This window comes from Chitinophaga sp. RCC_12 (assembly GCF_041360695.1).
Taxonomy (GTDB): domain Bacteria; phylum Bacteroidota; class Bacteroidia; order Chitinophagales; family Chitinophagaceae; genus Chitinophaga.
The window spans coordinates 660,731-718,401 of sequence record NZ_JBFUPS010000003.1; the positions used below are offsets into that span (position 1 = coordinate 660,731).

A 57,671-nucleotide genomic window follows, 5' to 3' on the forward strand; every position below is an offset into this window, starting at 1 on the left:
GAAGCAGGACCTGACTTCGAAGTCTTTGCCCAATATTTTTTCTATGGTCTTGGCTTTCGCCGGGGACTCAACTATAACTAAATTTTTTGCCATGTATGCTTCTTTATTGTGCTGCTAAATACGCAAATTCTATAAAATAATTATTGCAATGAATTCCGCAATAATATAAAAGTACCATCAAATTAAAAAATAAGGCACTCTTAAACGTTAAAATACGTTGTAATGTAATGAAAAAAACGGGGACCCGCTAAAACCCGTATATTAGAAAGCACGAATCAGACGGATACCGGCGGTTTGTTATTTTAAAATTAATTATAATGGATGTAGTTATCGTTGGCACTGGCAATGTTGCGCATTGTTTCGGACACCTCTTAAAAATTCATGGTCACCACGTAAAACAGGTAGTGAGCCGGAACAAGGAACACGCCAGGGAACTGGGAGAGATGCTCCATGCAGATTATACAGACGATCTGCAGGATATAAATATGGACGCAGACGTGTACCTGCTTGCGGTAAGTGATGCAGCCATCCCCGAACTGAACGACCAGCTCCGCTTAGGGAAGCGTATGGTGGCGCATACCGCAGGGGCCGTACCCCTGGCAGCTATTTCCCGGATATCGTCTAATACGGGGGTGGTATACCCGTTACAATCGATCCGCAAGGAAGTGAAGAGCTATCCGCCCATCCCGGTGATGCTGGAAGCCAGCAACGACGAGGTGCTCCGGCGGCTGCAATCGCTCGCTCAGAGTATTTCCGGCAGCGTTACCGTTACTTCCTCGGAACAACGGCTGAAATATCACCTCACGGCGGTATTATGTAATAATTTTACCAATCACCTGATCGCACAGGCAAAAGCCTATTGTGAAAAAGAACAGCTGGACTTTAACCTGTTACAACCTATTATAAAGGAAACTTTCGACCGGCTGGAGAAGTTTGCACCGGAGTCGGTACAAACCGGTCCGGCGCTGCGCCAGGATGAAACCACCATGAGCCTCCACCGCGAATTGCTGGCCGGTGATCCCTATCTGCAACTGGTTTACCAGGTAATGTCTGACGCCATTTACCAGTTCCATAATAAATAGAGAATAAGCGATTCTTAATGCGTAATTGGCTATTTTTGGCCCCATGAACGTATTGGCTTTATTTAAATCTATCACCACCTTTGTGCTGGACGTGGATGGTGTACTCACCGATGGCACCCTGCAATTGCTGCCGGGTGGCGAAATGTCCCGCAGGATGAACATCAAGGATGGTTATGCTTTACAGCTGGCGGTAAAAAAAGGTTATCGTGTGGTGATCATCTCCGGGGGAAAATCAGAAAGTGTGGTGAGCAGGTTACAGGGACTCGGTATAAAAGATATCTTCACCGGCATACACGATAAGCAGGAGAAACTGCAGGATTATGTTTTTGAAAATGATCTTCGCTGGGAAGAGATATTATATATGGGAGATGATATCCCGGATTATCTGCCTATGCAACTGGTGGCTTTGCCCACCTGCCCCGCAGATGCGGCAGCCGAAATAAAAAGTATTTCCAGGTATGTGTCCCCATTGCCCGGAGGCCACGGTTGCGTGAGGGAAGTCATGGAAAAAGTATTGAAACTGAATGGACATTGGTTAATGGATGAAGGAATAGCATCGAAATAATAAAAGAAAAACTATGAAGCTCTGGGCTGCATTTTTTAAACTGATCAGGTACCCAAACCTGATATATATTGGCCTAACCCAGTTTTTACTGCAATATTGCGTAGTAGAGCCGGTTTTACGCAGCTCCGGCGAAGAGCCGTCACTGCCGGTTCCCCAATTTATTTTATTGAGCCTTTCTACCATATTGGTAGCAGCCGCGGGTTATATCATCAACGACTATTTTGATATCAACATAGACATTGTCAACAAGCCCGATAAAATGGTGCTGGACAAAATTATCAGCCGTCGCTGGGCCATGGCCTGGCACACCATGCTTAACCTGGCCGGCGTGTCGCTGGGTTTCCTGGTAGCCTGGAAAACGGAGCAGTTTTACCTCGGCTTCACCCAGGTAATCTGTTCCCTGCTGCTCTGGTTTTACTCCACTTCTTTTAAAAGACAGGTACTCATCGGGAATGTGGTCATTTCATTACTAACTGCCCTGGCAGTAGTGGTGGTAGGATTTTACGAAAAACAGATCTATCATAGCTTTGAAGCCATCCTGTCGCCCACCGGCCGGAAGCTGATCCAGATCATCGGGGTGTATGCGTTATTTGCATTCCTCATCTCTATGGTCAGGGAAATTGTGAAGGACCTGGAAGATATGATGGGCGACAGCAAAGATGGGTGCCGTACCCTGCCCATTGCCTGGGGAGTGCTGGCTGCCAAACGCTTTTGCAATGCGCTGTTGCTGGCATTGATCATTATTATCCTCCTGGTAGAAATCCGGGTGTGGATACTTGGCTGGTATATTGCCATCGGCTATCTGTTCCTGTTTGTACAGGTACCCTGTGCCTATATCTACCTGAGGTTAAAAAAGGCAAGCCTGCCGGAACATTATCACAAGGTGAGTTCCCTGGTGAAAGTAATTATGCTCACCGGTATTTTATCCATGATATTTTTTAAACTTTATTTATAGAGATGTATAACCGCGCACCCGTTATCCTGGCTTCCCAGTCGCCACGCAGAAAGCAGCTGCTGGAGCAGGCCGGAATCCCTTTCCAGGTGAAGGTGGTAGAAACCGCAGAAACTTTTCCTCCCGGGCTGGCCATACCGGATATCCCGGTTCATATTGCCCGGCAAAAAGCGGCCGCTGTGCAGCACCTGTGTGAAGCCAGCGATATCATTATCGCTGCAGATACGGTGGTGGTGCTGGATAACAACATTATCGGCAAGCCAAAGGACCGTGAAGATGCTATAGATATCTTGTCGCGCCTCAGCGGGCGTGAACATCGTGTAGTCACCGGCGTTATTATTCAACAGGGAGAAAAAGAAGTCGCTTTTTCCAAGACAACGGCCGTGCATTTCAAGCCGTTAACTACCGGCCAGATCACTTATTATGTGGATAAGTACAAGCCTTTTGATAAAGCCGGCGCTTATGCGATCCAGGAATGGATCGGTGCTGTGGGCATAGACAGTATCAACGGTTGCTTCTATAATGTAATGGGGCTGCCGGTGAGCAGGGTAGTGGAAGAACTGGAAAATTTTTAAGCAAGAGGAACGGCGCAGGGAACTGCGCCGTTTTCATGATTGGTTTTTGCTTATTACTATCTTTATTCCAATACGAGAATATTCACATCTTTATTTTTCAGCCAGCCGGCTTCTCTCAGTTTCTGTAAGTTAATAGTACCTACCACATAGCGCCATTCAGTAGACTCATATTTCTCCGAGATATTAAAGAACTCTGCCAGATCTACCTGGTCCGGTGTTTTGTAGCGCAGGTATACTTTCAGGTTTACGTCGTTGGTAAAGCTGGGCTGATTATTTTGTTTGATCTTTTTGTATTCATAGCGGTAGTTGTATAACAGGGCGGAGATATCGGATAATACCGCGCTGCCGGTAGCCGTACCGCCGGCGCCTTTACCTACAAAGAACTGTTTATCGGTGAATGCGCTTTCCAGCAGGATACCATTGTATTCGTTATATACATCATAAAGCAGGTTGTGTTCCCTGATCAGGTGCGGCAGTACATATGCAAATACGTGGCCGTTCTGACGGCGGCATTGCGCAATCAGTTTGATGGTACAATTTCTTTGTTTGGCAAATTGTATATCAAAATCATTGAGGTGATGGATCCCGAAATTGAACACTTCTTCCGGTTTCACAAAGGTGCCGAATGCGTGCAGCAGCAGGATCACTATCTTAAATTTCGGATCATATCCTTCGATGTCGAGTGTAGGATCTGTTTCCGCGAAACCCAGGTCCTGTGCCTGTTGCAGGGCAGTGGCAAAGCTGAGGTTCTCTTCAAATATTTTAGTAAGAATATAATTCGTAGATCCGTTACAGATACCTTCTACAGCATTGAGCAGGTCGTTATCATAATATTCTTCCAGGTTGCGGATAATGGGAATACTCGCGCAGCTGGACGCTTCATACAGGAATGGCACTTTGTTTTCCGCCTGCAGCTGGTATAGTGCGGGCAGGTTTTCAGCGATCATACGTTTGCTGGCGCTTACTACGGCTTTGCCGTTGCGGAGTGCTTTGCTTACTATTTCGAAGGCTGCTTCGGTGTCGTTGATCAGTTCCACTACTACGTCAATGGTAGGATCTTCGAGGATGTCGTTTTTATCTGTCGTAAAGTAGCTGCTATCGATAGGTCTTGATTTATTGGGGTCTTTAATACAGATTTTTTTGATCCGTGCATTAATACCTTTTGTTCTGTTCAAAACTTCATAGAGTCCTTGTCCTACGACGCCGAATCCGAAAATGCCTAAATTGATGATCTTGTTTTCCATACTTTTTTTTGAGCTTTCCGCCGTAGGGGTCAGTCTTTCGCTGTGCAGAGATGATCAGGTTCTGAACATTGAAAGTGGTGTGCTAACCGCTGACGGCTATTGTAAAACAGTAATTTGCTTGCCGGCCGGATGGTTTAATTTGTCCAGCGCCTGTTTCAGGTCGTTGATCAGGTCATCGGCATCTTCGATGCCTACTGATAAACGGATGCAGGAGTCCTGCAGACCTGTTTTTCTCCGGAATTCTTCCGGTATGGTACGATGCGTCATGGTGGCCGGATGGGCCAGCATGCTTTTCACGCCGCCAAAGCTTTCTGCCAGCTTAAATAATTTGGTGGCGTTTACGATACGTATAGCGTTTTTGATATTGTCGCTTTTCAGGGAAAAGCTTACCAGTGCGCCGTAATTTTTTTGTTGTTTACGGGCAATGTGATGGTTTTTATGAGTAGCCAGTCCGGGATAAAATACTTTATCCACAGCGGGATGTGCGGCCAGCCAGTTGGCGATGGCGTTGGCGTTGCTGCATTGTTTTTCCAGGCGCAGGTATAATGTTTCGATACCGCGTATGGTGAGCCATGCTTCAAACGGGCTGAGGATACTGCCGGAAATATTCTGGTTATACCGGATCTGGTCTGCCAGTGTTTTTGAGTTTACGACTACGAGGCCGGCAATTACGTCACAGTGTCCTGCGAGGTATTTGGACGCGCTGTGGATCACCAGGTCGGCGCCCAGCGTCAGCGGCTGTTGCAGTAGTGGTGTACTGAAGGTATTGTCTACCGCCAGCAGGATGTTATGTTGTTTAGCAATTTTGCTGATAGATTTAATATCAGATACACGCAAAGTAGGATTGGTAGGGGATTCCAGCCAGATGATCTTTGTATTGGGCGTGATGGCGGCCAGTACTTTATCGAGGTTGCTGGTATCTACAAAATTCACTTTGATGCCAAAGCGTTCAAACATGTGATTAAAGATCTGGAAGATGCCACCGTAGGTATCTTCCACGGCCATGATCTCATCGCCGGTCTTTAACAGCTTCAGCACCGCATCTATGGCTGACATACCGCTGGCAAACGCAAATCCGGCAAACCCTTCTTCCAGGTTGCAGATGAGGTCTTCCAGCACTTTTCTCGTGGGGTTGTTCGCCCGCGAAAACTCAAAGCCTTTATTGATGCCGGGTGATTCCTGCACAAAAGTGGACGTTTGATAGATAGGCACAGAAATAGCGCCTGTCAGTTCGTCTACCGGTATGCTATGAATCAGTTGTGTAGCTGTTTTCATGTTATAAATTATTTTTAATGATGTTCAATGTGCACAATTGCCAACTGCAACGATATCATTAAAGATCAACTTAAACAACAACAAATCCATGAAAAGGGTGGGGAAGGGGCATAAAAAAAGCTCTCCCGTTTGTTGGAAGAGCTCCTTTAGAAAGTTATATATCTCTGTGAAGTATTATCTCTGCCAACTTATCTTTCCCCGATTTGCACCGGGGCAGGAATTAGCACCTTTTTCCTGATCATAATAATCAGGAAAGGTTGCTAAGGCATCGCAGGGCCAAGTCCCTCCGCCTTTCTGGATAAGTGATGTGTAAGAACTGGCGCAAAGGTAATATGACTTTGAGCAGATTTCCAAATTGGAGTTGAATTTTATTTATTAATCGATGTTTTATTACCTTTGGATGATATTATTTTGTACCCAACCATATCTCTTATGTTTGTTAACCCGTTGCTCTCAGAAGAGCTGTTCCAGCATATCTGGGCATTCCGGCTATTTAAGCAGGATCATCTAACTACTACCGGCGGAGAATCAGTACAGGTCTTGTTTCCCGGTAGTCACAACCACAATGGCGGGCCGGATTTTTCGGCCGCAAAAATCAGGATCGGGGCTACCTTATGGGTAGGCCAGGTGGAGCTGCACCTGCGTACATCCGACTGGTTCCGGCATGGGCACCAGCACAATCCGCAATACGGTCGTATTATCCTGCATGTGGTGTTTGTACACGATATGCCCGCCGTAGGAATGGGCGAGGCGCCCTGCCTGGAATTGCAGCAGCATATTCCCAAGCTGCTCCTGCAGCGGTATGAGGAGCTGCGGCGGTTGTCGCCTTTTGTGCCCTGTGCCCCGCATGCCGCGCAGGTACCGCCACTCATCTGGCTCAGCTGGAAGGAACGCTTACTGGCGGAGCGCTGGGAACGTAAAATCGGCAGCCTGCGGGCCTGGCTGCAGCACAACCGCTACAACTGGGAAGAGGTGTGTTACTGGGCGGTAGCCCAAAGTTATGGCACGCCCGTAAATACCCTGCCGTTCCTGCAAGTGGCGCAGTCGCTGCCCTACAAAATGCTGATGCGGTACCGGCACCTGTTGCTTCAACTGGAGGCCCTCCTGTTTGGCCAGGCAGGTATGCTGGAAGCGCCCCAAACAGACGGATATGCGTTGCAGTTACAGGATGTTTACGGGCACCTGCAACACAAGTTCCGGCTAAGTCCTATGCCCGCTCACCAATGGAACTGGCTGCGGATGCGACCTGCTGCCTTTCCTACCATGCGGCTGGCCACTTTTGCGGCGCTTTTGCAGCAATCTCCCCACCTGTTTTCCCGCATACTGGAAGCCCCCGACGTAACAGCGCTGGAACAGTTGTTCTTCGTACAGCCGTCGGCGTACTGGCATACGCATTACCGCTTCGGGCACCCCGTGGCCCGCACACAACGGCCAGGGAAACAGGCGGTGCAGGGCATCCTGATCAACACGGTATTGCCATTGCTGTTCCTGTACGGACAGGATAAGAACGGGAAATATTACCAGGAAAAAGCGTTGCATTTCCTGCAACAGCTGCCACCGGAAAAGAACCACATCACCAACAGCTGGAGCCGGCTGGGCGTAACCCAGGAAAGCGCTATGGAATCGCAAGCCCTGTTGCAGCTGAAGCAATACTACTGCGACGAGAAGAAGTGCCTGCATTGCGCCATAGGAGCGAAGATCATCGCGGGGGGGTGAGGAGGGCGCCTCGCCTTCGGCGATGCGGAAATTGTCTTGGGCGCTGATTACGCTGATTATACTGATTTTGAAGATTTGATACTGTTTGATTTTAAAAGATTAAAGGGAGATAGAAACGGATATACCCGCTTTTATCTCCCTTCATCTTTTAATCCAAAAAAATCCAAAAAGTAAAAATCAAGCCAATCAGTATAATCAGCGTAATCAGCGCCCAAGACAATTTACAATCGCCGAAGGCGATTCTCCGCCTTACCAGTTAAAGGTTACGTCCTGCACAATATCCGGGTGCACGCTCTTGGCCACCGGGCAGGTGAGGGCAGCTCTTTCCAGGATGGTTCTTTCCTTTTCACCGAAGCCATGGCCGGCGGGGAAGTCGAATACGATGGTTACGCCGGTAATGCGGCGGGGATCCGAGCCCATTATTTTCTGAACGCTTACTTTGGTGCCTTCAATAGCCCAGTTATTATCCAGCGCCTTGATGCCCATGATGCTGAGCATGCAGGAACCGAGGGCGGTAGCCACCAGGTCGGTCGGGGAAAATCTTTCTCCTTTACCACGGTTATCAACAGGGGCATCTGTTTCGATAACAGTGCCTGATTGCAGGTGGGTGGCGGTTGTACGAAGTTCGCCGGTATAGATAATAGATGCTGTTTGCATGATATCTTTTTAAATGATCAATCCGTAAAATTAAATGTATTTTTATTATAAGTGTATTCCCTGGCAGTGAAGGCCCTGGTAAACTAAAAAAAAATTAGCTACGTTTGTAATATATACATAACAATACCTTTGTTCAAGCGTTTAATTATTATAACAATAGCCCACTGTGAAAAAAATATACTTAATCCTGTTTTTGGCAACAATATCCGGCGGCTTGTTTGCGCAATCCACCTCACGGCAGCAGCAAAGCACTAATAAGAAGAGCGATAAGGAACAGCGTAAGCTGAAGAAGATCTCCATTTTCCGTGAACAGGAGGAAGGGGAAAACGTTTTCCAGCGCGACTTTTCCGCGGGTGCCCGGCTGAATACCGACGGCTGGTCCGGCTTTGCGGAACTGGGATACCGGAAAACCAGGAAAAAGGTGAATTATTTCCAGTTTGAGTTTGGAGAGAAGAAAAGTCACAAGGAAGTAAAGAACAACAGCGGTTATGCCTTTACCCAGCGTCCATTTATATACGGTAAACAGAATAATTTCTACCAGGCTAAGCTGGGCGTGGGTCAGCGGTACCTGATCGGTGGCAAAGCCAATAAAAACGGGGTAGAGGTAGACGCCATCTATTACGGGGGCGTATCCCTAGGGCTGTTGAAACCTTATTACCTGAACGTGCAGGACGAAAATGGCGAAAATGTGGATATCAAATACAGCCCGGAAACAGCAGACCTGTTCCTGCATAAGGAACAGATCAACGGCGCCGGCGGCTTTGGTAAGGGCTGGAATAACCTCAGTGTGGTACCGGGTTTACATGCAAAATTGGGCATGCGGTTCGACTGGGCGCACTTTAACGAGGTGGTGAGCGCCCTGGAAGTAGGGGTAAATGCTGAATATTACACCAAAAAGATCCCTATTATGGTGATCGTGGATGGCGTTGACCAAAATAAACAGTTCTTTTTTAATGCATATGTCAGCATCCAATTCGGGAAGCGCTGGAATAAGAGATAAGTATTAACTTTGCTCTTCTAAAGAAAGGAATAAGCGATGCAAGAACTACCCGTAATAGCCGCCGAACCGGCTACAACAAGAGTAAAAAAGCCAGACTGGCTGCGCGTTAAATTACCCATAGGCGAGAATTATAAACAGGTTAGAAACCTGGTAGATACCCATAAATTACATACGATCTGCGAAAGTGGTAACTGCCCTAATATGGGCGAGTGCTGGGGAGCCGGTACCGCTACTTTTATGATCCTGGGAAATATCTGTACCCGTAGCTGCGGTTTTTGCGCCGTAGCCACCGGTCGGCCGGAGGCAGTGGATTTTGATGAACCACAGCGCGTGGCCGAAGCCATTTACCTGATGAAAGTAAAACATGCCGTTATCACCTCTGTGGACAGGGATGAACTGAAAGACGGCGGTTCCATTATCTGGGCCAATACCATCAATGCCGTAAGGGCATTGAACCCGGAAACCACCATGGAAACCCTTATCCCGGATTTCCGCGGCCAATGGGAAAACCTCCAGCGCATTATCGATGTGGCGCCCGAAATTGTATCACATAACCTGGAAACGGTAGAACGTTTAACCAAACAGGTAAGGATACAAGCCAAATATCACCGCAGCCTGGAAGTGATCCGTCGCCTGAAAGAAGGTGGCATGCGCACGAAGAGCGGTATCATGCTCGGTTTGGGCGAAACAAAAGAAGAAGTGGTACAGGCCATGCAGGACCTGTACGACAACGGTTGTGATGTGGTAACGCTGGGCCAGTATCTCCAGCCTACTCCAAAACACCTGCCTGTTGCCCGCTTCGTGCATCCTGATGAATTTGCCGAATTACGCGAGATAGGTTACAATATGGGACTCGACTACGTAGAGTCAGGACCGTTAGTAAGATCATCTTATCACGCAGAGAAACATATTGTCAGCGGTCGTAATAAAGGATGACCGGAACTGATTTTCACTTAATTGTTAAAATCCACCCAAAAGGGTGGATTTTCGTTTTCATAGCGTTATCTTAGCGCCCGAATTCGTTTTACCTAAGCAACAGAATCATTTTGTTGTTCACCTACTTCGCTGTTATACGTTGTATTCAGATACCTGAAACCATCCTGGAAACCGTGCTGATAAAGTTTCAGATGATTTTGAATTCGCAACTCTCTTATCGACCTACCTGTTTGCTGTAATGATTACAGCTTAACATGTTTTTGCGGCAATTAAAAATGTTGGAGTGCGTACAGCGCTGCAACAAATACGGGATAATAATGCCATGCCATGAAAGAAATCAACCTCTTGCTGGTATACATTATTTTCTTTCGATTGGTACAATGATGAACTGAATGTCAAAAGCCTTTTATGAAAAGAGCATTTTATTTGTTAGCTGTGGCGTGCGGATTATTTATATCCCCGCAGGTATTTGCACAGCAATCTACGGACTCTCTGTTAACCAGCGCTACCCTGCAGGAATGTGTGCGGTATGCCCTTTCCCACCAGCCGGTCATCAGGCAATCGCGCATCGATGAAGCGATTACCGACAGAACAGTGAAAAGTAAGCTGGCCGACTGGTACCCACAGATCAACCTGGATTATAATATCCAGCATTACCTGGAACTGCCCACCTCCATTTTTGGTGGTAATCCTACCAAAGTAGGCGTGGCCAATACTTCTACCGCGCAGTTCGGACTGAATCAGAACCTCTTTACCCGTGATCTCCTACTGGCTACCAATACGGCAAGGGATGTACGGAAACAAAGCCATCAGACCACGGCACGCAACCAGATAGACCTGGTGGCAGATGTGAGCAAGGCTTACTACGACGTACTCCTCACTACACAGCAGATCAAAGTATTGAGTGAAGACATTATCCGCCTGGAACGCAGCCTTAGAGATGCGAATAACCAATACGCCAGCGGTATTGTGGATAAAACCGATGCCAAGCGCGCTACCATTTCACTGAACAATGCCCGCGCACAACAAAAGGCCGCACGTGAACTGCTCACCTCCAAACAGGCTTACCTGAAGGAACTGATGGGATATCCACTGAACGGCGGCGATGTGCCGCTGACGGAGGATTCCGCTTCCGTAGCAGCAGAGGTAACAGGGGCGGACACCCTGTTGACGGCCGATTATAAAAACCGCATTGAATACCAGTTACTCGAAACACAGCAAAGCTTACTGCAGGCTAACCTGAAATACAATAAATGGAGCTACCTGCCCACCGTATCTGCTTTTATTAACTACTCTTTTGCTTATCAGAATGAGCAATTTGGCAAGTTATACAGTGAGAATTTCCCCAACTCTTTACTTGGATTGAAATTATCCTTACCCATTTTCCAGGGAGGAAAAAGAGTACATAACATCCGCATGGCAGAACTCCAGATCCAGCGTACACAATGGGATTTCGCGGCTTTAAGAAGCCAGATCAATTCGCAGTACGCACAGGCAATGGCTGCATATAAAAGTAATTACAACGACTATCTCACATTGAAAGAAAATGTACAGATGGCACAGGATGTATACGATATGTTACAACTGCAGTATAAGGAAGGGATCAAAACCTACCTCGATGTACTGGTGTCTGAAACAGAACTGCGCACTGCGCAACTGAATTTTTATAATTCCATGTACCAGGTGCTGTCCAGCCGGATAGACCTGCAAAAAGCATTAGGAACCTTAACAGCTAATTATTAAATGGTAACCGGAACGGATATGAAAAAAATGAACAACATTGTCTTAATCAGCGCTGCCAGTATCCTGGGCTTTACTGCCTGTAAAGGTCCTGCCCAGAAAGGAGCGCCTGCTGTGCCCCCTACACCGGTAAATATTGCGGAGGCATCCGTAGCACCGGCCGTTTATTATGATAAGTATCCCGCCACAGTAGTAGCGTTGAACCAGGTGGAACTGCGTTCCCAGGTGTCAGGGTTTATTACCGGGATCTTTTTTAAAGAAGGTGAAGTGGTGCAGAAAGGAAAGACCCTGTATGAAATAGACCGCCGTAAATATGAAGCGGCTTATTTGCAGGCACAGGCAAATGTGGCCAGCGCGAGAGCCACCTTTGAGAGAGCAAAAAAAGATGATGACCGTTACCAGCGACTGGCAGAGCAGGATGCGGTAGCCCGTCAGATACTCGATAATGCGAAAGCGACGCTGGAAACTTCCCGCAGCCAGCTGGCTGCAGCAGAAGCCAACCTGTCTGCTGTGCGTACCGACCTGGATTATTCCCTGATCAAAGCGCCGTTTACCGGGCGTATCGGTATCTCACAGGTAAAGCTGGGCGCACAAGTGAGTCCCGGTACAACCCTTCTGAATACCATCTCCAGCGAAAACCCGATAGGTGTTGATTTCGTGGTAACAGAAAATGATATCTCCCGTTTTGCCGCCATGCAGGGCAGCAAAGCCAGCGACTCCACCTTCCGTTTGCAGTTGTCCGATGGCACAGAGTTCGTTCATGCCGGTAAGATCCTGGCTATCGACCGTGGGGTGGATAACCAGACCGGTACTATTCGCGTGCGTATCGAATTCAGTAATCCTGACGACCGCCTGAAAGATGGTATGAGCTGCGTGTTGCGTGTGTTGAATGAACAATCCGGCGAAAGGCTGATCATTCCTTACAAAGCCATCACCGAGCAGATGGGTGAATACTTTGTATTCATTGCAAAAGATTCTGTGGCAGCCCAGCAAAAAGTACACCTCGGACCAAGAATCGGCGACAGGATCGTGATCATGGACGGTATCCAGGCCGGCGATAAAGTGATTACAGAAGGCTTCCAGCGTTTACGTGATGGCGGCAAGATACAGATAGGAATACCAGCCGCACCAACAGGCGCGCCTGCGAAGAAATAGTTTATCAGTAGAATCAACAGCAGAAGATCATGATTGCAGATACTTTTATAAAACGACCCGTAACGGCTATAGTAATATCTATAGTACTGGTGCTGGTAGGGATATTGGCGATGATGAACCTGGCCATTGGCCAGTATCCGGAAATTTCACCCCCCACTGTGCAGGTAACAGGTACCTATACCGGTGCGGATGCACAAACGGTAGAACAAACCGTGGCCACGCCCGTGGAAGTGCAGGTGAATGGTACGCCGGGCATGACCTATATCAACACCAACAACACCAGCAGTGGTCAGATGAGTATGACGGTTAACTTTGAAGTAGGTACCGACATCAACATCGCCGCACTGGATGTGCAAAACCGTGTGGGTATTGCGCAGCCTACCCTGCCACAGGAAGTACAGCGTTTGGGCTTAACCGTTAGAAAGCGTAATCCCAGCATTCTCATGCTGGTAGCTTTGTACTCACCCAAAGGCACACACGATATTACCTTCCTGGATAACTACACCAACGTATATGTAAAAGATGCGTTGCTGAGGGCTAAAGGCGTGGGTGATATCTTTACCCGTGCAGATGATTTCAGTATGCGTATCTGGCTGAAGCCCGATAAGCTCGCAGAAATGGGCGTAACTGCCGAGGATATACGTGCAGCGCTGGCAGAACAGAATGCGCAGATCACCGCAGGTTCCGTGGGTGCGCCGCCGCAACAAACCGGGCAAACCTTTGAATACAACATCTTCACCAAAGGACGTTTATCCACCCCCGAGGAATTTGGAAATGTGATCATTAAAACGCGTCCGTCAGACGGAACGCTGGTATACCTGAAAGATGTAGCCCGTGTGCAGTTAGGTAAATTCAACTACGCGGGTAACAACTTTGTGGATGGCAAGCGCGCAGCCTACCTGCTGGTTTACCAGGCGCCGGGAAGCAATGCGATTGAAACAGCGAAGAATGTTACGGCAGCAATGGAAGAACTGAAGAAACAGTTTCCAAACGATGTGGAATATGTAGTGCCATTTGAATCCGTATCTGTAGTAAAAGTATCCATAGAGGAAGTATTGCACACACTCGTGGAAGCGCTGATACTGGTAGTGATAGTGGTGTTCCTGTTCCTGCAGAGCTGGCGCGCTACCTTGATCCCCGTATTAGCTATCCCGGTATCCATTATCGCCACATTTATCTTCTTCATCCCGCTTGGATTTACCATCAACACCCTTACTTTGTTCGGTTTCGTACTGGCCATTGGTATCGTGGTGGATGATGCCATTGTGGTGGTAGAAGCAGTGCAGCATAATATTGACCATGAGAAAATGTCGCCGAGAGACGCTACTGCAATGGCCATGAAGGAAATATCCGGGCCGGTAATTGCGATTGCGCTGATCCTCGCGGCGGTGTTTGTGCCGGTAGGGTTTATACCTGGTATCGTTGGTCGCCTGTATCAGCAGTTTGCGATCACCATCGCCATCTCTGTAATGATCTCTGCTTTTGTAGCCTTGTCATTAACACCGGCGTTGTGTATCCTGTTGCTGAAACCAATGCACCTGGATAAAGATTCAAAGGGTCTGAACAAGTTCTTCTTTAAATTCAACCGCTGGTTCGGGCATACTACTTCCCGTTATTCCATGGGAGTTAAGAAGAGTATCCGCTACTTCCGCTTTGTAGTTGTCATCCTGATCTGCATTTTTGTGGGAACGATGATGTTATTCAAAGCTAAGCCCACCGGGTTCATTCCTACCGAAGATGACGGACGTATTTACATCACCTTCGATCTGCCCGAATCTTCTTCTACAGAACGTACGCTGGCTGTCATGCAGCAAATGATGAAAGACCTGGACAACACCGAAGGTATTGCCCACTATGCAGCGCTCGGGGGGTTGAACGTGGTAAACTTTGCCACCAAATCAAACAGTGCTACGATCTTTTGTCAGCTGAAACCCTGGGATGAACGCAAGCCGGATTCCCTGCAGGTTTTCGGACTGGTAGCTGCGCTGCAGAAAAAGTTATCGAAATACAAAGAAGCAAACGTAGTGGTAATTCCACCTCCGGCCATTCCGGGTCTGGGATCTACTGCAGGGTTCTCGTTTATACTGGAGCAAAAAGGAAGCGGCGAGGTGAAAGCGTTTGAAGGGGTATTACAGAACTTCCTGGCCGCCGCCAACAAACGCCCTGAAATAGCCAAGGCATTCTCCTTCTTCACCGCACGCACGCCCGGCTACCAGCTGGACATCGACCGTGAGAAGGCGAAGAAAATGGGGGTGAAGATCTCTGATATTGCTACTGCATTACAAACATACATGGGTAGCGCTTATATCAACGACTTCACCATCTATGGCCGTAACTTCCGCGTGGTAACGCAGGCGGATTCCACCTACCGCGGGGATATCAAAAATCTGAGCCAGTTATTTGTACGCAATGCAGCCGGTTCTATGGTGCCACTGAGTTCTCTCACTTCTTATAAGGTGATAGAAAGCGCCCCGGTAATTTCACACTATAACCTGTTCCGCTCTGCGGAAATAAATGGTAACCCGGCGCCGGGATACAGTAGTGGTGATGCCATCAATGCGCTGAAAGAAGTGGCGGCGCAAACCCTGCCGGATGGATATGGTTATGAGTTCTCCGGTTTGAGCCGCGAGGAACTCCTGTCGGGTTCCAAAACGGTGTACATCTTTGCACTGTCTATCATCTTTGTGTTCCTGTTCCTGGCCGCATTGTACGAGAGCTGGTCAGTACCGTTCTCCGTACTCCTGGCGGTGCCTATCGGCGCCTTTGGGGCCATTACAGTGCTTACCTTCCTGCCGAAGCTGAGCAACAACGTATACGCACAGATCGGTTTGATCACGCTGATCGGTTTGTCGGCCAAGAATGCGATCCTGATCGTGGAATTTGCGAAGGAACGTGTGGATAAGGGCATGGACCTGGTAACAGCGGCAGTGGAAGCAGCGAAGCTGCGTTTACGCCCTATTATCATGACTTCCCTGGCCTTCCTGCTGGGTATCCTGCCGCTGGTATTTTCGTCCGGCGCAGGTGCGGAAGCGCGTAAAACAATGGGCTGGACCGTATTGGGTGGTATGTTTACCGCCACCTTCCTGGCCATCTTTATAGTGCCGGTGCTGTACGTGGTGATCACCCGTTTGGCTTACGGCAAAGAGAAGCTCCGTAAAATGAAAGAGAATTATCAGTCTGTACCGGAGCACGATGTGCAGGGCAGGTTGTAATAAAAGAGAAGGGTTTATAATTGTACATACACGAAGAGGCGTTGCGAAAGCAGCGCCTTCTTTGTTTTATTCCGGAAGGATACGTTTGCCGTCTTTGTCGAAGTGACGGGTTAATTCCCATTCAGTATCTCCTACCAGGTACATGGTGCCTGCTACTACAGCGCCCACGGTGATATACCAGAACCAATCGGACTGGCGCTGAAAAAGAAGTGCGCATGCAACGCCGCTAACCACCAGTATCACGCCTACACGCCGCGAAATATATGCGGCATATTCATTGGCAGAGCGCCACATTTCAGGCGTTTTGGTAGACAATACGCTGCGGTAACCATACCAGGATTTAGGACTTTTAGGCGGGAAACGGTGTATGAAATACCCAATGAGATAGAAGAAGATGCCCGCAAAAATAGCTGGATTACAATAAGTGGAATGTAAGAAACGTAACCACATGGTCCGGGGTTTTGGTTACCATAAGTTACGTAAAAAACGCGGATTTTGTCTTTCTCGCTGATTACGCTGATTTTACTGATTACCTTGATTTTACTTTTTTGATTTTATAAAGGATTTTAAAAGATTAGGGGAGATATAAGCGAAAATATCCGCTTATATCTCCCCTAATCATCTAAAATCCAAAGTGATCAAATCCCTAAATCAGTAAAATCAGCGTAATCAGCGGGAAAGACAACCTCCGCGTCAGTGCTTCGTGGTATCCGCCGCCGGTTTCTTCTTGCCGAACAGGCCGTTCAGGGTGTTTTTCACGGATTCGCCGGCTTGTTTGCCTACGTTGTCCAGTGGCTTGCCCGTGGCGGGTTTGGTAGAATCCTTCTTTCCGCTGAGTTGATCTTTGAGTTGATTTTTCAGGGAATTGACAGCGGTATTTTTGATCTGGTTAAGACTGTCCTTTACCGTATTTTTTACGGTGTCTATCTTGTTCTTAACCAGTTCTGTTGCCTGTGATTTGAGGTTGTTGGCCGTTTCACGCAGGTCGGTTTTTACGCTGGGCTTGAGAATGTTTCCGGCCATTAATACCTGCAGGTGAACGCTGTCGCCCAGGTTGATGGGGATGCCTTTGCTTTGTGCCTGCGACGCCAGGTTGTTCACCAGCGTATTGCCTGCGGCGCCCATCATGCTGCGTGGCAGTGCCAGCTGCAGTGTGTAATCGAGCGACTGGTCAAAGCCGTGGGAACCGGCGATATCCATTCGTATACCATTCACCGTTACTTTGAACGGGTTTACTTTTACGCGTCCGTTTTCAAAAGAGAAATAGTTTTTAATGTCACGCAGCGAGAGGTCTTTCAACTGTGTTACATTAAGGGTGTTGGCCAGCTGGTCAACCGGGGCAAACTGTTTCAGGAATCCTTGTACAAGCAGCAGGTTGCCATCTCCGGTAAGCGTACTCAGATCGGGCGACATATCTTTTCCCAGCTTACCATGCATAGTTAACTGCGAGGTAATTTTACCGGAAAGGAATTTACCGATCGGCATTAATTTCTGTACGGTGTTGAAGGTGTTGAATGTTTGTTGTACATCCAGGTTTTGCACGTCGTAGGCCAGGTTGATATCAGGGTTTACTTTGCTGGCTTTGGTGCTGTAGTTGCCGTTTATTTCCATAGTACCCTGCAGGGCATTGGCTTTCAGCTGCTGCATGGTTACTGTTTCATCTTTTACCAGCAGCTTGCCGGATACATTGGTAAGATCGGCTTTATCGTAGTGGATCTTATTCACATTGGCCTGCAGTCCTAAATTCAGGTTAGCAGGTACCGCAAATGGGGTAGCGGCAGCCGAATCCTTTTTTGCAGTGGCCGGATCGGTGGAACTGGTGCTGGTGGTACCCATCCATTTGTCGAGGTTGATTTCATCTGCCTTGAAATTCATTTGTCCATCCAGCGGCTCGTTTTTAAACGTATAGGCGAGCAGGTTATTCACTTCTCCGTTGGCTTCAAAGTTGGTACCCAGGTATTGTCCGTTAAGGTCTTTCACCGTCACGTTTTTAGGGTTGAACTGTAAGAAGAGATTATTCACTTTTACACCATCGGGATAATCTTTGCTTTTATAGAGCATATTGCTCAGTTGTAGTGTGCCGGCGGCATAGAAGCGATCGTACTGTTGTTTTTCGATAGCGCTCATGTTGCCTTTGGCGCTGATGTCGGCATCCAGCAGGCCGGATAAGTTGGTGCCAGCTTCGAGTTTTACAAACTGGGTGATTTTAGAAAGATCCAGTTTGCCTTTGGCAGCTGCATCTACATACATATCAGATACCGGTGTTTTAATGAGCATGCGGAGGTCCAGCGGCGTGTTATCCATTTCCAGGTGGCCGGTGGGCATATCTATCACGGTATGATCCGGTACACCATCGGGATTGCTGATCTTCATGGCAATCTGGATATTTTTTACCGGTTTTGGAAGATCAGGATATTGGAAGAAACCATCTTTTACGGCCAGATCCAGTCCAAACGCAGGCATTTGCACAGGAGAATAATTGCCTTTTACGAACCCGCCAAAAGCGGCGGTACCACTGGTTTTTATCTTATCGAAATCTGTTTTATATACCGCAGGTATTAAAGACAACAGGTCTTTAAAATTGGTGGAAGGAGCTTTAAAGCTCATATCCATACCATAGGTGGAATCATTTACCAGCTTAAAGAACCCTTGCAGCGCCAGTTCCAGGTTATTGAGAGAGGCTTTGCCATCTTTAAACGTATAGGTGTTGGTGTTATTATCCACCTGGATAGCGGCATCCAGGGTGGTTTTTACCTGCGATAAATAAGGAACGAGGCCATACCGGAAGGTAATGCCACCGGCGGTGGTACTGGTTTGCAGGAGGAACTGGTCCTGTGTAAAGTCGCCCTTGCCCTGGTGGTTCAGGCCTGTAACGAGTAATTCCATGTTGCCCTGGCGGTCATCGTAGTTCACCCAGGCATCTTCAATTTTATATTGCTGTAAACTGAGTGAGAAGCTGCTTTTGCCGGTGTCGGCAGGACTTGCGGCGGTGGTATCGGGCTTCATGATATCCCAGTTGGGTACACCATCTTTATTAACAATAGCGTGTATACGTGGCTGTAAGAGTGCAATATTGTAGATGTCCATTTTATCTCCCTTGATCACACTCATCAGGTTGAGGGCTACATCTATTTGTTTTACAGAAAGAAGGGTATCGGCAGCAAATTCTCCTGTGCCGATCACCTGCAGGTCTTCCAGGCCAACGGCCAACCGGGGGAAGTGGCGGAATAAGCTGATATCCACATCTTTAAAATCTACTTTGGCGGTCAGCTGTTTATTCAGTTCTGTTTTTACTTTCGCTATTATTTTGTCTTTAAAGAAATAGGGGATGGCAATAGCGGCCAGTATCAAGACCACCATTGTGATACCCACAATTTTCAGGATCTTTTTGAGCATAGGTTATCTATATTTTGGGGGTGAAGATAAGCATAATGTGTAAACGAGGAAATGTGGGTGCAGGACCATCTCTGCACTATTTCGTATTTTAGCGGCAATAATCAGCGTATGACACCGGAAAGAAGAGAAAAATTATTATCTGTATTGGGCAAGCGGCAGGCTAATTTAACCGTAGTGCTGGAGGATGTACAGGACCCTCATAATGTGTCGGCGGTGATGCGTACATGCGATGCCGTAGGAATACAGGATATTTATATCATCACCTCAAAAGCGCCGCGGATAAAGAACTGGGGTCACAGAAGCAGCAGCAGTGCCAAACAGTGGCTTACGATACATGATTTTGATAATGCGGCAGATTGTTTTGCCGTATTGCGCAGCAAATATGATAAAATATTAACGACACATCTCGCCGCAGATGCGGTGAGTCTTTATGATATTGATTTCAGTGGCTCCGTAGCATTGGTTTTTGGTAATGAGCAGAACGGCGTGAGTGATGCCGCCAGGGCAATGGCAGACGGAAATTTTATTATTCCCCAGATGGGTATTATCCGCTCCCTGAATATTTCGGTAGCCTGCGCAGTGAGTATTTATGAGGCCATGCGTCAGAAAACCATTGCAGGGCATTACAGCAAACAGGGATTGCCGGAAGCACAGTATCAGACTTTACTGACGGAATGGGGATTCAAGGCACACGATCTGGATGAAGAAAATTAACCGCTCCTTATGGCATTAGCAGGTACACATTTCGAAGTTTCGCCGCCATTGTCGGATATCGTGAAGCATTTTTACGTGATGCAATCCGGCCGGGACTTCGTTACCACTACCGCGCACCTGTCGCCCAACTATGAAATGATGTGGCTGTTCAATTTTGGCGCCCCTGTAAGGTTCTCTTTTGCCGCAGCCCCGCTGGATGATAGGCAGATAGATAAAGTGGCTGTTTTAGGCCCTTTAAGGAAGATGTTGAACTACGAATTGCTGCCGGAAACAGACCTGTTGGCCGTGGTATTCAACCTGGATGGTTTTTACCGGCTGTTCCAGGTGCCGGTAGATGCATTGAATGATGAACAGCTCCATCACCCCGGTGATTTTATGGAGCAGGCATCTGCACATGAATTATGGGAAGTATTGAAAAGAACGCCTTCTTCAGCAGAAAGGGTGGAGATACTGAAGGATTATATCTCCACGGCAGCACATGCAGCGGAGGAAGGGGCACTGCCGCTCCTGAACGGCGCTGACTATTTTAATGATCAGCTTATTCAGCCGGCGAAAGCCATTGCTGCGGATGCAGACCTCTCCGAACGCACGGTGCAAATGCGGTTTAAGAAATATGTTGGTTATTCCCCTAAAGAAATGCTGCGGTTTCTACGCTTCAAGCAGGTGATTAGCAGCATAGAACATAATACAGCGGATTCGATCGACTGGTTTGATCTGATCCACGACTTCGGGTATCATGATCAGAGTCACCTGATCAAAGATTTTCAGTACTACCTGGGAACCACGCCTGAAACGTTTATTAAACAAATTGCGCGTAAGGAGTTTTGTACCACGAAGCCGGGGAAACGGTATTAGGTAAAGTTATTGCACAAAAAAATCCCTGGCCATTTGACCAGGGATTCGCATTTATACTTACATAAACCCTTATGCACTGCAGGTAACGCAACCTTCTTCCATGGTGCAAACTGCACCCACCACCATTTCTTCTGCCGCGCTGTCGCCGCCGGTAGCAACTACTGGCTGGATTTGCTGACCGCCTTGTTTCTCTACGGTAAACTGAACGGCCTGAGTGGCTGCCTGAGTACGCAGGTAGTACATACCGGTTTTCAGACCTTTCTTCCAGGCGTAGAAGTGCATGGAGGTAAGTTTACCGGTAGTAGGTGTGTCAACGAACAGGTTCAGTGATTGTGACTGGCAGATGAAAGCTCCGCGGTCAGCCGCCATATCAATGAGGTTACGTTGTTTGATTTCCCAAACTGTTTTGTACAGTTCTTTAATATTTGCAGGTATTTCAGCAATGTTCTGGATAGAGCCATTGTGTGAAATAATCTTTGTTTTCATATCATTATCCCACAGTCCCAGTTCTACCAGGTCTTTCAGCAGGTGTTTGTTCACCACTACAAACTCACCGCTCAATACACGACGGGTGTAGATGTTGGAAGTGTATGGTTCAAAGCACTCGTTGTTGCCGAGGATCTGTGAAGTGGAAGCGGTAGGCATTGGCGCCAGCAGCAGGGAGTTGCGGATACCGTCTTTCACGATAGATTTTTTCAGGCTTTCCCAGTCCCAGCGTGCGGAAGGTTTCACATCCCACATATCAAACTGGAGGATACCTTTGGACGCGGGGGAACCTTTAAAGGTTTCGTAGGCGCCGTCTACTTTTGCGAGATCGTGGGAAGCGCTTAAACCTGCGAAGTAGATGGTTTCAAATATTTCGCTGTTCAGTTTTTTAGCTTCATCGCTTTCAAACGGATAACGCATCAGGATAAACGCATCAGCAAGACCTTGCACACCCAGTCCTACAGGGCGGTGGCGCATGTTACTGCGTCTGGCTTCCTCGATAGGGTAGTAGTTGTTATCGATGATCTTGTTGAGGTTCAGGGTAGCCTGGTAAGTTACTTCGTATAATTTCTGGTGATCAAATTTACCGTCAATTACAAAGCGGGGCAGTGCCAGGGATGCGAGGTTACAAACCGCCACTTCGTCTGCATCGGTATACTCGATGATTTCCGTGCAGAGGTTGGAACTCTTGATGGTACCCAGGTTTTGCTGGTTGGATTTGCGGTTGGCCGCATCTTTATACAGCAGGTAGGGGTTACCGGTTTCTATTTGCGCATCGAGGATGGCAAACCACAGATCCTGTGCCTTTACTGTTTTACGGGCGCGTCCTTCCTGTTCGTATTTGGCGTACAGGGCTTCAAATTCATCACCCCAGCATTCGTGCAGTCCTGGTGCTTCGTGCGGGCAGAACAACGACCAGTCGCCGTTGGATTCCACGCGTTTCATAAACAGGTCTGGCATCCAGAGGGCGTAGAACAGGTCGCGGGCGCGCATTTCTTCTTTACCGTGGTTTTTGCGCAGATCCAGGAATTCGTAGATGTCGGCATGCCATGGTTCCAGGTAGATAGCGAAAGCGCCTTTGCGTTTGCCACCACCCTGATCCACGTAGCGTGCTGTATCGTTGAATACGCGCAGCATCGGGATAATACCATTGGAAGTACCGTTGGTACCACTGATGTAGGATCCTGTAGCGCGGATGTTATGAATGCTTAAACCGATACCACCGGCGCTCTGTGAAATTTTGGCCGTTTGTTTCAGGGTATCGTAAATGCCTTCGATGCTGTCGTCCTGCATGGTGAGCAGGAAGCAGGAAGACATCTGTGGTTTTGGAGTGCCTGCGTTGAACAGGGTAGGCGTGGCATGTGTAAACCAGCGCTCACTCATCAGGTTGTATGTTTTGATGGCAGACTCAATGTCTTCTTTGTGAATGCCAACAGATACGCGCATCAGCATATGCTGGGGGCGTTCCTGAACTTTACCGTCTGTTTTCAGCAGGTAAGAACGTTCCAGTGTTTTGAACCCGAAATAGTCAAAGGCAAAGTCGCGGTCGTAGATGATGCTGGAATCCAGGATTTCTGCATTTTTCCGGATGATTTCCCAAACGTCGTCAGACAGCAGCGCTGCATTTTTGCCGGTTTTGGGATCAATATAATCATACAGTTTCTTCATCGTTTTGGAAAACGACTTGATGGTATTCTTATGCAGGTTGCTTACTGCTATGCGGGAAGCCAGCAGTGCATAGTCCGGGTGCTTTGTAGTAAGGGAGGCGGCCGTTTCGGCAGCCAGGTTGTCGAGTTCGCTGGTGGTTACACCATCATACAAACCTTGTATCACTTTTTTCGCTACATCTATGGCATCTACATATTCTGTATTGAAACCATAGCAAAGTTTTTCAATACGCGCAGTGATTTTATCGAACTTCACTGCTTCTTTCCTTCCATCTCTTTTGATTACGAACATGGGTTTGCGAATTTAAGAGGTTAGTAATTCAAAATGTTTTAAAAATCTTCTTCCAGGCTGAATGTCTGTGATTCTTTTGTACCACCCATTACGCCGGATTTCTGGTAATCTCCCACACGTTTTTCAAAGAAGTTGGTCTTACCCTGTAAGGAAATCATTTCCATGAAGTCAAAAGGATTAGACGCATTAAATATCTTGTTGTAGCCCAGCTCACCGATCCATCTGTCTGCCACAAATTCAATGTATTGCGACATCAGTTCGGCATTCATGCCGATCAGTCCAACCGGCAGGGCTTCTGTGATAAATTCTTTTTCATAGCTCACTGCATCGCGGATGATGCCGTGTACCTGTTCTTCACTCAGTTTATTTTCCAGCATGCTGTAAAGCAGGCACGCGAATTCGCAATGCAGCCCTTCATCACGGCTGATCAGTTCGTTGGAGAAGGTTAAGCCCGGCATCAGGCCTCTTTTCTTCAGCCAGAAGATAGAGCAGAAACTACCGCTGAAGAAGATACCTTCTACAGCAGCAAATGCCACCAGGCGTTCGGCGAAGTTGCCGTTTTCAATCCAGCGTAATGCCCATTCCGCTTTTTTCTTTACCGCGGGTACGGTATCGATAGCGTGGAACAAACGGTCTTTTTCTGTACCGTCTTTTATGTAGGTGTCTATCAGCAATGCATATGTTTCAGAGTGGATGTTTTCCATCATGATCTGGAAGCCGTAAAAACACCGGGCTTCCGGGATTTGTACTTCACTCATAAAGTTTACTGCCAGGTTCTCATTTACGATCCCGTCACTGGCGGCGAAAAATGCCAGTACATGAGAGATAAAATGACGTTCGCCATCATTCAGGCCTGCCCAATCCTTAAGATCACTGCTTAAATCTATTTCTTCTGCTGTCCAGAAACTGGCCTCATGCTTTTTGTATTGCTCCCAGATTTTTGGGTATTTGATCGGCAATAGCACAAAACGGTCCTTGTTCTCTTTTAAAAGAATTTCATTCTCGTTACTCATCTTTAATTATTTTATGGGTACTGTCGAAGGTTTTTGGTTTTTCTTTTGGGGTCAGCATACCGAAATCTTCACTTCTCTTTCCCACAATCCGATTTCAACATCTCTGCTTCCTAAAATCCATACGCTCAGGATTACAAATGTAAGCATCCGGGTAAGGCATGCCCGATATAGTTTTCAACAGGTGTGGAAAAGATATACAACTTTAATGAAAGTATAGTGGCAACGCGTGTTTCACGGGTTTTGCACCTTGTGCATATGTAATATGATTAGCATGTGAAAAAGGGCATGCAAAAATCTGGCTTATATGATTATTTTTTTAACTGTTACGGCTAAATGAATGATGATCAGTATAAAAATGTACCCGGAAAATTTTTGTTAAAAAGATGACCTTCCGTAAATATATATGCGATAATTTTTCATATTTACACTTTTAAGTCTTTTTCATATGCCCGAACCGGTTATCGCCCTTCATGCGGTTAAGAAGAACTACCAGGATGTACCTGTCCTGGATATTGCCCGGCTGGAGCTGCCCGCCGGCATTTACTGGCTGCAGGGGGAAAACGGCGCCGGCAAAACCACCTGCATGAAGGTCATGGCAGGCTTAATCCCCTTCAAAGGGGAAATACTGCTACAAGGAAAGGTGAGTAGCCGGGAACACCCGGTACAGTTCCGCCGCCTGATCAACTACGCGGAAGCGGAACCGCTTTACCCTTCTTTCCTCACCGGCCGCGATTTACTGGAGCTTTACCTCAATACCAAAGGAGGGAACCCGGAAGAGATCCGGGCCATCAGTGAAAAACTCGGTGTGCATATCTTTGTGAATAACCCGGTAAGCAGTTATTCGAGCGGCATGTTGAAAAAATTGTCCCTGCTGCTGGCCTTTACCGGTAACCCGGCCCTCATCCTGCTGGACGAACCCCTTATCACCATCGATACCCGCGCATTGGCTGTTTTGTACGACCTGATCCGCGAGTACAGCGCCAAAGGCGTTTCTTTTTGTATCACTTCCCACCAGCCGCTGGATGAGGAAGAATTAACGGTAACGGGCACACTGAAAGTAGCTCATAAAAACATTACGCTCAGCTGATATGCGTACCACCACGGCAATACTTAGTAAAATATTCACAAAACGGTTCTATATTCAGAATACGGGTTTTTTCCTGGTACTGTTTTATTTGCTGTTCGGCGTGGTAAACGGCGCCAACCTGCTCGCCTATCACAAAGGATTGATGCTGGGCTTCCTGGGCAATTATACATTCCTGTTCCTGGTGCTCTTGCTGTGGACTTCCTACGCGCTTAAATGCGTGGGCTTCATGCTGAAAACATTTCAGCTGCAGGGATATGATTTCCTGTATCCCACCATGGGCAGTATCGATAAACCAACCCGCCGTGTTATCTGGCTGCGGCTCCATACGGCCATTTATATGCCGGTACTGGTATATGTGGTCATTGCCCTCGTTATTGCGATCCAACAGGGATACTATGTACAGGCGGTGATCATCACGGTTGTTAATATTGCCAATTGCATATGGCCGTTAACGTTATATGAAAGAAAACTGGAACAACCGGATGTCATCTTTTTTACAGGCCACCTGCAACGCTGGATCAACCGGCACTTTACAAAGCCGCCGGTACTGTTTTTCCTCTATGAACTGTTTACTAATTTTCCGCGCCGGATTGTGAGCACTAAACTGTTTTCCGCAGGAGTGCTGTGGCTCACCTTCCTCATTATGACAAGAGGCGATTATTTTGATCTTCGCGGACTGCAGCTGGGCGTGATGATCAGCGTGCTTACACATATGCAGCTGATGGTGCATCATCGCGCGTTTGATGATACGTACCTTAATTTCATGGAAAATCTTCCTGTTAATTTATTTACCCACTATATGCGGCTGGTGGGCGTGTATGTGATTACTTTTTTACCGGAGATGATCATCATTACCGTTAATGCATATACGAAAACCACACCATGGGGGCTGATAACGGTATTCTGTACGGCACTATCATTAATGGTCCTGTTCCGTACCCTATTGTTTTTTCCTAAAATGAATCCGGAAGTGCACGTACGTTATACCATGCTCACTTCTTTCATTGTGCTGTTCATGGTACTCGGACATTATGAATGGCCGGCTGTACTGTTGTTACAGACAGCATCGGCCATTATCTTCTTTACAAAATACCGCAGTTATGAACCTTATATAGAAACAGGTTCATGACCCATTTTGTCGCTCAGCCGTGCCAGTGAAAGCAGCAGCTGAGGGATTTGCTTAATCACCAGTTCATCTGTCAGGTTACCATCGGTATCAAACTTATGCTGGGCATTGCCAATCATGATCTCCGGTTTGTTGATCACAAACGCATTCAGGAATACCATCACCTGCCGTAAATGATACTGCATCCTGGCAGTACCGATCTGGCCCTGCGAGGCGCCCATAATAGCCACTGCCTTTTCGCTGAAGGGTTTGTCGGGGTGCCTGGAAACCACGTCTATCGCGTTTTTCAGAGCGCCGGGTATGGAGTAGTTGTATTCCGGTGAAACAATGATCACGCCATCCGATTCCTTGATTTTATGTACCAGCGGCACTACTTCTTCCGGCAATTGCTCGGTATGCAGGTCGGCATTGTACATCGGGATTTTGTCGAAAAATACCTGCTCCACTGTGATGTTTGAAGGACACAGTTTTTGCAGCGCTTTCAGCGCCATCGTGTTGTAAGAGCCTTTCCGTAAACTGCCGGAAATGGCAATGAAATGATACTGTTTGTCAGCAGACATATGCTCGTCGGTTTTATTTAAATGCGTTTTTCTTTATTCACAAATTTCCGGTGAATAACTTCCTGCACCGGTATGCTCTCAATCTTACTTTCCAGCCAGGAAATAATGTCCAGGTAAAGGAAGGAACGGCGTTCGTACGGATCTTCCGAGATCTGTTCCAGCCGGTCTTTCAGGTCTACAAACGCATTACGTAATGCTTTGGGATTGGCATAAATATAACGGCGGAGGAATTTCATGATTTCTTCCATCACCAAACCAAGATCCTTGTGTTTTGAAATGAAATGGTAAACAGATTTGATCAGGTATTCCACCAGGCTGTAATTCTCCAGTTCGTAATGTGCAATGAGGTGCAGGATACGGGCAAAACACTGGATATCTGCCCGCAGGTTACCAATTTTTAAATTGATAATTTTATTAAGATAAACAATGGCTTTGTTGTTGTCACCGCTACCAAAATATAAACAGGCTATCTTATAGTAAAATACCAGTACCCGGTGCTGGTCTATTTTCAGCGTATGCCTGGTGATCTCTGTTTCGAGTTCCGGCACCATTTCCAAACCCTGGCTGAACGTGCCTTCCAGGAAATAACGGTTTATTTTGGCCGTATACAGGTATACAAAAGCAGAGGTGCGGGTGTTTTCGTGGAAATTATCCTGGTTGTCCCGGATAAATTCTTCCAGGTCCTGCAGGGCTGTTTTGAACTTTTCAAAATTCGAAGTATAAAAATGCGCGGTCAGCAAATTATGCTGCGCTTTAATATACAGGTCCATATCCGTTTGCTGCAGGGACGGGTATTTACGGAACAGGTCCACCCATTTCTGTGTATAACGGTAATACATCACGAAGTCCTGCAGAATATAGTAGTACCAGCTCGATGCCTGGTACATGTACACCTTTTCGTAAAAGCTCATGTGCACATGCTGCAAGGGCGGCAGCTGGCTTTCAAAAAAAGACTTTACCATTTCAGCATCCCGCTCATTGCGGGCGTGGCCCAGCTTGAGGTAAAGGCCATACATCCGCAGGGAAAGGGTCGACAGGCGGCTGATATTAGTGAGCTGCTGCTCTATCTGCCTGGACTCGGCACTCAGCACTTCCGCCCGGTTTTCCAGGCTCCGCGTAATATGCCGCGATTCAATCAGCTTTTCAAACTCCACAATTTCATAGGTCAGCATCACCTCTTCCTGTTCCTGCGCCATCGTTTTGGCTTTGGCCAGTATCTTCAGGCTCTGGTTGTACAATCCTTTATTATACAGCACCCGCGCATGATCCAGCTGCTCGCGCAGGTCGATCAACGGGTCCTTTTGTTTATATAATTGCCGCAAACTGGATAACAGGTGCTTGTAAAGATGTGCTTTTACATTCGATAGCTGCTGCTTTTTGATATCCGTTATTTTCTTCAGTATCTGCTCTTCATCGTACTCTTTCATTTTGTCCAGCGTGGTGAACAATTGAATAAAAAGTACATCTTCTTTGGTGTTGTTTTTGTTGAACGCCAGCTGAAAATTGCGTTTTTCGGCTTTTGTTAAGGTTTTTATTAATATGAATAAAGCATCACTTTGACTGTTGGGCATCGTTATTAAAATCTTGTAATTTATTGATAAACAGTATATTAACGTGTATCAGTGGTGTTTAAAGGTTGTAATTAAAGCAAATTTAGCGATATGGCAATTAATTAAGGACCATTAGATTTGAAGGTATAAACAATTATAAAAGGAAGCAAAAGGATGGGAAAAACGTTATTTGATAAGATCTGGGATGGCCATATAGTGGTTAGCAAGCCGGGGCATCCCGATGCAGTGTACATCAACACGCACTTTATTCACGAGGTGACCAGTCCCCAGGCATTTGACGGGCTGCGTAAACGTGGCATCCCGGTATTCCGCCCGGCTAAAACCAGGGCTACCGCCGATCACAACGTACCTACCTTACACCAGGACCAGCCTATCAAAGAAGCATTGAGCCGCCGCCAGGTGGAAATGCTCACGAAAAATACTTCTGAATTCGGTGTAGAGCTTTACGGACTGGGTCACCGGTTCCAGGGCATCGTGCACGTGATAGGACCGGAGCTGGGCATCACTTTGCCCGGCATGACCATCGTTTGCGGCGACAGCCACACCAGCACTCACGGAGCTTTCGGCGCCGTTGCCTTTGGTATCGGTACCTCCGAAGTGGAACAGGTACTGGCCACCCAGTGTATCCTGCAATACAAGCCCAAGCGGATGAAGATCGAAGTGAACGGACAACTGGGCAAGGGCGTACTTTCTAAAGACATCATTCTTTATATCATCTCTAAAATATCCGCTTCCGGCGCTACCGGTTACTTCGTGGAATATGCAGGGGAAGCCATCCGTAGTCTCAGTATGGAGGCCCGTATGACCATCTGCAACATGAGCATTGAAATGGGCGCCCGCGGAGGCCTTATCGCGCCGGACGATATCACTTTCGATTATATCAAAGGCCGCGAGTTCGCGCCTAAGGGAGCCGACTGGGATAAATCCCTGGCATACTGGAAAACACTGTATTCCGACAGCGACGCCGTATTTGACCAGGTGCTTACCTTTGATGCTGCTGATATAGAACCACAGATTACTTATGGTACCAACCCCGGTATGGGCATGGGCGTTACCCGTCACATCCCTTCACTGGAGCAGCTCGACGAGAAAGAAAGACCATCTTTCAAAAAATCGCTCGAGTACATGGACCTCCAACCCGGCGCCGAACTGCTGGGCAAAAAAGTGGATTACGTATTCATCGGCAGCTGCACCAACTCCCGCATTGAAGATTTACGCCTCGTAGCAGATTTTGTGAAAGGCAAACATAAAGCAGACGATGTAGTGGTATGGATCGTTCCCGGCTCCAAACAGGTGGAGGCCCAGGCCATGGAAGAAGGCATCGACAAAATATTTGCCGAAGCCGGTTTCCAGCTGCGTGAACCCGGTTGCTCCGCCTGCCTGGCCATGAACGAAGATAAAGTGCCTGCCGGCATGTACTGCATTTCCACTTCCAACCGTAACTTTGAAGGTCGTCAGGGTCCCAATGCCCGCACCTTCCTGGCCAGTCCGCTCACCGCGGCGGCAGCAGCCATTACGGGCAGGGTAACAGATGTAAGGGAATTGTTGGCGTAATAGTTAATAAAAAGAACAAGTAAAGCCGAAAGCTATGGATGAATGGAACGCTGACTTATACAAAGAAAAACACGCCTTCGTGTTTGAATATGGCAACAGCCTGATCGACTGGCTGCAGCCACAATCAGGAGAAAGTATCCTGGACCTGGGTTGCGGCACTGGTGAACTCACCGCGCAGCTGGCGCAAAAAGGCGCCACCGTAACAGGAATAGATGCTTCCGCCGCTATGATCAGCAGCGCCAGTGAACATTTCCCCGGCATTTCCTTTGAAGTGGGCGACGCTACTACTTTTTCCCTGCCGCAACAGTTTGATGGTATCTTTTCCAATGCTACCCTCCACTGGGTGCGGGAAAAGGAAAAAGCCATCAGCCGGATGTATGCGCAACTGAAAAAAGGCGGCCGGCTGGTGATAGAAATGGGCGGCAAGGGCAACGTGCAACAGATCCTTACTTACCTGGAAAAAGCCATGCAGCAACGGGGTTATACTTATGAACCATTCTGGTATTTCCCTTCTCCTGCAGAATATACTACCCTGCTGGAAAGGGAAGGTTTTAAAATAGACAGGGTGCATTTTTTTGACCGCCCTTCAAAACTGGTGGATCCGGAAACAGGCATCAGCGACTGGCTGGAGATGTTTGGCGCTCACTTTTTTGCCGGCATGCCGGAACAGGACAAAGGCGCCATCCTGCAGCAGGTGCAATACGAACTGGCGCCTCAGCTGATGCGGAACGGCGAATTGTATGCGGATTATGTGCGCCTGAGAGTGGCCGCCACAAAAATTTAAACTGTAAAATCATCATGAGTAAAATATTTCAACACCTCGTTTCATCGGCGGTACCTGTACCCATCGAAAATATAGATACAGACCAGATCATCCCCGCACGCTTCCTGAAAGCTACCACCCGGGAAGGTTTCGGCGAAAACCTGTTCCGCGACTGGCGCTATGAAGCCGATAATACGCCAAAGGCGGATTTTGTGATGAACAATCCCATCTACAGTGGCCAGATCCTCGTAGGCGGTAAAAACTTTGGTTGCGGTTCCTCCCGTGAACACGCCGCCTGGGCGATTGCGGATGCCGGTTTTAAAGTAGTGGTGAGCAGCTTCTTTGCAGATATCTTTAAAAATAACGCCCTTAACACCTTCATTTTACCCATCCAGGTATCAGAAGATTTCCTGGACCGTATCTTTAAAGCCATAGAAGCGGATCCTAAAGCCGAGCTGGAAGTAGACCTGGAAAACCAGTTCATAAAAATTGTGAGCACCGGCGAAAAAGAAAACTTCGATATCAACCAGTACAAAAAAACATGCCTGCTCAACGGCTATGATGATATCGATTACCTACTGAGCCTCCGTAAAGAAATTGAACAATACGAAACCACAAGAACATATAATTTCTAATCATCAAAAAGCTAAATACTAAAAGCTAAACACATATATGGGCGTTGAGAAGAAAATACTAGTTATACCCGGAGATGGGATCGGACAGGAAGTGACCGCATGGGGACAAAAAGTGCTGACAACAATAGCCAAAAATTATCATCACACTTTTACCTTCGAAGAAGGGATCATGGGCCACGTAGCCATTGAAGCTACCGGTGATCCGCTGCCTGAAGAAACGCTGCAGAAAGCACGGAACTCCGATGCTATCCTGTTCGGCGCTATCGGTCATGCTAAATATGACAACGATCCTACCCTGAAAGTAAGACCAGAACAAGGTTTGCTGAAGATCAGGAAAGAACTGGGATTGTATGCCAACCTCCGCCCGATAAAGTTATTTGATGAACTGCTGGAAGCATCCAGCATTAAACCGGAAATTTTACGCGGTTCAGATATCCTCTTTTTCCGTGAGCTGACCGGCGACGTGTATTTCGGTGAAAAGATCCGGACTGCCGACCGCAACACCGCTTCCGACCTCATGATCTACCACCGTTATGAAGTAGAACGCATTGCCCGCAAAGCTTACGAAGCAGCGCGCACCCGCCGCAAAAAGCTGTGCTCTGTGGATAAAGCAAATGTGCTGGAAGCAAGCCGTCTCTGGAGGGAAGTGGTGCAGGAAATAGCAAAAGAATATCCTGATGTGGAAACAGAACATATGTTCATCGACAACGCGGCCATGCAGCTGATCAAAGATCCTAAACGCTTTGATGTAGTGGTTACCGGTAACCTGTTTGGTGATATCCTTACGGATGAAGCCTCCCAGATCGCTGGTTCCATGGGGATGCTGGCATCTGCCTCTATCGGCGACAGTACCGGTTTCTTTGAACCGATCCACGGATCTGCACATGATATTGCCGGTAAAGGCATTGCCAATCCACTGGCTTCTATCTTATCTGCCGCCCTCATGCTGGATATTTCCTTTGGCCTGAAAACAGAATCACAACGGGTGATCAAAGCCGTGGAAGCTACTCTCAGACAGGGTTACAGAACAATGGACATCGCCAACAAACACACCGTGAACGATTTCATTATGGGCACCGATGCGATGGGCGCCAAAGTATTAGAGAATCTGAATTAATCATTCAATAAAATTATTACACTATCATGGATAAAAATCGTGTATACGTCTTTGATACCACCTTGCGTGATGGAGAACAGGTCCCCGGCTGTCAGCTGACAACCGTTGAAAAAATTGAAGTAGCAAAAAAACTCGAAGCATTAGGCGTAGATATCATCGAAGCAGGTTTCCCGATTTCAAGTCCGGGCGACTTCCAGAGCGTGGTGGAAATTTCCAAAGCGGTTACAGAGCCCGTGATCTGCGCACTTACCCGCGCCAATAACAAAGATATTGATGCTGCCGCAGATGCTTTACGCTTCGCAAAACGCAAACGTATCCATACCGGTATCGGTTCTTCCGATATGCACATCAAATATAAATTCAACAGCACCCGCGATGAAATTTTACAACGTGCCGTAGCCGCTGTAACCTATGCCCGCAAGTTTACCGATGATGTGGAATTTTATGCAGAAGATGCCGGCCGCGCAGACAATGAATACCTGGCCCGCATGATCGAAGCCGTGATTGCAGCCGGTGCTACCACCGTTAACATCCCCGATACCAACGGTTACTGCCTGCCCGATCAGTATGGTGCAAAAATCAAGTACCTCGTAGATCACGTTTCCAATATCGATAAAGCGATCATTTCCGTTCACTGTCATAACGACCTCGGTTTGGCTACCGCCAATACCATTGCAGGTATTATCAACGGCGCCCGCCAGGTGGAATGTACCATCAACGGCATCGGTGAACGTGCCGGTAACACTTCACTGGAAGAAGTAGCCATGATTCTGAAAACGCATCATGCGCTGGGATATCATACCCAGATCAACTCAAAAGGGATCTACGAAATCAGTAATCTCGTGGAAACCATGATGCACATGCCGGTACAGCCTAACAAAGCCATTGTAGGCCGTAACGCATTTGCACACAGCTCCGGCATCCACCAGGATGGCGTGCTGAAACACCGCGAAAACTACGAAATCCTGAACCCCGAAGATGTAGGAATCAACTCCAACTCCATTATCCTCACTGCCCGCAGTGGCCGTCATGCGCTGAAGCATCACTTGTCGCGCCTGGGATACAACCTGGAAAGAGTGAACATCGATGAAGTGTACCAACGCTTCCTGCTGATGGCGGATACCAAAAAGGAAATCAATGACGCCGATCTGCTGGAACTGATGGGCGATGGCGACGCCAAAACCTACGGCGACAATGCCATCAAAGTAATCTTACTGCAGGTGGTTTGCGGCGATCCGCTCCGTCCCATGGCCACCGTTAAACTGCGTATCAATGGCGAAGAAAAAGAAGCCAGTGCCGCCGGTAACGGCCCCGTTAATGCTACCATCAATGCGATCCACGATATTATTAAAGACGATATTGAACTGGATGAATTTAATATTCAATCCATGCGCGGCGGCAGCGACGATGTGAGTAAAGTAAACATGCGCGTAAAACATAACGGCCAGTCGTACTACGGTTTCGGTATCTCCACCGATATCGTGAACGCTTCCGTGCACGCCTACGTGGACGCGCTGAACAAGATATACTAAACGCGGATTTTGTCTTTCCCGCTGATTACGCTGATTATACTGATTACCAGGATTTTTACTTTTTTGATTTTATAAAGGATTAAGGGAGATAGCAGCGGATATATTCGCTTCTATCTCCCTTACTTATTATTAAATCAAAAAATCCAAAAAAATCCAAAAGTAAAAATCCAGGTAATCAGTAAAATCAGCGTAATCCTGAGAAAGACAAAATCCGCGCGCTGTAACTTTTCCCGCGCCACCCCGTTCTACAGGTGAAATATTTGCCTGATGAAAACAACTCCCTTACTCCTTGCCTTTTTACTTTTTGCCGGTTGCAGCAAAGAAGGAGATAATTGCTCCCAGTACGGATGGGTGAATATTGTGGGCGCGAAATACATGGGTAAATCCACCAGCGATGCAAGAGGTCAGAATGGTGCTTTTTATGATGTAAGCTGTACCTTCCCCAATTCCTGTTACGCTATCAACAAAATTGTGGAGATGAGGGACAAGGATACTGTACTGCTAAAGGCGGAATATATATACAATACCTGCACCGTATGTACACAGGCATTTACTACACAAACCAAAACGTATTCTTTTATACCTGCCGATAACGGCACCTATTATTTAAAGTGGGAGGGGATTCCCAACCGGGTGGATACCGTGAAGATTCCATGATCTTAAAAGAAGATATCCATCAGCGGGTATTTTTTATAATCCGGCAGATAGAAGTGCCACCATTCTGTAGAACTTCCTTTAAAGCCATGTTGCATCATGGTATCTTTTAACAATTTGCGGTTGGCCGCCATTGCCGGATCCGGCGGGGTGTAGTTTTCATGCGCTTTCAGGGTAAAATCATCAAAGTCCGTAGGCATTGCCACGGGCTTATTTGTTTTCAGGCTTACCATAGTCAGGTCTATGGCCACGCCGCGGTTGTGCCCCGATCCTTTGCGGGGATCGGCCGCATAGAGGTCGTTCGGTACTATTTTAAACATCGTTTCCGTTACATGATAAGGACGGTATGCATCGTAAATGAGCAGGCCGTATCCCTTTTTGCGCAGGGCTTCCTGTACTGCTTTGAGAGCTTTGGCTGCCGGCAGCCGGAGATAAATGTCAGTGCGGGTATAAAGCTTTTGTTTGGTGAAGTTATTGGTGGTGGCATAGCGCACATCTTTTTTGATGCCCGGGATATACTTTTCCAGGTTTACGAGCAGCTGGTTGCTGTCGGCTTTCACCAGCTGATCATATTGCTGCCGGGTGCTCAATACGGCGAGTCCGTATTTATTCACCGGTATTTTCTGGGCGGATAGCTGGCCGGAAATGGTCCACAGGAGCGCCGCTAACAGTATTATTTTCATGTGCTTAAAATTGCAGAAAAAGCCCCGTATTTGGACCTGATTATTGAATTTTGCGAAAATTAGGCAAGAAAGTATGAAATACAGTGAAAATACAATTGCAATCACCTTATATTAATAGGTATTTTAGAACCCTTAAATTTTTTAATGATGGAACTGTTCAGACTAGACAATAAGGTAGCGGTTATCACAGGTGGTGGTAGCGGCATAGGACAGGCAATAGCAAAAACATTCGGGGCGCAGGGTGCGCAGGTGCATATCCTGGAGCTGAATGAAGAGGGTGGTAAAGCTACAGCAGAGGAAATCAGGGCAGCAGGCGGGCAGGCAAGCGTACATGCGTGCAATGTAGCCGACCAGGCAGCTGTGATAGGCGTTATGGACGGTATTGTACAAACGGCCGGTAAACTGGATATCCTGGTGAACTGTGCAGGCATTGCGCATGTGGGTAACCTCGAAAATACGGCGGAACAGGACTTCGACAGGGTGTACCAGGTAAATGTAAAGGGCACCTATAACTGCATGTATGCAGTCATTAAACAAATGAAAGCACAGGGCGGCGGTGTGATCCTCAATGTGGCATCCATTGCTTCCAGTGTAGGTATACCGGACAGGCTGGCCTACTCTATGAGTAAAGGCGCCGTGCTGACCATGACATTATCCGTGGCGAAAGATTACCTCGGCGCTAATATCCGTTGCAACTGTGTGTCGCCAGCAAGAGTACACACGCCGTTTGTGGATGGGTTTATTGCCAAGAATTACCCGGGCAGGGAAGCAGAAATGTTTGATAAGCTGAGTAAAACACAACCCATCGGCCGCATGGCTAAACCAGTGGAAGTGGGTAACCTGGCGTTATTCCTGTGTTCCGACGAAGCAGGCTTTATTACCGGAACCGACTACCCCATCGATGGCGGTTTTATCAGGCTTAATAATTAATAATTAATGTGATGTGTGTTTTAAAGTGCGGACGATTACCCGTATCTTTCAAGTTATTCATTCATTAATTCTTAGTTATATCATGCAACATTTTCGAATAGGGCTGGCAATAGCAATAGCCGTATTATCTGCCTGTAATTCCGGTACTAACAACGGCACTGCCACCGGGGATTCTGCCACAGCGGTAAAACCGGCCACACCGGGTGGTACCGTATCTGTTACTTTTTCTGATAAGGAAAAAGATACTTCGCTGGTCACGATTAAATTTCAGCTGAAAGAAGGAACAAAGGAAAAAACTTTTGAACAAACGATCCTGAAAGACGCACCGGAGCAGGACCTTTACAAGGTGTTGTGGAATGAGCCCAACAGCTGTTATATCGGCGTTATGAAAGCGAATCATCAGCCACGTTATTACCACGCTTTTGTAGACAGTAAAAAAGACATGAAAATATTATGGGCTGCCACGCCGCCTGAGCCAATCTGGGCATACATGGAAGGCACGCTGGGTCTTGGTAAGGTATCTGCCGGCGGCGAAATGTTGCAGCAATATAAAAAGAGTATTCAGTCCGGAAACATCCTGGCAGATTTTATTGCAGAGATCAAACCGGATGCCTCGCCCGACAGCCTGGAACTGTATGTGGAATTTGGCGGTCTCCGTAAAAGTATGTTCATGCCGGTGCCCAGTGGCAGTAAAGGTGTGATCCAGCCAACAGGAGAAAATGATCATGTGTATTTCTCTTTTGTAAAAGATGGTAAAGCAGAACCGGTGATTGACCTGCATGTGGAAAACGGAAGGTTACAGATTAAAACACTGAAAGAAATTAAGTAAGACTAATAAATAAATAATATCGATATGAAACTGATCAGGTTTGGTTTACCGGGAGAAGAAAAACCGGGTGTTGCAACCGCAGCGGGAATGTTTGACGTGAGTGCATTTGGTGAAGATTTTGGAGAGAAATTCTTTGAAACCAACGGGCTGGCGCGCTTATCAGAATGGTATGGCGCACATGCAGCGGAATGCCCGCAGGTACCTGCCGGTACGCGTTTGGGCTCACCTATCCTTCGTCCTTCCAAAATTATCTGCATCGGTCTTAACTACGCAGATCATGCGCGTGAAACCAACGCAGCCATTCCTACAGAACCTATCGTGTTCTTTAAAAGTACCAGCGCACTGGTAGGTCCAAACGACGACCTGGTGATTCCGCGCAACAGTCAGAAAACCGACTGGGAAGTGGAATTGGCAGTAGTAATTGGCAAAAAGGCCACTTATGTGGAAGAAAAAGACGCAATGGACTACGTAGCCGGTTACTGCCTGCATAACGACTACAGCGAAAGAGCTTTCCAGATTGAAAGAAACGGACAGTGGGTGAAAGGAAAAAGCTGCGATACATTCGCTCCGTTAGGCCCGTGGTTGGCTACCAAAGACGAAATTGCCGATGTGAATAATCTTCGTTTATGGCTCACCGTTAACGGTCAGAAGATGCAGGATGGCAATACCTCCAACTTTATATTCAACGTAGCTTATGTAGTGGCTTACCTGAGCCAGTTCATGACCCTGCTCCCGGGAGATGTGATTTCCACCGGTACGCCTGCTGGTGTGGGCCTGGGCATGAATCCACAGGTATACCTCAAAGCAGGAGATGTGATTGAACTGGGTATTGATGGTTTGGGTACTTCCAAACAAACTGCTGTAGCCTGTAAATAATAATTATGAAAAGATATTGTCTGGCACTGGATCTGGTAGATGATCCGCAATTGATCAGCGAGTATGAAGCCCATCACCGCAACGTATCCGCTGAAATAAAAAAGAGTATCACGGACGCCGGCATTACCGTAATGGATATTTACCGGGCCGGTAACCGCCTGTTTATGATCATGGAAGTAGACGATACTTTCTCCTTTGAACGTAAAGATGCGATGGACGCTGCCAATCCCGCCGTAAAGGTGTGGGAACAGCTGATGTGGAAATACCAGCAGTCATTGCCGGTAGCGAAGGAAGGAGAGAAGTGGGTTATTATGGATCAGATTTTTGCATTGTAAAGTATACCGGCCGCCGGAACTTCCGGCGACCGGTATGCAAAAAATATCTACATGGTTATTGACGCACATCAGCATTTCTGGCAATACGATCCAGTCCGCGACGCATGGATCGATGAATCTATGGAAGTGATCCGCCGTGATTTTTACCCGGAACACCTGGCCCCCGTATTGGCCGAAAACGGCGTTCACGGCTGCGTGGCGGTACAGGCGGATCAGTCGCCGGATGAAACGGCCTTTTTACTGACGTTGGCAGATAAGCATGATTTTATTAAAGGCGTGGTGGGCTGGATAGACCTCCGCGCTGAAAATATCAGTGAACAACTGGAGCAGTATGCTGCACATCCGAAGCTGAAAGGCTTCCGGCATATTGTACAGGGAGAGCCGGATAACCGGTTTATTCTCGGGGAACATTTCTGCCGCGGTATCAAAGCGCTGGCGAAGCACCGGTTCACCTATGATATTCTCGTATATCCGAAACAGTTACCTGCGGTAGAAGAATTTGTGCAGCAGTTTCCGGACCAGCCGCTGATCATTGATCACCTGGCCAAGCCCGATATTAAAGCCGGTGAACTGGAGGCATGGGCGGCACATATGCGCCGCATAGCACAGTCGCCAAACGTATACTGCAAACTGAGCGGCATGGTTACCGAAGCCGACTGGCAGCAGTGGGAGCCGGCACACTTCCGGCCTTTCCTGAAAGTAGCGCTGGAAGCCTTTGGTGCAAACAGGCTGGTGTATGGCTCCGACTGGCCCGTGTGCCTGGTAGCCGCCAGGTACCACGAAGTGAAAGGAATCGTTACAGATTTCATCAGCACCTTATCAACAAGTGAACAGGAACAGATAATGGGAGGCAATGCGCGCTCATTTTATCATCTATAAAAAATAATATCATACATACTATGGATTTAGGATTACAGGAGAAAGTGATTATCGTTACCGGTGGTGCAAAAGGAATCGGGGAAGCTATTGCAAAGCTGATAGCAGCAGAAGGTGGTATTACCGTGATTGCCGGCCGCAGTACTGCCGATAATGAAAAAACTGTCAACGAAATTATCGCAGTGGGTGGTAAGGCGATCGCCGTTACTGCGGAACTGGGTAAAGTGGAAGATTGTAAAAAAGTGATCTCTGAAACGATAGCAAAGTATGGCAGAATAGACGGCCTGGTAAACAATGCCGGCGCCAATGATGGCGTAGGACTTGAAAATGGCAGCCCGGAACGGTTTATGCAGTCGCTGCAGAATAATTTATCACACTACTACAACCTGGCACATTTTGCATTGCCGTACCTGAAGGCCACCAAAGGAAATATTGTGAACATCGGATCGAAAGTAGCGGATACCGGCCAGGGAAATACCAGTGGTTATGCGGCCTCCAAAGGTGCTATCAATGCGCTTACCCGTGAGTGGGCAGTGGAATTGCTGCCATACTCCATTCGTGTAAACACGGTTATTCCTGCTGAAGTATGGACGCCGCTGTATGAAACCTGGATTAATTCGTTGCCCAATCCAAAAGAAAAACTGGCGTCTATCACGGCTAACATTCCATTTGAAAAAAGGATGACCACTTCAACAGAAATCGCCAACAGCACCGTATTCCTGCTGTCGCCACGTTCATCTCACACAACCGGACAAATCGTATACGTAGATGGTGGTTACACGCATCTCGACAGATCCATCAGCTAAGGATAAAGAGCCAACACACGTTATCAACATTCAATCACCTGAAACATTAAATTCTTCGTTATGGCCGGAGGCGCAGTAAGTAATTCCACCTATACCACCAGTAAAGATACAGGCGCAAAGCCTGGCAGCTACCTATTCCCGCTGATCCTGGTTACCAGCCTGTTCTTCTTATGGGGACTGGCATACGGGCTGCTGGATGTATTAAATAAACATTTCCAGGAAGTATTGAGCATTACTACCAAACGTTCTACTTTATTACAGGGCGCTTATTTCGGCGCTTATTTCCTCATGGCATTACCGGCAGGTATGTTTATGAATAAATTCGGCTACAAGAAAGGAATTATCCTGGGCTTGCTGCTGTATGCAACTGGTGCTTTCCTGTTTTTCCCGGCAGCCGGCGCCTTGAGTTTTGATTTCTTCCTGCTGGCATTATTTATCCTGGCCTGCGGACTTGCCTGCCTGGAAACGGCTGCTAATCCATATGTAACGGTACTGGGAGATCCTGCCACTTCCGAACAGCGGCTGAATTTATCACAGTGCTTTAACGGGCTGGGATCTTTCCTGGGACCAATTATTGGCGGTAAATTATTTTTTGGCAGCGGCACCGGGGATCTTACTACGGTAAAGCTTACCTACATTGTAATTGGGGTGGTGGTGTTGCTGATAGCAGGATTCTTTTACAGAACGCCACTGCCTGAAATTAAAGAAGATCAACAGGAAGGAGAGGCCGTGATGGCAGATACCCGCCCGCTTTTTGCCCACCGTCACTTTGTGCTGGGCGTAATAGCGCAGTTCTTTTATGTGGCTGCACAGGTAGGCGTAGGCGCGTTGTTTATCAACTATGTAACGGCTTACTGGCATGGTATTACCACCGAAAATGCTTCCTATCTTTTGTCTGTAGGGCTGGGATTGTTCATGGGCGGCCGTTTTATAGGCACTGCGCTTATGCGTAAAATAGCTCCTAATAAATTATTGGCCATTTATGCGCTTATTAACGTAGTGCTAAGCGCCTTTGTAATGACGGGTAACGGCGCTGCTTCCGTATATGCACTTATTGCCAGTTTCTTCTTCATGTCTATTATGTTCCCAACCATTTTTGCATTGGGCGTAAAAGACCTGGGTGTACATACCAAACGCGGCGCTTCTTTCCAGGTAATGTCTATTGTAGGTGGTGCTTCTGTTCCTTACCTGATGGGGATTGTAACGGAATGGCAGTCGCTGGCTATTTCTTACGGCATTCCTACTTTCTGCTTTGTCGTGGTGTTTTTGTACGGCTGGAAAGGATATAAAAGAGTTTAATCAGCAGATTTCTTTTTAATATTTAATCCGCAAAATCATTGTAACTTTCTTTAACAAAAGAGGATACCATGATTTTGCGGATTTTTGTTTCCTATGCTTGCTGGTTCCTGGTTGTAACCATGTTGTTTGCCGGGGCGCCTGCTGATCCCGGGCCTGTACCTTCCCTGCAATTGTCTTTCACCCACCTGATGGGGCAGCAGCCACTGGTAAGGAAAGCGGTTACTTACACCAATGCTTCCGGAGAAACTTTTACCATCAGCCGTTTCCGTTATTTCCTCAGCAACTTTTCACTGGAAGCCGTCAATGGCAATGTGGTTACTTTGCCACCGGCTTATTTCCTGGTAGATGATGCGATCGACAGTTCAAAAAATATCCGGCTGGATAGTATTCCCGCCGGCGAATATAAGAGTATCCGTTTCCTGATCGGGGTAGATAGCATCCGTAATGTGAGTGGAGCGCAATCCGGTGCGCTGGCAGTAGAATCCGGCATGTTCTGGACGTGGAACAGCGGTTATATTATGGCGCAGATAGAAGGTCATTCTGCAGCGGTTAACACGCCTATGCAGGAATTTTTATTCCATTGCGGTGGTTATAAAACAAAAGATGGTGTGCTGAAATATGTGACGCTGCCACTTCCGCAGCCGCTAACAATTGCAGCAGGTAAACAACCCCGTATTAATCTTACTGCCGATGTGGAAAAATGGTTTTTACCGGATACTGTAAGTTTTAAAAAGATAACCGTGATCATGGCGCCGGGCGTAAAAGCAAGACAGGTAGCCGGTAATTATCAGCATATGTTTAACATAACAGGTATTTCCAATTAGCCACTGCGTGAATCATAAAGTCATATACATCATTGGGGCGTTTTGCCTTTTGCTGGCGCTGGTGCAGGCGGGCGCAAAAAAGCGCGCGGTAAAAGGACCGGAGCCTTTTTTACTGCAGCTGCCCGCACATTTTCCGCGGCCGGTATACGACTTCACCCGTAACCCGCTCACCAAACCAGGTGTGGCATTGGGCCGGTTTATGTTTTATGATTACCGCCTGTCGCAGGACAGCACCGTGTCCTGTGGTTTTTGCCACCAGCAGTTTGCGGCTTTCGGCCATTTTGATCATGCATTGGCGCATGGTGTGGCCGGTCAGCAGGGCATCCGCTCTGTACCGGTACTGTTCAACATGATCTGGCAAAGGGCGTTTATGTGGGACGGCGGTGTAAATCATCTTGAAATACAGGCACTCACTCCCTTAACAGACCACAACGAAATGGCGGTAGACCTGAAAGAGCTGATACAAAAAATGCGGACAGACTCCCAATACAAGAGCATGTTCAAAGCTGCTTTTGGGACAGAGGAAATCACCAGTGAGCGCATGTTCAAAGCTTTCACCCAGTTTATTGCCACCATGGTATCGGCCGGTTCCAAATACGACAGCGTAATGCTCAAAGTCCCCGGCGTTGCCTTCACCGCTGAAGAAAACGCAGGATACACCATTTTCCAGGAGAAGTGCGCGGCCTGTCATAAGGAACCATTGTTCACAGATCTCACCTACCGCAGTAATGGCCTCCCTTATTTACCGGCGTTGAATGACATCGGCAGGATGAAGATTACCGGGAGCACAGATGATAATCTTCGTTTTAAGGTACCTTCCCTGCGCAATATTCTCAAAAGCGCCCCTTATATGCACGATGGGCGTTTCTTCGATATTTTCCAGGTTTTTGACTTCTACGACCACGGTGTGAAAGTCACTCCCACCACCGACCCGCTGGTGAAGCAGGGCATCCCGTTGTCGGACCAGGAAAAGCGGCAGCTGTATTTCTTTCTGAACACGCTCACGGACTACTCTTTTCTCGGCAATGCCTCCCTTAGTGAGGTACGGATCGAGTAGGATCGCCGCGGATTTTGTCTTTCCCACTGATTACGCTGATTATACTGATTAGCTTGATTTTTACTTTTGGATTTTATAAAGGATTAAGGGAGATAGAAGCGGATATATTCGCTTTTATCTCCCTTATTTATTATTAAAAAAATCAAAGAAATCCAAAGAAATCCAAAAGTAAAAATCAAGCTAATCAGTATAATCAGCGTAATCAGTGGGAAAGACAAAATCCGCATTACCCGCGCTTCTTCCAGCACTCCTCCATGTGGTCGTCTACCATGCCCGTGGCCTGCATGTAGGCGTAGCAGATGGTGGAGCCCACGAATTTGAATCCCCGTTTCAGCAAGTCTTTGCTCATGGCGTCGGAAATGGCTGTTTTGGCAGGAACGCCGGCCATGCCTTTGCGGTAGTGATTAACGATGGGTTTATGGTTGACAAATGACCAGATGTATTTGTCAAAGCTGCCGAATTCCTTTTGAACTGCGAGGTAGGCTTTTGCGTTGCCGATCACAGATTTTATTTTCAGACGGTTGCGGATGATGCCTTCGTTTTGCATCAGTGCTTCCACTTTTTTCTCGTCGTATTTCGCTATTTTTTTGGCGTCCCAGTTATCAAAGGCTTTGCGGTAATTTTCTCTTTTGGTAAGTACGGTATACCAGCTGAGACCAGCCTGCGCACCTTCCAGGCATAACATTTCAAAGAGATGTTTATCGTCATGACTGGGCGTGCCCCATTCTTTGTCGTGGTAGTCCTGGTAAAGCTTATCCTTCTCCGACCAGTGGCATCTTACTTTTTCTATAGCTCCCATTCGCTGATGGTTTTGTTTACCTGCAATTTATACTTTTCCAGGTCTTCAGCAGTTTGTTTAATGAAACTATTATCTTCCAGGCTGCCGACTACTGCGTTCATTTCTTTTTCGCTTTCATAGGCCAGCTGGCGGAACGGATTTTTGTAATCCTTTTCCCTGGAGCGTTTAATTTGTGCGGTGATCCACTCCATCGTTACAACAGAATCGCTCATCCATTGTGCGAGATCGGCGGTGGTCATATTTTTCAGGGAGCTGTCTTTTATTTCCAGCAGACATGCTACGGCGTGCTGTAATTTGTCGGCTGCATATTCATTGCCTATTTCTTCATAGGCCGTGTGCAGTTGCGGCCAGCTGCTGATCTTATTTTTCCGGATCTTTGTTTTGAGCGTGGCTACCGTTTCGGCTTTCATCAGTTGTCCACCGATGTTTTGCCAGTCGCCGCGTTTAGCGGTGCTCACTGCTGCCTGTAAAGCCAGGAAAGATGGTTTTTCTGCGGCGAGAATATTTTTAATAGCATACAGTACTACCATTTCCACGAACAATGGGTAAGCCTTGTGTACTTTCAACAGTTCTACTTCACGGGAGCTGTTTTCAAATCCTTTGGAGAGAATGGTGAGCTTGGCTACTTCTTCCGGGTTGTTTTTTAACAGGTCCTTTCCTTTTTTACGGAGGTCCTTTTCCGTTAGTTCCTTTTTGGATGCATTTTCCGGCAGTGCGTACCATGCTTTCCCGGTGCCGGTCTCCATGATCGCCAGCGCCTGGAATATTTCCTCTACAGAATCGGGCGCCAGGTAATCGTATTCAATGAGTTGTTGTTTATCGGTGCGTTTGTCGCGGTCAACATATTTCCAGGAGTTCCTGGCAATGGCGTACATGTTGTACAGGAACCAGTAGCCGGGCATTATTTTCAGGCGGTTTTCGTGTTCATCGTTTACCACCAGGCTGAATGGAATGGAGATATTCAGCTCCGACATATAGTTGCCTTTGGAAATAAGGGTGAAGCTGGCGAAGCGGGAATTATGTTTCAGGCTAACGCACAGGCCCGGCCAGAACCCTCTGCCGGCAATGATTTCACCATCGGCGCCGCGTGAGTTGTGATTGGAGCCGATGGTGGCGCCTGCCGCCATGTTGCTCTGCCCCATGATCAGCGCCGCACACAGGAACGAGTTGTTATGGTGTTGTTCATGCGCCGGGAAGATGAGTGAGTTCAGCACCTCGCAGCAGGAAATAGTGGCGTTGTTGCCGAGATAGGAGTTGATCAGCCTGGCGCCGTATTTCAACTGCGAGTGGGAGGCCATTACAAAGCGAACGGCTTTCACGCCATAGAATACGCGGCAGCCGTAGCCGATGATACCGTTTACCATTTCGCAGCCTTCTCCTATTTGTGAAGAAGCTTCGCTGCTGCTGTTGATGGTAAGGTTTTTCAGCTTGTTGGCGCCTTTCAGGTATGCGTCGGTACCGATGGTAACATCTTTGATCATCTTACAGTTTTTGATCACTGTACGATCGCCAACCATACCGTAGTAGCCGCGTTTTTTATCGAATTGTTTTTCTGTGAACGATTTGAATTGCTGCTGCAGTTGTTCATCATCGCGGTAGCGTGTCCACAGGTAAGCATCTCCGGGGAGCATGCCATCAAAGGGCATTACGCTTCTGCCGCCGTTTTCATTGCACAGTTCCATCCATATGCGGCCGTTTTCGTTTTCGCCTTCTTTCAGGATACCGTTTCCGAATTTGGCATAATCAGTAGTAGCCATTTCGTTTACGTTGGCTACAATTACCTCGTTACCGAGGATATAATGCGATAAGTAATTTACGTTGTGTACTACTACGTTGTCGCCGAAATCGCAGGCGCAGATGGTACTGTTGTACAATCCTACCGGCATCCGCAGGTTATGGAACTCCAGGTAGTAGGGTTCCAGTTTACCGATACGTACCATCCCGAAAAAGTGGCAGTGCTGTACCAGTTGCGGATCAAATTCGTTGGAAACAAAAATAATATTCCAGTCGTCGGAGGTGTTATCATTACGTACCAGCGATTCTATTTCGTATGCTGTTAATTTCCTGTACTGGTCCTGCCTGCTCCATTGTTCATTACGGAGATAATATTCGTCTTTGCCTTTCGGTAACGTGGTTTCAATGAAATTATACCCCAGATCAGAAAGGGGTCTTTTTTGGATATTATTCATGAGGATACATCATTTGAGGAGAAATGACTACCTGGTTATTTTATTATGCGTGCAGATAATAAAATAACCAGATGAGTATCTCCATTGTCTTTATTCTACTGTAACTGATTTCGCAAGGTTCCGGGGTTTGTCAACGTCCAGACCTTTGAGCACGCCTATATGATAAGCGAGCAGTTGTAACGGTACTACAGAAATGATAGGAGCTACCATTTCATCTGCCGCAGGCACAAAAATTACATCATCCGCCATGGGGGGAATGGTGTTGTCGCCTTCTGTTACTACTGCGATCACTTTACCTTTACGGGCTTTAATTTCCTGAATGTTAGACACTACTTTTTCGTAGTAGCTGTCTCTTGTGGCTACAATTACTACCGGCAGGTTTTCATCTACCAGTGCAATGGGGCCGTGTTTCATTTCCGCTGCAGGATAACCTTCCGCGTGGATGTAGGAAATTTCTTTCAGTTTGAGCGCTCCTTCCAGGGCTACCGGGAAGTTGTATCCGCGGCCCAGGTAGAGAAAATCACGTGCGTCTTTATATTTGGCGGCTACCTGTTTGATCTGGTTATCCAGTTTCAGGGCCGTTGCTACTTTTTCAGGAACCTGCTCCAGTTCATCCAGCAGGTGCTGGAACCTTTGCGGGGTGATGGTGCCTTTATCGGCCGCCAGTTTTAAGCCTACCAGGCAAAGCACTGCCAGCTGGGCAGTAAAGGCTTTGGTGCTGGCCACGCCAATTTCAGGACCGGCATGCGTATAGGCGCCGGCGTGAGATAAGCGTGCAATAGAAGAACCTACTACGTTACAAACGCCGAGAATGATAGCGCCTTTTTCTTTAGCGCTTTCAATGGCCACCAATGTATCCGCTGTTTCGCCGGATTGTGATACGGCAATGATAACATCACCGGGACCTACCACCGGGTTGCGGTAGCGGAACTCGGAAGCGTATTCCACTTCCACCGGGATGCGGCATAATTCTTCAATCATGTATTCGGCTACCAGCCCTGCGTGCCAGGAGGTACCGCAGGCTACGATGATGATGCGTTTGGCATTGCTCAGCACATCCGCATATTCGCGCATACCGCCCATGGTGAGGGTACCTTTTTTCGCGTCTAAACGGCCACGTAAGCTATCGAAGATCGTTTGCGGCTGTTCAAAGATTTCCTTCAGCATGAAATGATCATAGCCTCCTTTTTCAATGGCGGCCAGTTCGATATCCAGTTTCTGAATGTAAGGCGTTTGCCTTTCATTGGAAATGTTTTTCAGGATCAGTTCATCTGCTTTGATGATGGCAATTTCATAATCATTTACATACACTACTTCTTTCGTGTATTCAATGATGGGAGATGCATCAGAAGCCAGGAAGTGTTCACCCTTGCCAACGCCTATTACCAGCGGGCTTCCCTTGCGGGCGGCGATGAGGGTATCCGGGTTTTCTTCATCGATGAGTACAATCACATAAGCGCCTACCACTCTTTTTAAAGCGATACGCAGGGCTTCTTCCAGTGAACACTGGTTTTGTTTTTTGATTTCCTCAATAAAGTGAAGGAGTACTTCGGTATCGGTATCACTATGAAAAACATGGCCCTGGTTAATGAGCTCCTGTTTCAGCTGTACATAGTTTTCAATGATGCCATTGTGGATCATGGCCAGTTTACCGTCGCCGGATAAATGCGGGTGCGCATTGCGGTCGCAGGGTTCTCCGTGTGTTGCCCAGCGGGTATGCCCGATGGCAATATGACTCCGGAGATCTTTTCCTTCCACGAATGCTTCGAGGGCGGCAACTTTGTCTTTTTTCTTGTATACCTGTAACCCGTTATTGATCAGGGCTACTCCCGCGCTGTCGTATCCGCGGTATTCCAGTCTTTTGAGGCCTTTTAATACTACCGGGTAGGCTTCTCTCTGCCCGATGTAAGCTACGATTCCACACATAAGGTTTTTGGATTTGTGCTAGGTTTTATCATTGCAATATCGCATTAAAATGTTAAGATCACATCAGAAAATGTGAATATTGTTTAAGTAAAGATATGGTCAGCATGCATTTTACAACGGTCCTAATGTAAAATGAAAAAGGGAATACCGGGAACGATCCTTGCGAATATTAAGATTCCTTAACATTAGCCTGCATCATTCACTGTATCCCCCTTTTATAATTTTTTTATATCGACGGAACTAAATAAAAAAATTTAAAATGCAATCATCTCTTCAAGAGCGTACTCTCGAAGAGCAAAAGTATTCTTTTATATTCATCTGTCCAGCTGCTGGGCGTAGTAAATCCGTGATCTTCCACGGGATACACTGCCAGCTCCCAGTTATTTTTTCCTAATTCAATCAGCCGTTGCGACAGCCGCACGATATCCTGGAAATGCACATTGGTATCCACCATGCCATGACACATCAGCAGTTTGCCTTTCAGTCCATCTGCAAAGTAGATGGGGGAAGATCTGCGGTAAGCAATACTGTCAGTGAATGGTTCATTCAGTATATTGCTGGTGTAGCCATGATTATAATGCGCCCAGTCCGTTACAGACCTCAGCGCAGCGCCGGATGCAAACACATCTGGCTGGGTGAACAGGGCCATCAGCGTCATAAAGCCGCCGTAACTGCCTCCGTAGATACCGATACGATGGGCGTCCACCTGCAATTTTTCTGCCAGATATTTTGCGCCGTCCACTTCGTCGTCCAGATCCTTGCCACCCATATAGCGGTAAATGCCAGTACGCCAGTTGCGGCCATAGCCGGCACTGCCGCGGTAATCCATGTCCAGTACGGTATAGCCTTTATCGGTGAGCAGGTTATGGAACATGTATTCCCTGAAATAGGAGCTCCACCATTTATGTGCATTTTGCAGGTAGCCTGCGCCATGTACGAAAATCACTGCCGCGCCATTATTTTTCGCAGGGTCCGGGGTGTATAAGCGGGCATACACGGGCTGGTTATCCCGCGCGGTAATCGTTATTACCTGCGGATCGCGCCAGTGATATGATTTAAATTCATCCGTCTGCGCCAGGTTGGTGACCTGTACTGCTTTTGCACCCGGTGTGTTTGGCTGCACATACAATTCCCAGGGTTTGTTGGAATAGGAGTAACGGAACGCAATCCATTTTCCATCCGGAGAAATGGTTACTTCATTGGCGCCGGGCAGGGTAGTGATCCTTTCGGCCTTTCCACCGGCAACGCCTATACGGTAAAATTGTTTTTCACCGGGATGTACTTCATTGGTGGTAATATAAAAGTATTTTTTATCGGGAGATAATTGTGCCTCCTGTACTTCATAGTTGCCGCTGGTGAGAGGTTTGGTGGTACCATCGTTTACATTGGCGGTATACAGATGTGAATAACCGGTGGCTTCCGACTGGAACCAGCAGGTGTTTTCATTTATCCAGCCGATATTGCTGCCGCCCATGCTCCAGCCAATGCCAGGGCCGCCTATCCAGGCTTCGTCGCGCTGGCGGTTCAATGTTTTTACGGTACCGTTTTCAGCGTTGAGCAATACGATCCAGCGGTCTTTATTATCCTGTGAGCGGATGTCGGCAATGGCATGTGTGCCTTGTTCCGACCAGTAAGGACCGTTCACAATTACTTCCCTTACTTTGGGCGTATCCTTTTTCGTGTAGTCCTTTACGTAATCGGGCTGGTCTTTGATGCCGGGGAGATCAGCGGTTTTAATAGGGAGCACCGTATCATGTTGCCGGTCGTATACAAAGCTTTCGAAGCTGCCTTGCGGCGCCCCTACTTTATCGCGGGCTGCAATATCGGTGGTGAAACCGGTGGCGGTTACAAATTCGGGAACGATGGTATTGCGGGCATCAGTGGGTGCGGTGAAAAGGCTATAGGTAACGAAACGCCCGTCGGGACTGATCTGCAGGTCCCTTAGTCTTTTGTTTTGCAGGTACAGGGACCGTAGTGGTTTGGGGTCGTATGCTTTATCAAAAGCTTCAGCGGCGTCTTTCTTTGTTTTTTTATCACGGATCACCTGCAACAGTTCCTCTTGCTGTGCTTTAAGGAACTTTTCTTCTGCGTTGCCGGTTTTACTGTCGTCGTTTTCGGCGGGCTTGCTGCCTGCTTCAAAGCTGGTAAGCTGACTGATTAACCCGGATGCTTTGTCCCATCCATAGAGATCGCGGTTTTGCTGAAACACCACCTGTTTACCGCCGAAACTGAATGCGGGGTTAAACTCCACGGCTTTGGTATTGGTGATGCGCGTGGTTTTCCCGCTTTTTATCTCCAGTAAATAAATATCCCCTTCATAGGAATAAGCCAGTAGCGATTTATCTGCATTCCAGGTACCGGCAGCTTTGGCGTTAATAAGGGAGCGCTCACCTGCGGCCGTAATCCGGGGCGTATTGTTTTTAACACCGGCATAGTAAAGGGAGTCGCTCAGTTGTTTGCCGGGATTCCAGCTGAAATAAACGGTCTGGTTGTCGGTACCCCAGAAAACGTTATCAGGAGAAGTTCCTATCCATTTGGGATCGCGCATGATCTTTTCTACCGTGAGCGGCATTGCCTGTTGGGCACTGATGCGGTTGGCTGATAAAAAAATAATGGCGGGTATAACCCATTTTCTCATAGCGGTTCATTATTTTGTTGGGGAATAAATGTAACGGTTTAATCATAAATTGCCGTAAGTTTTGGATGGACGTAATGCGGTCATCTGCCTTAAATCCACGCTATGCGCATATCAATACTTCTTTCCCTCCTGATCCTTGCCGCTTGTAAGCCGAAGCAACCCGTCCGCCAACCGGTACCGGTATCTGAAGACAGTACCTTTTTAACAGGCACCTTCTATGTGATCAGGCACGCAGAGAGAAACCCGGGTCCGGATTCCACTTTAACCCTGGCCGGACAGGAAAGGGCAGGCGCATTATACCGGCTGCTGAAGGATTCCGGCCTGAATAAAATTTACTTTACGCCTTATAAAAGAACGGTTGCCACAGCCGATAGTCTGCGCATCCACCTGCACATCGATACCTGTTTTTATGCGGCAGATACCAGCGGGGAATCTTTTATTTACCAGGTTACCCGGCACCAGGACTGGGGCAAGCGCCTGCTGGTGATAGGGCATTCCAATACCCTGATCCCTATCTTACATAGCCTGAAAGCTAAGCCACATACGGATTCTATTGGAGAGAATGAATACGACCGGTTGTTTATAGTGCGGAAAACAAGGGAAGGAACGGTGCTTAAAGAGATTTGTTATTAGCGGAGGAAAAGCCTTTTCCCCCGCTATAGTTGTGCATTACAGCAAGATGCCTTTCATGAGGGTATAGGCTACTGTAAAGTAAATCAGCAACCCGGTTACATCTACCAGGGTAGCCACGAAAGGGGCGGAGGACGTGGCCGGATCTGCGCCGCATTTCTTCAACACCAGCGGCAGCATAGAACCGGAGAGGGTTCCCCACAATACTACGCCTACCAGGGAAATGCCTACTGTAGCGCCTATCAGCACCGTGTGTGCGCCGTAAGTATTGAACAGGGTATTCCAAAGCAGGATACGCAGGAAGCCGATGGCGCCGAGTGCGCCGCCCAATAGCAGGCCGGAAAGGATTTCCCGGCGCATCACGCGCCACCAGTCGCCTACGCTGATTTCGCCCAGCGCCATTGCCTGTATGATAAGCGTGGAAGCCTGTGAGCCACTGTTACCGCCACTGGAAATGATGAGCGGTACAAACAGTGCCAGTACAACGGCCTTCGCAATTTCATCTTCAAAAAATCCCATGGCGGTAGCGGTCAGCATTTCACCGATAAACAATACTACCAGCCAGCCTACCCGCTTCTTCACCAGTTTGAGCAGGGGCATATCGAGGTAAGGCTCGTCCAGGGCTTCGGTACCACCTATCTTCTGGATATCTTCTGTATGTTCTTCATTGGCGATCCACAACATATCATCGATGGTCACAATACCGAGCAGGATGCCCTGGTCGTCTGCTACGGGCAAGGCTACCCTGTTTTCCATCCGGAAAACCTGGATGGCCTCTTCCTGGTCGTCGTTGGCGTGGAGCGATACAAAGCGGTCGTCCATGAGGGTATGCACCACCGTTTCCGGTGATACGAGCAGGAACTCACGTATCCGGAAGTCGTCCAGCAGCTGCCCTTTTTCGTCGATTACATAGATTACATCGATGGTTTCACTGTCCTTTCCATGCTCGCGGATATAGTCCAGCACTTCCTTCACGGTCCATTCTTCTCTAACGGCAATGTAGTCGGGCGTCATGATACGGCCCACACTGTTCTCCTTGTAGCCCAGGAGGGAAAGGGTGATGCGCCGTTCTTCGGGGTCCAGCAGTTTGATCAGCTCTTTTACCGCTTCGCTGGGAAGCTCTTCCAGGAAAGCGGTACGGTCATCCGCCGGCAGCTCATTCATGAGCTCTGCTATTTTTGCGGGCGACAGTGTACGTATCACATCTTCCTGTAAAGGAAAGTCCAGGATACGGAAAGCCGCTGCCGCTCTGCCGATCGACAGGTGATTGATGATTATTCCGGCATCTTCGGGGACCTCGTGAATCAGTTCGGCTATATCCGTAATCAGCTGGTCGTCCAGGTATACTGACAGTTCGCGGTAATTTCTTTCTTTTGTCAGTGTCTGGAATTTTTCCAGTAAAGCTTCATTTTCCATACAATTGCCTCTATCTGCGAAATTAAGTTAAAATAGCACGCTGCCGGGGCAGTCGTTATAATAATTCTGATACATGCAGGCGGATGTTGCTGCAAATGCTATCCAGCGGCAGATCGTTGGCATCTTTGCCAAAGGGGTCTTCAATTTCTTCTGCGATGAGCTCGAGGCTTGCCAGTACAAAGAATACGAATACAATCATGGGGATAATGAGGTAACCCAGGCTGAACACGTATCCAAAGGGCATGGACATCACATAGAAGAATATAAATTTCTTGATAAATACGCTGTAGGAAAAAGGGATGGGGGTATTTTTGATCCGTTCGCAGGCGCCGCATACATCTGCAAACGACTGCAGCTCGTTGTTCAGCACAATGAGCTGATCCCCGGTGAGCTGCCCGCTGCGGTACAGGTCCATGGTTTTAGTCATGATGAGCTGCGATAACTGGTTAGGCACATGCTTACTGATATCAGTATGAAGCGGCTCCTGTCCTGGTATGGCTTCCATCTCGTCGTGCACATAAGTTTTGCGCAGGTGATTTTTCAGGCCATAGGCAAAGTTCGGGATCATTACTTTGAAGAACTCCCTGTCGGACTTGTTTTCCAATGGCAGCATGGCCTGGATTTTAATAGCCAGGTTGCGGCTGCTGTTCACCAGGGCGCCCCATTGCCGGCGGCCTTCCCACCAGCGGTCGTACGCGGTGTTGGTGCGGAACACCAGTAACAGGGATATCACAAAGCCCAGCAGGCCATACATCAGCGTGATGTTCTTCAGTTCACTCTTGTCAGACATCTTCCAAACCTCCAGTTCCAGCCAGGCTACAATGGCGGAATAGATGGAGAGGGCAATAAACATGGGGAACAGCTTCCTTACTGTATCCGCTTTATGAAGACGGAAAATGAACGTAAACCACTCCTTTGGATTATAATTGATCATATATGCAGGTTAATGAAAGGCAAAAAAAATATTTTCCGGGCGGCAAACCTAAATTTTTTAAACATGATTTTGATAACTTCCTGCTTTAACTTTACTTTACGTCTTCTTTTATTTGAAATTACGCTATGATAAAGCCGTATTTGTACATTGATAAGTCGAAAGGAAAAGGCCGGGGTGTCTATACCAAAGAAAAGATCCCTGCCGGAACAAGAATTGAGACGTCACCCGTGCTCGTTCTCACTTACGACGATACTGAGATTGTGGATAAAACAAGACTCCACAATTATATTTTTCTCTGGGGTGCAAAAGAAACCCGTTCCTGCGTGGCACTGGGCTTTTGCTCTATCTATAATCACGATTACAACCCCAACTGTGAGTATGAAATGGACTTCAAGGAAGAAACCATGAGTATCATCACCCGTCGTGATATCAAGAAAGGAGAAGAGCTTTTTATCAACTACAATGGTGATGTAACGGACAGCTCCCCCCTTTGGTTTGATACTAAAAAGAAACAGACCGCTAAAAAGTAAGAAGCAGTACGAATAGTACCGTTGCGGGCAGACAGCAGTGAATATTCCTGCCCGGTGACTATATTATTCGTATTTCTTTCGTAATATTGTATAAGCGCTTATACAATATTAACATCAACCTTTTCATATGTCATTCTATCCATCACTTGGCTACCTCGTTTTTGGCAGCCGCCTGCGCAGGCTGAGCGAATACTTTCTCATGGAAGTAAACAAGGTATATGAACAGGCAGGCATACCCTTTGATGCCAGCTGGTTCCCGGTGTTTTACCTCTTATCCAGACAGCAGCCGGTACCCATGATTGATATTGCCGAACAACTGGAAATATCCCACTCCGCCGTAAGCCAGATGGTGACCAACCTGAAAAAGAAAGGACTCCTGAAAACAACACCGTGTAAGGAAGATGGCCGCCGGCAACTGGTCGCCTTCTCCAAAAAAGGCGAAGACCTGCTGCAACAGATACAACCTGTATGGGAAGCCATCACCGGTGCTATGGAAGCACTGGCAACGGAAAATAAACAAAGCCAGCATATACTGGCTGCCATCGCCCAGATTGAACAGTCAGTACAGCAAAAGTCTTTATCAGAAAGGATCAGACAACAGTTATAATACTTCATACACCAGAAAAATCTAACGACATGAGTGATATTTTTAAGTACGGTATCGACCAGCTCACTGTTGCCCGCGCGATTGATATTGCGGCCGGCAAAGTAAAAGGCATACTGGTACCGGAAGTCATTACGCGTGTACAAACCAGCTTCGGCTATGTACAAACCATTGTGGCGCAACACACCACGGTATATGGCATTAACACCGGTTTCGGCCCGTTGTGCGATACCAAGATTTCCGAAGCAGATACCCGCGCTCTGCAATACAACATCCTGCAAAGTCACAGTGTAGGTGTAGGTGAAAATATCCCGGAAGAAATTGCCCGCATCATGCTCATCACCAAAGTGCAGGCATTGGCACAAGGTTACTCAGGCGTGGCACTGTCCACCCTCGAAAGAATCATCTGGCATATTGAGCACAGGATAACGCCGCTGGTACCTGAAAAGGGCTCTGTGGGCGCTTCCGGCGACCTCGCACCATTATCGCACCTGTTCCTGCCATTGATAGGACTGGGGCATGTGATGTACCGTGGCGCGAAAACAGATACCGCTTCCATGATGCAACAGGAAGGGATACAACCGGTAGTGCTGGGTCCTAAAGAAGGACTGGCGCTCATCAACGGCACACAGTTCATCCTGTCGTTTGCCGTTAAAGCGGTACAACGCCTGCACAACGCACTCGAAGCCGCAGATATCATCGGGGCGCTGTCGCTCGAAGGACTGATGGGCACCGCCAAACCATTTGATCCCCGTTTACATGCCATCCGCCCATATCCCGGTAACCAGCTGGTAGCGCACCGTTTGAAGGCATTGCTGGATAACTCGGAGATCATGTCGTCGCATGTGGATTGCGGCCGTGTGCAGGACCCTTATTCCCTGCGCTGTATGCCACAGGTACACGGTGCATCACGCACCGCCTGGCAACACCTGCAGGAACTCACTACCATAGAGCTGAATGCCGTTACCGATAACCCCATTATTTTCAGTGCAGAAGACACCATCAGCGGTGGTAACTTCCACGGGCAGCCACTGGCATTACCCCTGGACTACGCTACCGTGGCTGCTGCGGAGCTGGGCAACATCTCCGACAGGCGTTGTTATATGATGATTGAAGGAAGATACGGGCTGCCAAAATTATTGATCCAGGATGCCGGCCTCAACTCCGGTTTCATGATACCGCAATACACCACCGCCGCACTGGTAACGGAAAATAAAACCCTGTGTTTCCCCGCCAGCGCCGACAGCGTGCCTACTTCACTGGGGCAGGAAGATCATGTATCAATGGGCTCTATCAGTGGCCGCAAATTAAACCAGGTGATCGGCAACCTCGAATACATTCTTGCTATTGAGCTGCTGTATGCCGCGCAGGCAGTGGATTTCCGCCGGCCGATGAAATCAGGCCCGGTACTGGAAGCCGTACATCAGTACACCCGCAGGCATGTAACCTTTGCAGACAAGGACCGCATCTTCGCCAATGATATTGCCGCCCTGCACAAAATCGTTGTCGATCAATCGCTGGTACGTGTAGCCAATGAAGCTGCCGCTAATCATCAACTTAACTTAAACGGACTTTATAATGACCAGTTTGGACTTTATTAAAACATATGCAGCTCACCCGCATTATAAAGCGCCGCGTGGTGCACAGCTGCATGCCAGATCCTGGCAAACCGAAGCGCCCCTGCGCATGCTGCTTAACAACCTGGATGCTGAGGTAGCCGAAAACCCCGATGAGCTGGTGGTATACGGTGGCATCGGCCAGGCAGCGCGTAACCGCGAATCTCTTCAGAAAATTATCGAAATATTATTAACACTGGATGACGAGCATTCCCTGCTGGTGCAATCCGGTAAACCGGTAGGTATTGTACGCACGCATCCGCAGGCGCCAAGAGTAATGCTGGCCAACAGCAACCTGGTGCCGAAATGGGCCACCTGGGAGCATTTCAACGAACTGCGTTCCAAGGGCCTGATGATGTACGGACAAATGACGGCTGGTAGCTGGATCTATATCGGTACGCAAGGTATCCTCCAGGGAACCTATGAAACCTTTATGGAATGCGGCCGGCAGCATTTCAATGGCAGCCTGGCCGGTAAGCTGCTGGTAACAGCAGGTATTGGCGGTATGGGCGGCGCACAGCCTCTGGCAGCCACTATGGCCGGGGCAGTGTTTATTGGCGCCGACATTGATCCCACACGTATTCAGAAAAGACTGGATACCCGTTACATTGACCGTATGACTTATTCCTACGAAGAAGCCATTCAATGGGCGAAGGAAGCACAAGCCAAAGGAACAGCGTTATCTATCGGGTTGGTAAGCGATGCCGGTGATATGCTGGAAAGAATGCTGAAAGATAATATCA

At 47.7% G+C, this 57,671-nt stretch carries 50 protein-coding genes, 1 pseudogene and 1 riboswitch (2 of these 52 running past the window's edge); of the genes and pseudogenes, 34 read left to right on the top strand and 17 right to left on the bottom strand.

Annotated elements, in window-relative coordinates:
* A protein-coding gene (topA, locus tag AB6805_RS12365; protein WP_370909730.1) for a type I DNA topoisomerase crosses the window boundary here: on the bottom strand, positions 1-93 show its beginning. Its footprint begins 2,256 nt before the window's first position; only the first 93 of its 2,349 coding nucleotides appear in the window; its start codon is at positions 91-93; the stop codon falls past the left edge of the window.
* A 224-nt stretch (positions 94-317) separates the two neighbouring features.
* On the opposite strand from topA, the gene AB6805_RS12370 reads away from it, so the two are divergent.
* From AB6805_RS12370 to AB6805_RS12385, 4 genes and pseudogenes are all read left to right on the top strand, one after another.
* Positions 318-1,082, top strand: coding sequence for a Rossmann-like and DUF2520 domain-containing protein (locus tag AB6805_RS12370; RefSeq protein WP_370909731.1), 765 nt, complete (start codon positions 318-320; stop codon positions 1,080-1,082).
* A gap of 43 nt (positions 1,083-1,125) precedes the next feature.
* The gene (locus AB6805_RS12375; RefSeq protein ID WP_370909732.1) at positions 1,126-1,647 is read left to right on the top strand and encodes a KdsC family phosphatase; all 522 of its coding nucleotides are present in this window, start codon (positions 1,126-1,128) and stop codon (positions 1,645-1,647) included.
* A 10-nt stretch (positions 1,648-1,657) separates the two neighbouring features.
* Positions 1,658-2,602 (top strand): annotated as a pseudogene (locus AB6805_RS12380) (geranylgeranylglycerol-phosphate geranylgeranyltransferase); the annotation flags it as partial.
* A gap of 2 nt (positions 2,603-2,604) precedes the next feature.
* On the top strand, positions 2,605-3,174 hold the full coding sequence (locus AB6805_RS12385; RefSeq protein WP_370909733.1) for a nucleoside triphosphate pyrophosphatase: 570 nt from the start codon (positions 2,605-2,607) through the stop codon (positions 3,172-3,174).
* Positions 3,175-3,236: 62 nt separating this feature from the next.
* Here AB6805_RS12385 and AB6805_RS12390 read toward each other — a convergent pair whose 3' ends face one another.
* Together AB6805_RS12390 and AB6805_RS12395 are read right to left on the bottom strand one after the other, a co-directional pair.
* The gene (locus AB6805_RS12390) at positions 3,237-4,418 is read right to left on the bottom strand and encodes a homoserine dehydrogenase (RefSeq protein WP_370909734.1); all 1,182 of its coding nucleotides are present in this window, start codon (positions 4,416-4,418) and stop codon (positions 3,237-3,239) included.
* Positions 4,419-4,514: 96 nt separating this feature from the next.
* The gene (locus tag AB6805_RS12395) at positions 4,515-5,693 is read right to left on the bottom strand and encodes a PLP-dependent aspartate aminotransferase family protein (RefSeq protein ID WP_079468975.1); all 1,179 of its coding nucleotides are present in this window, start codon (positions 5,691-5,693) and stop codon (positions 4,515-4,517) included.
* Positions 5,694-5,878: 185 nt separating this feature from the next.
* Positions 5,879-5,998, bottom strand: a riboswitch (SAM riboswitch).
* Between the two features lie 127 nt (positions 5,999-6,125).
* On the opposite strand from AB6805_RS12395, the gene AB6805_RS12400 reads away from it, so the two are divergent.
* Positions 6,126-7,409: a DUF2851 family protein gene (locus AB6805_RS12400; protein ID WP_370909735.1), complete on the top strand. Its 1,284-nt coding sequence runs from the start codon at positions 6,126-6,128 to the stop codon at positions 7,407-7,409.
* A gap of 249 nt (positions 7,410-7,658) precedes the next feature.
* Here AB6805_RS12400 and AB6805_RS12405 read toward each other — a convergent pair whose 3' ends face one another.
* Positions 7,659-8,066 (bottom strand): OsmC family protein, encoded by a 408-nt coding sequence (locus AB6805_RS12405; protein WP_370909736.1) that lies wholly within the window; start codon positions 8,064-8,066, stop codon positions 7,659-7,661.
* Between the two features lie 193 nt (positions 8,067-8,259).
* Here AB6805_RS12405 and AB6805_RS12410 point away from each other — a divergent pair, with 193 nt between their 5' ends.
* The 5 genes from AB6805_RS12410 (at position 8,260) to AB6805_RS12430 (ending at position 16,109) form a co-directional block, all read left to right on the top strand.
* Entirely contained in the window at positions 8,260-9,066 is an 807-nt protein-coding gene (locus AB6805_RS12410; protein ID WP_370909737.1) for a hypothetical protein, read from the top strand.
* Between the two features lie 36 nt (positions 9,067-9,102).
* Entirely contained in the window at positions 9,103-10,002 is a 900-nt protein-coding gene (gene lipA, locus AB6805_RS12415) for a lipoyl synthase (RefSeq protein ID WP_079468971.1), read from the top strand.
* Between the two features lie 408 nt (positions 10,003-10,410).
* Positions 10,411-11,745 (top strand): TolC family protein, encoded by a 1,335-nt coding sequence (locus tag AB6805_RS12420; protein WP_370909738.1) that lies wholly within the window; start codon positions 10,411-10,413, stop codon positions 11,743-11,745.
* A 27-nt stretch (positions 11,746-11,772) separates the two neighbouring features.
* Positions 11,773-12,897, top strand: a complete 1,125-nt coding sequence (locus tag AB6805_RS12425) for an efflux RND transporter periplasmic adaptor subunit (RefSeq protein WP_370909739.1) — start codon at positions 11,773-11,775, stop codon at positions 12,895-12,897.
* Between the two features lie 29 nt (positions 12,898-12,926).
* On the top strand, positions 12,927-16,109 hold the full coding sequence (locus tag AB6805_RS12430) for an efflux RND transporter permease subunit (protein ID WP_370909740.1): 3,183 nt from the start codon (positions 12,927-12,929) through the stop codon (positions 16,107-16,109).
* Positions 16,110-16,175: 66 nt separating this feature from the next.
* On the opposite strand, the gene AB6805_RS12435 is transcribed toward AB6805_RS12430, so the two are convergent.
* Complete coding sequence (locus tag AB6805_RS12435; protein ID WP_370909741.1) at positions 16,176-16,559, bottom strand: SdpI family protein; 384 nt, start codon at positions 16,557-16,559, stop codon at positions 16,176-16,178.
* A 243-nt stretch (positions 16,560-16,802) separates the two neighbouring features.
* Positions 16,803-19,505: an AsmA-like C-terminal region-containing protein gene (locus AB6805_RS12440; RefSeq protein ID WP_370909742.1), complete on the bottom strand. Its 2,703-nt coding sequence runs from the start codon at positions 19,503-19,505 to the stop codon at positions 16,803-16,805.
* A gap of 51 nt (positions 19,506-19,556) precedes the next feature.
* Between AB6805_RS12440 and AB6805_RS12445 the strand changes: the two genes are divergently transcribed.
* Both AB6805_RS12445 and AB6805_RS12450 read left to right on the top strand, forming a co-directional pair.
* Positions 19,557-20,219: a TrmH family RNA methyltransferase gene (locus AB6805_RS12445; protein WP_370909743.1), complete on the top strand. Its 663-nt coding sequence runs from the start codon at positions 19,557-19,559 to the stop codon at positions 20,217-20,219.
* A gap of 9 nt (positions 20,220-20,228) precedes the next feature.
* A complete protein-coding gene (locus tag AB6805_RS12450) occupies positions 20,229-21,074 on the top strand; it encodes a helix-turn-helix domain-containing protein (RefSeq protein WP_370909744.1) in 846 nt (281 codons plus the stop codon).
* Positions 21,075-21,143: 69 nt separating this feature from the next.
* On the opposite strand, the gene AB6805_RS12455 is transcribed toward AB6805_RS12450, so the two are convergent.
* Together AB6805_RS12455 and AB6805_RS12460 are read right to left on the bottom strand one after the other, a co-directional pair.
* The gene (locus tag AB6805_RS12455) at positions 21,144-23,519 is read right to left on the bottom strand and encodes a ribonucleoside-diphosphate reductase subunit alpha (RefSeq protein ID WP_370909745.1); all 2,376 of its coding nucleotides are present in this window, start codon (positions 23,517-23,519) and stop codon (positions 21,144-21,146) included.
* Positions 23,520-23,557: 38 nt separating this feature from the next.
* Positions 23,558-24,532 carry a ribonucleoside-diphosphate reductase small subunit gene (locus AB6805_RS12460; protein ID WP_370909746.1) on the bottom strand — a complete coding sequence of 325 codons (975 nt, stop codon included), beginning with the start codon at positions 24,530-24,532 and terminating at the stop codon, positions 23,558-23,560.
* Between the two features lie 445 nt (positions 24,533-24,977).
* On the opposite strand from AB6805_RS12460, the gene AB6805_RS12465 reads away from it, so the two are divergent.
* Complete coding sequence (locus AB6805_RS12465; RefSeq protein WP_370909747.1) at positions 24,978-25,619, top strand: ATP-binding cassette domain-containing protein; 642 nt, start codon at positions 24,978-24,980, stop codon at positions 25,617-25,619.
* A gap of 1 nt (position 25,620) precedes the next feature.
* On the top strand, positions 25,621-26,748 hold the full coding sequence (locus AB6805_RS12470; RefSeq protein ID WP_370909748.1) for a hypothetical protein: 1,128 nt from the start codon (positions 25,621-25,623) through the stop codon (positions 26,746-26,748).
* Here the strand turns inward: AB6805_RS12470 and AB6805_RS12475 are convergent.
* The gene (locus AB6805_RS12475) at positions 26,727-27,305 is read right to left on the bottom strand and encodes an NADPH-dependent FMN reductase (RefSeq protein ID WP_370909749.1); all 579 of its coding nucleotides are present in this window, start codon (positions 27,303-27,305) and stop codon (positions 26,727-26,729) included. The genes AB6805_RS12470 and AB6805_RS12475 overlap by 22 nt on opposite strands.
* A 17-nt stretch (positions 27,306-27,322) precedes the next feature.
* The gene (locus AB6805_RS12480; protein WP_370909750.1) at positions 27,323-28,876 is read right to left on the bottom strand and encodes a hypothetical protein; all 1,554 of its coding nucleotides are present in this window, start codon (positions 28,874-28,876) and stop codon (positions 27,323-27,325) included.
* Between the two features lie 153 nt (positions 28,877-29,029).
* Between AB6805_RS12480 and leuC the strand changes: the two genes are divergently transcribed.
* The 6 genes from leuC (at position 29,030) to AB6805_RS12510 (ending at position 35,134) form a co-directional block, all read left to right on the top strand.
* A complete protein-coding gene (gene leuC / locus AB6805_RS12485; RefSeq protein ID WP_370909751.1) occupies positions 29,030-30,430 on the top strand; it encodes a 3-isopropylmalate dehydratase large subunit in 1,401 nt (466 codons plus the stop codon).
* Positions 30,431-30,464: 34 nt separating this feature from the next.
* Complete coding sequence (locus tag AB6805_RS12490) at positions 30,465-31,214, top strand: trans-aconitate 2-methyltransferase (protein WP_370909752.1); 750 nt, start codon at positions 30,465-30,467, stop codon at positions 31,212-31,214.
* A 14-nt stretch (positions 31,215-31,228) separates the two neighbouring features.
* Positions 31,229-31,828: a 3-isopropylmalate dehydratase small subunit gene (gene leuD, locus AB6805_RS12495; RefSeq protein ID WP_370909753.1), complete on the top strand. Its 600-nt coding sequence runs from the start codon at positions 31,229-31,231 to the stop codon at positions 31,826-31,828.
* 37 nt (positions 31,829-31,865) lie between these two features.
* Entirely contained in the window at positions 31,866-32,945 is a 1,080-nt protein-coding gene (gene leuB, locus AB6805_RS12500) for a 3-isopropylmalate dehydrogenase (RefSeq protein WP_370909754.1), read from the top strand.
* Between the two features lie 26 nt (positions 32,946-32,971).
* Entirely contained in the window at positions 32,972-34,477 is a 1,506-nt protein-coding gene (locus AB6805_RS12505) for a 2-isopropylmalate synthase (RefSeq protein WP_370909755.1), read from the top strand.
* 267 nt (positions 34,478-34,744) lie between these two features.
* The gene (locus tag AB6805_RS12510; RefSeq protein WP_370909756.1) at positions 34,745-35,134 is read left to right on the top strand and encodes a hypothetical protein; all 390 of its coding nucleotides are present in this window, start codon (positions 34,745-34,747) and stop codon (positions 35,132-35,134) included.
* A 2-nt stretch (positions 35,135-35,136) separates the two neighbouring features.
* On the opposite strand, the gene AB6805_RS12515 is transcribed toward AB6805_RS12510, so the two are convergent.
* Positions 35,137-35,814 carry a M15 family metallopeptidase gene (locus AB6805_RS12515; protein ID WP_370909757.1) on the bottom strand — a complete coding sequence of 226 codons (678 nt, stop codon included), beginning with the start codon at positions 35,812-35,814 and terminating at the stop codon, positions 35,137-35,139.
* Positions 35,815-35,961: 147 nt separating this feature from the next.
* On the opposite strand from AB6805_RS12515, the gene AB6805_RS12520 reads away from it, so the two are divergent.
* From AB6805_RS12520 to AB6805_RS12560, 9 genes are all read left to right on the top strand, one after another.
* Positions 35,962-36,744, top strand: a complete 783-nt coding sequence (locus tag AB6805_RS12520) for an SDR family NAD(P)-dependent oxidoreductase (protein ID WP_370909758.1) — start codon at positions 35,962-35,964, stop codon at positions 36,742-36,744.
* An 82-nt stretch (positions 36,745-36,826) separates the two neighbouring features.
* Entirely contained in the window at positions 36,827-37,573 is a 747-nt protein-coding gene (locus AB6805_RS12525) for a hypothetical protein (RefSeq protein WP_370909759.1), read from the top strand.
* 24 nt (positions 37,574-37,597) lie between these two features.
* Positions 37,598-38,449 (top strand): fumarylacetoacetate hydrolase family protein, encoded by an 852-nt coding sequence (locus AB6805_RS12530; RefSeq protein ID WP_370909760.1) that lies wholly within the window; start codon positions 37,598-37,600, stop codon positions 38,447-38,449.
* Between the two features lie 5 nt (positions 38,450-38,454).
* The gene (locus AB6805_RS12535; RefSeq protein ID WP_370909761.1) at positions 38,455-38,784 is read left to right on the top strand and encodes an L-rhamnose mutarotase; all 330 of its coding nucleotides are present in this window, start codon (positions 38,455-38,457) and stop codon (positions 38,782-38,784) included.
* A 51-nt stretch (positions 38,785-38,835) separates the two neighbouring features.
* Positions 38,836-39,663: an amidohydrolase gene (locus AB6805_RS12540; RefSeq protein WP_370909762.1), complete on the top strand. Its 828-nt coding sequence runs from the start codon at positions 38,836-38,838 to the stop codon at positions 39,661-39,663.
* A 20-nt stretch (positions 39,664-39,683) separates the two neighbouring features.
* On the top strand, positions 39,684-40,466 hold the full coding sequence (locus AB6805_RS12545; protein WP_370909763.1) for an SDR family oxidoreductase: 783 nt from the start codon (positions 39,684-39,686) through the stop codon (positions 40,464-40,466).
* Between the two features lie 60 nt (positions 40,467-40,526).
* Entirely contained in the window at positions 40,527-41,765 is a 1,239-nt protein-coding gene (locus tag AB6805_RS12550; RefSeq protein ID WP_370909764.1) for a sugar MFS transporter, read from the top strand.
* A gap of 68 nt (positions 41,766-41,833) precedes the next feature.
* Complete coding sequence (locus AB6805_RS12555; protein ID WP_370909765.1) at positions 41,834-42,589, top strand: MbnP family protein; 756 nt, start codon at positions 41,834-41,836, stop codon at positions 42,587-42,589.
* Positions 42,590-42,596: 7 nt separating this feature from the next.
* Positions 42,597-43,646: a cytochrome-c peroxidase gene (locus AB6805_RS12560; protein ID WP_370909766.1), complete on the top strand. Its 1,050-nt coding sequence runs from the start codon at positions 42,597-42,599 to the stop codon at positions 43,644-43,646.
* 226 nt (positions 43,647-43,872) lie between these two features.
* Here AB6805_RS12560 and AB6805_RS12565 read toward each other — a convergent pair whose 3' ends face one another.
* From AB6805_RS12565 to AB6805_RS12580, 4 genes are all read right to left on the bottom strand, one after another.
* The gene (locus tag AB6805_RS12565; protein WP_370909767.1) at positions 43,873-44,445 is read right to left on the bottom strand and encodes a DNA-3-methyladenine glycosylase I; all 573 of its coding nucleotides are present in this window, start codon (positions 44,443-44,445) and stop codon (positions 43,873-43,875) included.
* Positions 44,433-46,634, bottom strand: a complete 2,202-nt coding sequence (locus AB6805_RS12570; RefSeq protein ID WP_370909768.1) for a DUF4954 family protein — start codon at positions 46,632-46,634, stop codon at positions 44,433-44,435. Before AB6805_RS12570 ends, AB6805_RS12565 begins: the two co-directional genes overlap by 13 nt.
* Positions 46,635-46,724: 90 nt before the next feature.
* Positions 46,725-48,560, bottom strand: a complete 1,836-nt coding sequence (gene glmS / locus AB6805_RS12575) for a glutamine--fructose-6-phosphate transaminase (isomerizing) (protein WP_370909769.1) — start codon at positions 48,558-48,560, stop codon at positions 46,725-46,727.
* A 265-nt stretch (positions 48,561-48,825) separates the two neighbouring features.
* Entirely contained in the window at positions 48,826-51,198 is a 2,373-nt protein-coding gene (locus AB6805_RS12580; RefSeq protein ID WP_370909770.1) for a prolyl oligopeptidase family serine peptidase, read from the bottom strand.
* Positions 51,199-51,300: 102 nt separating this feature from the next.
* On the opposite strand from AB6805_RS12580, the gene AB6805_RS12585 reads away from it, so the two are divergent.
* On the top strand, positions 51,301-51,831 hold the full coding sequence (locus AB6805_RS12585; RefSeq protein WP_370909771.1) for a histidine phosphatase family protein: 531 nt from the start codon (positions 51,301-51,303) through the stop codon (positions 51,829-51,831).
* A 36-nt stretch (positions 51,832-51,867) separates the two neighbouring features.
* Here the strand turns inward: AB6805_RS12585 and mgtE are convergent, their stop codons facing one another.
* On the bottom strand, positions 51,868-53,244 hold the full coding sequence (gene mgtE, locus AB6805_RS12590; RefSeq protein ID WP_370909772.1) for a magnesium transporter: 1,377 nt from the start codon (positions 53,242-53,244) through the stop codon (positions 51,868-51,870).
* Positions 53,245-53,299: 55 nt separating this feature from the next.
* The gene (locus tag AB6805_RS12595) at positions 53,300-54,178 is read right to left on the bottom strand and encodes a bestrophin family protein (RefSeq protein WP_370909773.1); all 879 of its coding nucleotides are present in this window, start codon (positions 54,176-54,178) and stop codon (positions 53,300-53,302) included.
* 125 nt (positions 54,179-54,303) lie between these two features.
* Between AB6805_RS12595 and AB6805_RS12600 the strand changes: the two genes are divergently transcribed.
* The 4 genes from AB6805_RS12600 to hutU all read left to right on the top strand — a co-directional run.
* Positions 54,304-54,708: an SET domain-containing protein gene (locus AB6805_RS12600; RefSeq protein ID WP_370909774.1), complete on the top strand. Its 405-nt coding sequence runs from the start codon at positions 54,304-54,306 to the stop codon at positions 54,706-54,708.
* A gap of 127 nt (positions 54,709-54,835) precedes the next feature.
* Positions 54,836-55,315, top strand: coding sequence for a MarR family winged helix-turn-helix transcriptional regulator (locus tag AB6805_RS12605; protein WP_370909775.1), 480 nt, complete (start codon positions 54,836-54,838; stop codon positions 55,313-55,315).
* Positions 55,316-55,344: 29 nt separating this feature from the next.
* Positions 55,345-56,913: a histidine ammonia-lyase gene (gene hutH, locus AB6805_RS12610; protein WP_370909776.1), complete on the top strand. Its 1,569-nt coding sequence runs from the start codon at positions 55,345-55,347 to the stop codon at positions 56,911-56,913.
* Positions 56,891-57,671 carry the 5' portion of a urocanate hydratase gene (hutU, locus tag AB6805_RS12615; protein ID WP_370909777.1) on the top strand. The gene runs 890 nt beyond the window's last position, so 781 of the gene's 1,671 nt are visible here — the first part of the coding sequence; the start codon lies at positions 56,891-56,893; its stop codon lies off the right edge, out of view. Before hutH ends, hutU begins: the two co-directional genes overlap by 23 nt.

Coding starts and splice junctions, on each gene's coding strand:
- AB6805_RS12465 (WP_370909747.1), top strand. CDS start 24,978: ATGCCCGAACCGGTTATCGCCCTTCATGCGGTTAAGAAGAACTACCAG.
- AB6805_RS12475 (WP_370909749.1), bottom strand. CDS start 27,305: ATGTCTGCTGACAAACAGTATCATTTCATTGCCATTTCCGGCAGTTTA.
- AB6805_RS12540 (WP_370909762.1), top strand. CDS start 38,836: ATGGTTATTGACGCACATCAGCATTTCTGGCAATACGATCCAGTCCGC.
- AB6805_RS12435 (WP_370909741.1), bottom strand. CDS start 16,559: ATGTGGTTACGTTTCTTACATTCCACTTATTGTAATCCAGCTATTTTT.
- AB6805_RS12385 (WP_370909733.1), top strand. CDS start 2,605: ATGTATAACCGCGCACCCGTTATCCTGGCTTCCCAGTCGCCACGCAGA.
- AB6805_RS12555 (WP_370909765.1), top strand. CDS start 41,834: ATGATTTTGCGGATTTTTGTTTCCTATGCTTGCTGGTTCCTGGTTGTA.
- AB6805_RS12425 (WP_370909739.1), top strand. CDS start 11,773: ATGAACAACATTGTCTTAATCAGCGCTGCCAGTATCCTGGGCTTTACT.
- leuD (WP_370909753.1), top strand. CDS start 31,229: ATGAGTAAAATATTTCAACACCTCGTTTCATCGGCGGTACCTGTACCC.
- AB6805_RS12535 (WP_370909761.1), top strand. CDS start 38,455: ATGAAAAGATATTGTCTGGCACTGGATCTGGTAGATGATCCGCAATTG.
- AB6805_RS12545 (WP_370909763.1), top strand. CDS start 39,684: ATGGATTTAGGATTACAGGAGAAAGTGATTATCGTTACCGGTGGTGCA.
- AB6805_RS12390 (WP_370909734.1), bottom strand. CDS start 4,418: ATGGAAAACAAGATCATCAATTTAGGCATTTTCGGATTCGGCGTCGTA.
- AB6805_RS12440 (WP_370909742.1), bottom strand. CDS start 19,505: ATGCTCAAAAAGATCCTGAAAATTGTGGGTATCACAATGGTGGTCTTG.
- AB6805_RS12565 (WP_370909767.1), bottom strand. CDS start 44,445: ATGGGAGCTATAGAAAAAGTAAGATGCCACTGGTCGGAGAAGGATAAG.
- AB6805_RS12550 (WP_370909764.1), top strand. CDS start 40,527: ATGGCCGGAGGCGCAGTAAGTAATTCCACCTATACCACCAGTAAAGAT.
- AB6805_RS12470 (WP_370909748.1), top strand. CDS start 25,621: ATGCGTACCACCACGGCAATACTTAGTAAAATATTCACAAAACGGTTC.
- AB6805_RS12585 (WP_370909771.1), top strand. CDS start 51,301: ATGCGCATATCAATACTTCTTTCCCTCCTGATCCTTGCCGCTTGTAAG.
- AB6805_RS12570 (WP_370909768.1), bottom strand. CDS start 46,634: ATGAATAATATCCAAAAAAGACCCCTTTCTGATCTGGGGTATAATTTC.
- AB6805_RS12580 (WP_370909770.1), bottom strand. CDS start 51,198: ATGAGAAAATGGGTTATACCCGCCATTATTTTTTTATCAGCCAACCGC.
- glmS (WP_370909769.1), bottom strand. CDS start 48,560: ATGTGTGGAATCGTAGCTTACATCGGGCAGAGAGAAGCCTACCCGGTA.
- AB6805_RS12480 (WP_370909750.1), bottom strand. CDS start 28,876: ATGCCCAACAGTCAAAGTGATGCTTTATTCATATTAATAAAAACCTTA.
- AB6805_RS12430 (WP_370909740.1), top strand. CDS start 12,927: ATGATTGCAGATACTTTTATAAAACGACCCGTAACGGCTATAGTAATA.
- AB6805_RS12420 (WP_370909738.1), top strand. CDS start 10,411: ATGAAAAGAGCATTTTATTTGTTAGCTGTGGCGTGCGGATTATTTATA.
- AB6805_RS12490 (WP_370909752.1), top strand. CDS start 30,465: ATGGATGAATGGAACGCTGACTTATACAAAGAAAAACACGCCTTCGTG.
- AB6805_RS12375 (WP_370909732.1), top strand. CDS start 1,126: ATGAACGTATTGGCTTTATTTAAATCTATCACCACCTTTGTGCTGGAC.
- lipA (WP_079468971.1), top strand. CDS start 9,103: ATGCAAGAACTACCCGTAATAGCCGCCGAACCGGCTACAACAAGAGTA.
- mgtE (WP_370909772.1), bottom strand. CDS start 53,244: ATGGAAAATGAAGCTTTACTGGAAAAATTCCAGACACTGACAAAAGAA.
- AB6805_RS12400 (WP_370909735.1), top strand. CDS start 6,126: ATGTTTGTTAACCCGTTGCTCTCAGAAGAGCTGTTCCAGCATATCTGG.
- AB6805_RS12455 (WP_370909745.1), bottom strand. CDS start 23,519: ATGTTCGTAATCAAAAGAGATGGAAGGAAAGAAGCAGTGAAGTTCGAT.
- AB6805_RS12525 (WP_370909759.1), top strand. CDS start 36,827: ATGCAACATTTTCGAATAGGGCTGGCAATAGCAATAGCCGTATTATCT.
- AB6805_RS12515 (WP_370909757.1), bottom strand. CDS start 35,814: ATGAAAATAATACTGTTAGCGGCGCTCCTGTGGACCATTTCCGGCCAG.
- AB6805_RS12510 (WP_370909756.1), top strand. CDS start 34,745: ATGAAAACAACTCCCTTACTCCTTGCCTTTTTACTTTTTGCCGGTTGC.
- AB6805_RS12605 (WP_370909775.1), top strand. CDS start 54,836: ATGTCATTCTATCCATCACTTGGCTACCTCGTTTTTGGCAGCCGCCTG.
- leuB (WP_370909754.1), top strand. CDS start 31,866: ATGGGCGTTGAGAAGAAAATACTAGTTATACCCGGAGATGGGATCGGA.
- AB6805_RS12370 (WP_370909731.1), top strand. CDS start 318: ATGGATGTAGTTATCGTTGGCACTGGCAATGTTGCGCATTGTTTCGGA.
- AB6805_RS12405 (WP_370909736.1), bottom strand. CDS start 8,066: ATGCAAACAGCATCTATTATCTATACCGGCGAACTTCGTACAACCGCC.
- AB6805_RS12460 (WP_370909746.1), bottom strand. CDS start 24,532: ATGAGTAACGAGAATGAAATTCTTTTAAAAGAGAACAAGGACCGTTTT.
- AB6805_RS12395 (WP_079468975.1), bottom strand. CDS start 5,693: ATGAAAACAGCTACACAACTGATTCATAGCATACCGGTAGACGAACTG.
- hutH (WP_370909776.1), top strand. CDS start 55,345: ATGAGTGATATTTTTAAGTACGGTATCGACCAGCTCACTGTTGCCCGC.
- AB6805_RS12445 (WP_370909743.1), top strand. CDS start 19,557: ATGTGGGTGCAGGACCATCTCTGCACTATTTCGTATTTTAGCGGCAAT.
- AB6805_RS12600 (WP_370909774.1), top strand. CDS start 54,304: ATGATAAAGCCGTATTTGTACATTGATAAGTCGAAAGGAAAAGGCCGG.
- AB6805_RS12450 (WP_370909744.1), top strand. CDS start 20,229: ATGGCATTAGCAGGTACACATTTCGAAGTTTCGCCGCCATTGTCGGAT.
- AB6805_RS12520 (WP_370909758.1), top strand. CDS start 35,962: ATGGAACTGTTCAGACTAGACAATAAGGTAGCGGTTATCACAGGTGGT.
- AB6805_RS12530 (WP_370909760.1), top strand. CDS start 37,598: ATGAAACTGATCAGGTTTGGTTTACCGGGAGAAGAAAAACCGGGTGTT.
- leuC (WP_370909751.1), top strand. CDS start 29,030: ATGGGAAAAACGTTATTTGATAAGATCTGGGATGGCCATATAGTGGTT.
- AB6805_RS12505 (WP_370909755.1), top strand. CDS start 32,972: ATGGATAAAAATCGTGTATACGTCTTTGATACCACCTTGCGTGATGGA.
- AB6805_RS12595 (WP_370909773.1), bottom strand. CDS start 54,178: ATGATCAATTATAATCCAAAGGAGTGGTTTACGTTCATTTTCCGTCTT.